Consider the following 57671-nt stretch of genomic DNA (forward strand, 5'->3'; position numbering starts at 1 on the left):
ATTTGTCATTTGTCATTTGTCATTTGTCATTTGTCATTTGTCATTTGTCATTTGTCATTTGTCATTTGTCATTTGTCATTTGTCATTTGTCATTTGTCATTTGTCATTTGTCATTTGTCATTTGTCATTTGTCATTAACGTTTGATTCGTCACATTTATTTTAAACGTCCGCTAACTCAAACAGACGTTTTAACCATTCAACGACTTTGTTGGCGATTTCAGCATTATAACTCAGTACCTGGGCGGTAATGGCTTGTTCCATGGGCATTGCTGGCGTTTCTTGCCAAGCTAACCCTGCGTCTCTCTTTTGTGATCATCAAGAGTAGCGCTCACTTAAATTTCCTAGTATATTAGTCAAAAAGCTCGCTGAATCAGCTATGGTTGCTCCTATCCCAGACGGTACTGAAATCGAGCGTCACAGGGCTGCAATAGTCCGCACTAACTTGTCCAAGCCTGTGCGACTAGCCCTAGAAAGTGCAATTCTGACTAAAGATACTTCCTTTTTTGACTACGGCTGTGGTCGTGGTAGTGACATTAACCGTCTGCGTCGGCAAGATTATACCTGTGCTGGTTGGGATCCCTACTACCATGGCGGCAATTCCCTCGTCCCCTCTGATATCGTTAACCTAGGCTACGTAATCAACGTGATTGAAAAGCCAGGAGAACGTCGCCAAGCCTTACTAAAAGCCTGGAAACTCACCCAAAAGGTGCTGATTGTCTCTGCCCAAGTTTTAATTGATGACCGTAGTTCTGGGCAAATTGCTTATGGTGATGGTATTGTCACCCGCCGGAATACGTTTCAGAAATACTACGAACAAGAAGAACTCAAAGCCTACATTGACCAAGTATTAGGGGTTGATGCCATTCCCGTTGACTTGGGCATCTATTTTATCTTCCGAGATTCCACTCAAGCCGAAAGCTTCCGGGCATCCCGCTTCCGTTCTCGTACCATTACCCCCAGAATCCGCGTTAGCGTGAAGCGGTTCGAGGACTATAAAGATATGCTTGCCCCTCTGATGGCATTTGTCACCGAACGGGGACGCCTTCCCAGTCCCCTAGAACTCGCCAATACCGAAGAAATCCTGGAAGAATTCGGCACCCTACGCCGTGCCTTTAAGGTTATTTTACAAGTGACTGAGCAAAACGAATGGGATGCGATCGCAGATAAACGTCGCCATGATTTCCTCGTCTATCTCGCCTTGGCTAAATTCAATGGTCGCCCCAAGTTTGGTCAATTAGATCCCTTAGTCCAAAATGATATTAGAGCCTTCTTTGGCAACTATCAACAAGCCTGTGCTGCGGCTGATTTAATCCTTTTGAGTGTGGGCAATCCCGGCTTAATTGCCAATTGCTGCAAGCGCTCTCCAGTGGGTAAACTTCTTCCCAGCGCCCTCTACGTCCACGTTTCGGCACTCGAAGCCCTCGAAGCGCCACTCCGACTCTACGAAGGGTGCGCCAGCCGGACTGTTGGTCGCCTAGAGGGGGCAACATTAGTCAAGTTTCATATTAATCAACCTAAAATATCCTACCTGTTCTATCCCAATTTCGACACTGAACCCCATCCAGAACTACACACAAGCATGAACATTGACTTGCAGGATTTACAGGTTGCCTATCGCCATTACGATGCCTCCAGAAATCCCCCTGTCTTACACCGTAAAGAAACCTTCGTCACTCCAGATTATCCCCTGTACGAAAAATTTGCCAAACTCACTCGTCAGGAAGAAGATTGGGGACTGCTGGATAATACCCAAACGATTGGTACGCGCAAAGGCTGGCAACAATGTTTAATTGACCATTGCGCTCAACTCCAAGGACATCGCGTCATCTGGCGCAAAGATGCTGATCCTTACCGCCTTAAACTACGCCAAGCGGCACACCGTCAACGGACGAAACGCCAGGTTTAAGAGAAGCAGGGAAAGCAGGGGGAGCTGGGGGAGCTGGGGAAGCTATAAAGAAAACCCCTGGCAGTCGGAGAATACCACCAGGGATTGCCATCTACAACTGAGAGCTTGCATTTTTTCGTTGCCTTTATACGATAACGATTTTGGGAAACCAACAGAATCCGGGAAATTAAGGAATTATCAAACTGGACTTGGACAAAGATCCCAGAATTTACGGATCTCATTTAGTCGGTGAAACCAGTAGGCTCTAGATTGAGACCGAAAAATACATTGGGAGTTTGATACCCCTGGCAGTTTAACCACTGACCCGGGGATTTTCTTTTGGGTTGATTGTCCATATCATGTCCGCCTAAACAGTAATTATTTCCTTCTGCCCTCTGCCTTGTTTCCACCAAAGTGTAAGTATTCAACCGGACTTAATATCAAGGGTGGTTAACAATTTTGCCTAAATGTCCGGAGTTTTTGCCAGAACCCTTGAATAAGGGGATTAAGCGGCATTTTATTGATGCCGATGACTGAGTATGCGGAGCCATCAACTACCCCGCCCATAGCCTAGCTATGGAGGTTAGCGACATAAGCATTTAATAGATAAGAATATTCATCCATTATGTTTATTGTCTGGTTAATTATTTGAGGTTTAATCGTCGCCTAAAAAATTAAAAAAATAGAATCAAACTTAATTTGGCAAAATCTTTTATCAATTAGTTTAAAATACACCTAAAAAATAATGCCATTCTCCAATGACACTATACAGAAACAAGGTAAATTTTTCTTTATTCAGAGAAAAACAAAGCGGCGCTTTATCAAAAAAATACAATATTTGGCGGATTCCTTTGGTAAATTTAGTGGGTATACTAGATCTTTGATACTTTCATTCAATTTAATATTTGAATAGAGAAGAATCTATCCCTATCAAAGGAGTAACCCAATGCTTTGCGGGTCAAGGAATTGAAGTCACGAAAAGCCATTAAAATGTGATCCTTTATATCTGTGGAAAAACTTATGAAAGTAGCGCCAATCCATATCTCAAACCTTGAGAATCAAGAGTTTTTACAAGAATCCTCTGAAAGGGTAGAACTGATAGAGCAGTTACTGGCAATTGGTACAGCCCTTTCAAGTAGTAATGATTTGGAGGAATTACTCCGACTAATTTTATCCAAAAGCAGGGAAATTACGTTTAGTGATGCAGGTAGTCTGTATCTGATCGATCACACTCAGGCAGAGCCGAAATTGTTATTTAAGGTGGCACAGAATGACTCGTTGCCCAACAAGCCATTCAACGAGTTCGTAATGCCTCTCAACCGTAAAAGTTTAGCGGGGTACGTCGCGCTAACGGGTGAAAGTTTAAAGTTGGCAGATGCGTATCAATTGCCCGCCAATGTGCCTTATGCCCTTGACCGCAGTTTTGACACGAACATGCCCTATCGGACTTGTTCGGTATTAGTTTTGCCGATGCAAAAACCTGACGGGGAAATTATTGGCGTATTACAACTGATTAATCGCAAGCGCCGCCCTGATGTCATGCTCACACCCCAAAACGCTGTGGACGTGACTCAGCCCTATTCAGAATGGGAAGAGCGGATTGTGCGATCGCTGGCGTCTCAGGCAGCGATTTCCATTGAACGCCATCATCTCCAAGAAAGCATCGAAAATCTGTTTGAGGGCTTTGTCAGAGCCTCTGTGCAAATTATTGAGACACGCGACCCGACAACCTCTGGTCACTCGGAACGGGTGGCAGAACTCACCGTGCGACTCTGTGAAGAAACATCGGCAATCACCAAGGGTTCTCTGAGTTCCGTGTATTTGAACGATCGCCAAATCCGAGAACTTCGCTATGCGGCATTATTACATGACTTTGGCAAAGTGGGTGTCCCAGAAGCCATTTTGGGCAAGCGCAAGAAACTCTATCCCTCACAGCTAGAGGTGATTCTCCATCGCTTTGCCCTAGCGCAACGCACTCTAGAAATGGAATGTGCTCAAAACAAGTTCAAGTATTTACTCGAACATCCTGACCATCGCCATGACAATAACACCTCCACTTCGAGCTGTCCTCACTGCCAAAAACTGGAACAGCTTGATACCCAACTGGCTCAAGCCATTGAAACAATCAAGCATTATCGGGAATTTGTGCAACAACTCAATCAGCCAGAAGTACTGCTCACTCGCGATTTTCAGGCATTTACAGAGGAAACATTAACTCAACTGACCGCCCTGTCCCAATACACCTATCGAGATGTGGATGGTCAAATCAAACCCCTGATTACCAAGGCTGAGATGGTTCAATTGCTTGTGCCAAAAGGGAACTTAACCCCCGAAGAGCGTCTGGGCATTGAGTCGCATGTTACTCACACTTACCATTTTCTCCAACGTATTCCCTGGACAAAGCACCTCAAAAATGTTCCGATAATTGCGTTTGGACATCACGAGAAACTAGATGGCAGTGGCTACCCCAGGGGCTTAAAGCAAGATGAAATTCCCATCCAAACCCAAATGCTCACCGTTGCCGACATCTATGACGCTCTCACCGCCAGCGATCGCCCCTACAAGCGGCGACTACCTCTGGAAACAGCACTGAAAATCCTTCGCCAAGAAGCCACCAAAAATAAAATTAACGGCGACTTAGTGGAGTTATTTGAGCAACGCCAGGTTTTTCGGGTTTTGGGTCATTCCCTCAACATTGACTCTGTGGCTTGATCCTTGGAAATTCCAGAGAGGTGGGGGGAAGCAGGAGAAGCACGGGGAACAAGATCCGCCAGTAGAGACGTGACCAGTCACGTCTCTACTTCTTTTGAGTGTTACCTGTAGGGACTGGATCGACGCCCTAAAGCTGATCCGAGTAGTATTGATCCGTGTATTGATCCGTCCTCGATCAAACAATTTGCAATTCTTATCTTTTCACCTAGTTTTCCCCACTAGATTCCCCAGTGTTTCCACATGAAATTTCCAAGTTTTCCACAAATTACATCAGGTTTTCCACAGGGATGAACGGCGGGATCGAGCCTATCCCCTCATGTTGGGGATTTTCCCCATCAAGGATATGGAGGCGATACTAGACTGAATTTGTGTAAACTTATGTAACGAAAATTGGGTTCAAAGGCTGATTCTATCGTTAGCATTTTGGCAATTTGAGTGACCTTGTAATATTTCGTATCATTGACAACCCCACCCCATCTCAGTTGAGAATAGTGCGACCTACCCATAAAAAAAACTTGAGACAAGCAAAAGCAATAAGAGCAGTGGGTGCTGTGTCTAAGTCTATTTGCCGCTAGGTTTTAGCTACATTAGCCGATTTCCACAGACATGTAGAGAGCGAGCAAGGTGGCTTTTGTCCCAACACGCTATTCGATAGAGAGGTAACTATGAACGCAACCGTCAGCATTTTGGCAGAAATCCCTGAAGACCTACACGAGTCCCTCAAACGCTACTTAGAAACCCATCCCACTTGGGATCAAGACCGGGTTTTTGCCGCAGCGCTATCGCTGTTTTTGCTCCAAAATGGGAGTGGTAAGACACCCGAAGCCTCCCAGACCTATCGGGCTTGCGCTCGTGTCTACCTAGAATCCCTATTTCAGTCTCCTCCTGCCTGAGTGAAGTAGTGAGATGGAGAGCAGGGGAGCAGGGGAGCTGGGGGAGATGGGGAAGCTGGGGAGGACAAGGGAGAATTTCTCTACTCACCAATGACATAAGATCATAAGCTGTTCCCTGTTCCCTGTTCCCTGTTCCCTGTTCCCTGTTCCCTAACAAATGACAAATGACGAATGACAAATGACGAATGACAAATGACAAATGACAAATGACAAATGACGAATGACAGTTTAGTGATTCCTCAACTAATTGTAGGTTTGGGTAATCCCGAACCCAAATATGACAAAACCCGTCATAACATTGGTTTTGAAGTCGTCGATGAGCTAGCCCGTCGGGTGCAAATCTCTTGGAGCGAAAATCGTCGCTTCCAAGCGTTGTTGGCAGAAGGACGTAGCTTAACGGGTGACAAACTACGTTTACTCAAACCCCTGACCTACATGAATCGTTCTGGGCAAGCGATTCGTGCCGCGATAGATTGGTATAAGATTCCCCCAGAATCCGTTTTGATCGTCTATGATGAGCTTGATTTACCCGTGGGGCGGCTACGTATACGCCTGTCAGGTTCTGCGGGAGGACACAACGGCATGAAATCCGCGATCGCGCATCTAGGAACCCAAAGTTTCCCCCGCCTACGCATTGGAATTGGCAAGTCTGACCCAGAAAAGAACACCGTCGGTCACGTTTTGGGCAAATTCTCTCCTGACGAATCTAAGATCATCACCGAAGTTCTCCAACTCGCCATTGGCGCCATAGAACTCTCGCTAAAGGAAGGAGTTGAAAAGGCAATGAGCCTCTACAACAGCCGGATAATTGAGTGTTGAGTGTGTAGGGGCGAGTTTCACTACTATCGTTTCCTTTGCACCCAGATGTGACTAAACTCGCCCGACTTGACTTTGCTCAAGGGAACCTGGTTTTGAATTAACGAATGACCAATGACCAATGACCAATGACCAATGACCAATGACCAATGACCAATGACCAATGACCAATGACCAATGACCAATGACCAATGACCAATGACTAATTTACATAATTTGACTCAGACAGGAAAGGTCAGCTCTACCAAAATGAATGCTAAACGCAACATTTAAATTTTCCAGAGACTTAATTAACCAAGGTACACCGTCTCTCGTGGAAGACTCGTAATGGTTAAACAAAATAGAGAATCGCTTTTCCAAATAGGGCTTAACTTTACGACACAGCAGCACAATCTTGAGTAGCAACACCGTAGTAACCGTTGCCCCCAAATTCGTGATTAGATCGACAAAAACAAAATGTTTAGGGCGCTGAGAACTCTCAACAACCAGAAAATTTAATAACTGGCTACAGGTTCGCAAAATCAGAAATTCGCTGGGCTTCTGATTATCACTTTGAGGTAAGGTATTTTTCAGATGCTCATGCAATCGGCTATTAAACTGCCGTTTTCCGTAGGCTGGATTAATGGAAGCTGTCAGATACTCATATAAATCGTCCTTAAAGTCTTTGTAGCAAGGAGTCTGGCTGCTATGGGTGAGGAAACTTTGAGCCAGATCCCGGCACGTATGAGAGCCTTGGACTTTGCCGACAAACTGTTTTAGGGCAGTTCCCAACTCATGATCCGTTAGAAGGGTGGGATTTTTGACAGGTTGGATAATTTTAGTCGAAGCGTCTTTCGAGTCCTGACGTTTCATTTGGGCGCATCGCACCTGATAAGTCACGTACTTTGACAAATCTAGCTCGAAGCGCTGCTGAAGCCGGGATTGAATTTGCCGCACGGTTTGTTGATGTTCATAACTGCTATCTTCACTCAGCAAACAGTGTTCGTACAGATAGGGGTATCGCTGAATGAGAGGTCCGACTTCTGTAGAACTGGTGGATGTTTCACCGACCACCTGAGATAAGCGATGTAGGGTAAGATATTGGTCGGTTTCTTTAAAAAGCTGTAGCAGATGTCGCAGACGCCTAGAACCGCGTGAGTAAACCCCGGTTGTGGGTGGAATATTATCCAGTAATGCGACCAATTCAGGGATGGCGCTTTGGTGTTGCGGTTGTATTTGCCAGCTGTTAATCAGAATGTGACAGCAGCGATTCAGGATGAACTTGAACTCTTGCTCCGCCTGCTTATCCATTGCCAGCTTTTCTAAGACCATCCAGATTTCCGGCTCTGGATATCGAGAGCCGTCCATGAATAGCTGTTTGAAGCGTTCAAGGGTCTGCGTCGGAGATTCTACCTGTACGCAATACAGGAGATGGTCGTACAGTTGCTGCTCTTGTGAGCTAGTTTGTCTGATGTCAGAGTCTGTCCAAGTATTAGTATTCACTTCAGTTTACCCCCCTACGCGCAAACGCCGTGGGCTGGTTGATTTGAATGGAATTTGGCAGATCTAAGCTCAAATTTGACTTGCCCTGTATCTCAACAACCGAAAACCCTGATGCATTTTATTAATTACCCCGCCTAAACGAGCTTGGTCAAGAGTTGCTTAAATCTAATAAACTATATTATCTCTATATACAAGCATACTAAACTAAGTATGGATCATACTGTAAAATTATGCCGCAAAAGTGTGAAGATTCGGTGAATATAGAATAAAACGCGATTTAGATCCCCGACTTGTTGCAACAGTCGGAAATGGTTTAGGGGATGAGTGTGGATCTCCTACTCCCACGACCACTACTGGCTAAAACGTATTCACCACCCTGAAACTATGCCTTGTCAGCTTTCGTTAACCCAATTCATCGAAGTCCTCGCTGCTACCCCGGTTAATCTGCCCGTGCCGATGACGGTTAATGGGGTCTATGGTATTACTACTGATACCCGTAACCTAGAACCTGGTCAAATATTTTTAGCGCTGCGGGGAGAAACCTTTGATGGACATGACTACGCTGATGTAGCGATTAAGAAAGGGGCGATCGCGGTGATCACCAACCGTGACCAAGGGTATCATCTTCAGGACATACCCCAGCTTCAAGTCGATGATACTCTACAGGCATATCAGCAACTTGCTCGATGGTGGCGCGATCAGTTTGATATTCCGGTGATTGCGGTTACGGGTTCTGCTGGAAAAACGACGACGAAGGAATTAATCGCGGCGGTTTTGTCTACTCAAGGCAATGTCCTGAAAACCCAGGCAAATTACAACAATGAGATTGGTGTGCCAAAAACATTGCTGGAATTAGACTCAGACCATGATTATGCCGTGATTGAAATGGCGATGCGGGGTTCTGGGCAAATTGCCCTATTGACCCAAATTGCCCGCCCGACGATTGGCGTGATTACGAATGTGGGGACGGCGCATATAGGACTTTTAGGATCGGAGGATGCGATCGCAAAGGCAAAATGTGAGTTATTGGCGCAGATGCCGGATACAAGCGTGGCGATTCTCAATCATGATAACCAACGGTTAAGGGATACGGCGGCTACGGTTTGGCAAGGAGAAACGTTGACGTTTGGCTTAAACGGTGGTGATGTCCAGGGGACACTCATTGACCTGTTTAGGCTAGCGGTAAACAGTATGACGTTTCCATTACCCTTACCGGGGGAACATAATGCCCTCAACTATTTAGCCGCCCTAGCCGTGGCGAAACATCTCCAGATTGATTGGACACCCTTGACTCAAGGATTATCGGTTCAGATGTCTGGGGGGCGATCGCAACGTTATGAGTTGCCTAATGATATCGTGATTCTCGATGAAACCTATAATGCTGGATTTGAAGCCATGATCGCGGCGTTACACCTCCTCGCCCAGACGCCGGGTAAGCGACACATTGCTATTTTGGGTTCAATGAAGGAATTAGGCAATCATTCGGAACAACTGCACCAGCAAGTTGGACAGAAAGCCCAGCAACTTCAATTAGATGCGGTATTCATTACCCTTAAAGATAGGGAAGCCGAAGCGATTACTAGGGGAATTTCGGCATTACCTAGCGAAGGTTTTGCCGAGGACGACGCTTTGGTACAGCATTTAACCGAATTTGTGCAACCTGGCGATCGCTTACTGTTCAAAGCCTCACGTTCTGTGGGTTTGGATCGAGTTTTGCATCAGTTTCGAGAGTCCATGTCTAAGTAGAGCTTGCTGAATAAGTTTGGTGGTGGGGAGAGGCAATAGGCAATAGGCAATAGTTTTAATGTTCTGTTAAGGTAATGTTTTGCGTTTAGGTCGCGGTTTAGCGGTAAATTTGAGTTCCAAGGTTAAGCGATCGCTACTGCTGGGAGAACTTTTTTTACGAAAGCAACGGGCATCTTCTACAAATCCAAAACCTGCTTTACCGCAAATAGAGGTTATATTAGGATAACCATAATACTGACTAATTTCTCGGAGTGAATGGTCTTTACGCAAAAACCGAGAAGCAAGTTTTTTCTTCCGGTGACTCTCCAGTACACAAACGTGAGGATTGCTGCACAAATCCACATCGGTTAGATAAAAGTAAAAGGTCAAACTACGCGGGTTATTCGTGGCTCGATAAAACCTCTGAGCCTCTTGGCGTCGTTCATACAGAGTTGACTCTACGGCAAAACTCCACCAAAGCTGAGTATCTTGGTGAATTGGTTCGGCGTTGAGGTATGTAGCAGCAATTGCTAATAATGTTGAATCAGTTTCTAATTTCTTGATTGCTGGACATGACACTATAGTCTTGTTGTAAATTCCCCTAACTAATGGTTTTCCAGTCTGCCTCATCACTTCTTCTTTTTCGGAGACATGAAAACTGCATTGGGGATTATTGGGGTCATGGCAAGTATTTGTCAGTGCCAAGTCTCGGATTTCTTGGATAATCGGTGCAGGGAGGTTAAGGTTTTGATAAATTCCGTTGTGTTTCAGTGAGTGAATAGTCTCGGTCAAATCAATATCCTGGAAAATTGAAGTTTGAGATTGAGCCTGAATCTCACTTGTCTTCATCTTGCCGATTTTCTTGGCAAGAATAAAACGACAAATACGGTTTAAGTAATTATTACCCTTTTGAAAGGAGTTAAACTCAATACCTGCGGTAGGATTATAAACAACATCAATGAACATCATTTTAGGTATATCTTTCAATCCATTGAAAGGAACAGTTTAGGTGTCTGAAAAATAAATTGTGGATTGATGCACGATACACCTCTAAGGGCAAGTCCTGGTCTGAATTGGATAAAGATAAGGCAGATAAGTAGGTGGACAAAATCCAAGGAATAATTAACTCTAGCGAGATTAAACTCAGATGATTTTTGTCCCTGAAATGTTTATGATTCCTGTGTTTATGTAATCGTATCCAATTTTTAACCAGGAAGATAGATGTTCACGTCTAGATTACTCAAATCTTTAAGAATTGGTAGATAGTTTAAAGGGGAAGTAAAGCAGCAAGTTGACCTAACTTATTATTTATGAGCAAATAGCAACAATCCTGCCAATAGTGCCACAATTGCCGCCGCATAGAACACCCACTCTAAACCGCAGGACGCTAACACGGGTCCTAACAGGATAGGAGATATAAACTGTCCCAAAAACCCCGCGCCTGTCCCAGCCGCTAGTACACTGGATTTCAGGTCTGGGGGGGCTAGATTCGCCAGAGTGCCGTAAAGGGTGGGGAGTACCAAACCAAATCCCATACCAAAGAATACAGCCGTCACCAAAATCCAACCCAGTTGGTGCAGGATGGGAATCGTACTTAAAGTTAACGCCATCAGACCTAACCCGATCGCAACAGTCGTAGGTCGTCCCAAGCGCTGGGCAAGCTTTTTCGCGCCAAATGCTGATATAATGGCTGCGCCTATTGCCCGTGATGCTAAAACAATTCCATTAACCACGCTTGTGGCGTCAATGGTTTGTTTTAGATATTGCGGAGCATAAATGACCACCGCATACATCGCAATGGATACCAAACTGAGTGTGCATAAGAGGCGTAGGGTGTAGGGGCGTCCTAAAACCTGGCGCAGTTTACTTCCAGCATCTTTAGCGTCTGCCTTGGTTTTTGGGGAGGATTTTTCCGGTAAGAACCGTGCGGCTAAGATTGCCATAGGTAGTCCTATCCCATACAGACCAAATGCCCATTGCCAGTGAAATGAACCCACCCAACCCCCAAGTAAAGGAAAAGCAATGCCCATAATAGTTAGGGTACTGGTGGCGTATCCCAACGCCTGCGATCGCGCTTCGCCTTCATACATATTCCCCAAGATGCCCAAACTCGCCGCCGCAATTCCACCACTCGCAGCACCCAAGAGTCCCCGCACGACTAACAACGGCATTAGTGAGTGCATGAACGCACCGGCTGTGCCAAATAAGGCGTAGAGAATTAATGACGGAATCAGCACCCGCAAGTGACCGATCCGATCTGCCACGATTCCTAATGGCGGACTAAATAGGGCAATGGTTAAACAATGCAGGCTGACCAAATTCCCTGCTAATGCCGGATCAAGGTTAAGTTGCTGGATCATCTCTGGCAAAATTGGCGCCACCACTCCCCCCGCCATGGTGGTGAGAGAGCCAGCGACTAGCAGCACTAACAGCCGAGGATCACGTAACATAACTTAAAATACCTAAAGATTTTGACAACTATAGCAGAGGGTTCCAAGGCAGGGTAGACGAAGGACGAATGACCAATGACCAATGACGATCAATTGACGCATAAGAAATTCCAGGCTACATATTGTCAAATAAATCGACAACAGAGGCTCCGAATGGAACTGGCGACAACGCTAACTAGCCAAAACGTTCAAAACGCGATTAGAGAAGTAGGGATTAACCCTAACTACTGGTATCCTGTGGCTTGGGCAAATCAAATCCAACCGGGTGAAATCTTACCTGTCAAGATTTGGCAACAATCCATCGCTGTTTACCGGACTCCCACCGGTCAACTCCATGGGTTAGAAAATGCTTGTCCTCACAAAGGTGTAGAACTGCATAAAGGCATTGTCCAAGATGAGTATTTAGCCTGTCCTTATCATGGCTGGCAGTTTGATGGTGCAGGAAAGTGTGTAGGCATTCCCTACTTTCCGCCGGAACAAAAACTACCCTGCGCTCAAGTCCGTACTTACCCGATTCAGGAAAAATACAAGCTGATTTGGATCTTTCCTGGAGATCCTACCTTAGCCAAAACCTGTCAACCGCCAGATATGCCAGAATTTGACAATCCAGACTGGTTTATGGTTCCCGTGAGTGCCAGGATGAAGTCTCATTTTTCTATCTGCAATGAAAATACCATGGATGTTTTTCATGGATTTTTGCACCAAAACCTGCAAGGATGGTTTGATCCAGTTCTCAAACGTTTGCAGGAAACGGAAAATACCGTCTGTGCGGAGTACGATGTCTCCTATAAAGGGCGTATGGCTCAATGGTTAGGATTAAGCGATCGCGCGGATCAAGTGACTCGGCGCACGATATCGGTACAGTATCGCTATCCCCATTACTACAGTTCCCTCGAAGGCGTCTCTAACCTCTACCTGATGCGCCTCCCCATCGGACTGACGGAAAGTCGCTCCTTTGCTCTATTCTTTTTCAAGGTTCCCCTACCCCAATGGTTCCGCCAGCTATTTGACCCCCTCTTGTCTACCATACTGGAACGGTTTGTATTTATGCGATTTCTCAATCAAGATATTGAAATGATGGAAAGTGAGCAGCAAACCTATCTGGCAAATCCCCAGCGTCGCTATGTGGAAGTCAATCCCGCAATCATTGCCGTGCAACGGTTGATCCGGCGGCAATTTCAACTACTCCAGGCGGCTAATGCTGAGCCTGGGGATGATCCAGACTACTGATGAGGATGGTGCATGAAGGCAAAAGTTTCTGAGCATCTCTATGGAAGCAGGGGAAACAGGGGAGATTTTAGCGGGTCAGTTATTTCTGCCATGCTGCATTAACATAGCGTTAGCTCAGACTGGCTATCTGTCGCACCGAATGGCTGTGTTCACAGTTGTCCAGCGCTAGAAGGAAGGATCGCTCTCAAGCTGAAGATAGATGATTATGCCATGGATTGGAGTCATCCTGATAAAGGAAAAGCGAACAGATGAATCAATTACCCATGACACAGGAACAGTCAATCCGCCAAAATCAGGATGCTACCCGCGTTACCCACGATCCCACGTTGAACAAAGATGCTGTTGATGAAGTGATGGAAAGCTATGAAGCAGGTACTGACTCAGAGGAGACAGAGGAACTTGATCCATCCACAGAAAAAGAGTTGGGTGAAGTTGAACAAGCGTTAGAAGATTTGACGATTGGGATTGAAGATCGATCGTGATCAGGTGTTGTCGTTCACTCAAGTGGCTTGTCGGCTATATGTTCTAGAAGTCCTTGAGTTGTTAATCTGGATCTGATAGGAAGTGCGATCGCATCCCGACAAATTCTACACGCCAATGGTCAGTTCCAATACCGTCGTTTTACCCCAATCTCAACCTCACACCATCCCGGTAACTTATCCGTTAAGTATTGCACCGATGATGGATCGCACGGATCGCCATTTTCGGTATTTTATGCGGCAGATTACTCGCCGCACTCTCCTCTATACCGAGATGGTAACCAGTGCAGCAATTATACATGGCGATCGCGATCGCCTGTTGGGTTTTTCTGCCGAAGAGAAACCCTTAGTTTTGCAAGTGGGGGGAGATAATCCCCTAGAACTCGCCGAATGCGCCCGAATCGCTGAAGGGATGGGGTATGACCAGATTAATCTTAACGTAGGATGTCCGAGCGATCGCGTGCAAAATGGGAACTTCGGTGCTTGTCTGATGGCGCAACCGGAACGGGTAGCGCGGGGAGTTGAAGCGATGATAAAGGCGGTTACAATACCGATTACCGTCAAGCATCGGATTGGGATAGATGAGTGCGATCGCTACGAGGATATGGCAAACTTTGTCCGTATTGTCTCCGAAGCCGGATGTCAACACTTTAGTGTACATGCGCGGAAGGCGTGGTTACAGGGATTAAGTCCCAAGGAAAATCGCATGGTTCCCCCTTTACGGTATAGTGACGTGCATCGCCTCAAACAAGAATTTCCCCAGTTATTCATTGAGATTAACGGCGGATTTACGAGTTTAGAACAGGTACAGGAACAGTTAAAATTTGTCGATGCGGTAATGATTGGACGTGCAGCTTACGATAATCCTTATCTGTTTGCTGAAGCTGATTGTCAGATATTTGGTGAGGAAGGTATACCCCCCACTCGCCAGCAGGTTGCGGAAGGAATGTTAGAGTATATTGATCATTGGGTAGCAAAGGGATTGAAGCTGAATAAAATAACCCGCCATATCCTGCAATTATTTTCTGGACAACCTGGAAGTCGTGCTTGGAAGCGACATTTAACCGAAAAGTCTTGTATTTTGGGTGCAGGTTCTGAGGTAGTGCGGGAAGCGTTAGCGAAAGTACCTGACTTGTCCCTGAGTGTGAGATGAAGCTGAGAGAGATTGTTAATCATCTGGCTATTGATCCGCGTAAGCTAACCGAGTACGCTTTGAATCCAGATAATCCCGTAGGCAAATACAAAGCGATCGTGTTTCAAAATCGTTTAGGATTTAGTAAAGACAACTACAATAGGGAAATGCGCTTTGGAAAAATATCATAACATTTAAGCTTAGCAAAATCAAGGATCTGAACTGTATTTACCATTTAACCATAATGATTTACAGTTAGTTCTCCAAAATTAAGTTTTTATAGTGAGAGTAAATACAATGAGTTCTTATGCTTTTTGGAACAATAAAGGAGGCGTTGGCAAAAGTTTTCTTGGCTTTGTCGCCGCTTCTGAATACGCTTATCTCCATCCTGAGACAGATGTCTATGTCATTGATCTTTGTCCACAAGCCAATGTATCTGAAACCTTACTCGGTGGATATCTCAAAGGTTCAACTGCATTAAATCTCTTAATTAATAAAACTCCCCGTGCGACGGTAGCTGGATACCTGGAAGCACGACTGAATTCACCCTTTAGAATGATTCCCGATGTATCTCCTTTTCTGTGTGAACCCAAAGAGTTCAACCCAGACATTCCAGAAAATTTGAGGTTGGTTTGCGGTGACAATCTTTTGGAAATAATCTCTGAAGCCATTCGACAAACTTCTCAGTTATCCATTCCCGTTGATGCTTGGAAACAGGTATTAACTTGGATACTCGATCTAACATTTGCTCTGCGTAGAGCTAGTGGTGATAGAGACACTCTCTTCGTCATTGATTGTAACCCCAGTTTTGCAATTTACACACAACTGGCTCTGATTGCTGCAGAAGGAGTAGTTGTACCATTTACGGCTGATGATAGTTCACGTCGCGCTATTGAGAATGTCATTGCACTTCTCTATGGTATAGCTGATAAAACTCTAGCACCCTATGCAAGAATCAGCTTTGCAAAACGTGCGAAGGAGGAAGATGTATCAATCCCAAAGTTACATACATTTGTAAGTAACCGAGTCACTTGGTATGAAGGAAAAGCCAGTAAAGCTTTTGAAGCCGTAAACAAAACGATTAAGCAAACAATGGATAGTATACACCGGGAACATCGTCATATTTTTACAAATCCAAAAGAATCGCCGAGTAACAGTTTCATTGAAATTCCAGATTATCACAGTGCTTGTGTAGTCGCGGCTCATAGTGGTACACCCCTGCACAAACTTAAACCAGGTCCCAAAAAGATTGTCGGTGAACGGGTGCAGTTAAATTCAGGTCCATTGGAAAGATACAAGGAGAAACTTAAGGAATTTGTAGACTGTCTTTAGGAATCTACAGTGTCATCACCAGCAGCCGTCAAGTATAAAATTGCATCGACAAAAGCTCGAATATTACGAAAAACTGCCACAGATATCCGCTTGCGACCAATATCTCGTGAGCAAACTCAAGTATATTATCACTCTGCTTTAGCCGCATTTGTTGCTGGGTGGGATGCGTATATAAACGACCTTGTCCGTAACTTTTTTGATGTCACCTCAGACCCTCTCAATTCTAAATTTTACGCTATACATACAATAGCTAGAGGGAGAGCTGAGCAAGCACTGGAAAGATTTAATACACCCAATTGGGATAATACAAGAAACCTATTAGTTGGATATACGGGTTATGATCCTATTAATGATTGGGTTTGGACAGCAAGACAGATGAACTCAGTTGCTGTTCGATTGAGATTGAATGAAATTTTACGGGTACGCCATAGTTTTGCCCATGGTTTTAGTATTCCTGCGTTTACTTGGACTCAATCACCCACGGGAAAAATTAGGCTAACGGCTAAAGCTATAGATGAAGTTGATGCTTTTTTTGAGCATTTGGTGGCAGTTACAGACTTAGGGATGAAGAGACATATTGAAGTAACCTATAACCTATCGATAACATGGTAATATTATATAGCTATAGCCTATGCTAGAGTAGCACAGGCATGGGTCTTTTCTGCACAGGAAAATGCGTTTTTGTAAAATCTCATTGCACTGAATCTTGGTCAAATCAAGGAGCAATGGCTGCGATCGCGAATTGTTTGGTATCAAGCTACACCAAATTTTATTCAAGTCCAAGGTATACCTGTCGCCATAAAGGTGAGGACATTCTTGACGGCTGAAACGAGAAGGTACCAGTAAGGACTCTTTTGCCTTCTGCCTTGGGCTATAGCATGACAACCATTCAAAATGCTCAAAGAACGCTAGGATTGACTTAGTTGTGCTGTCAAACTCGGTGAATTATGGCTCAAACACTATCTCCCCCCTTAGCATTAACCTCGGAAAACGTCGAAGCCGTCCTTGATGAATTGCGTCCTTACCTGATGGCGGATGGCGGTAACGTTGATTTAGTGGAAATCGACGGTCCGATTGTGAAACTGCGGCTACAAGGTGCTTGTGGCTCTTGTCCCAGTTCTGCCATGACCCTGAAAATGGGGATTGAGCGCCGCTTACGGGAATTTATCCCGGAAATCGTGGAAGTTGAACAAGTAATGTAATTATTCTTCGTTTTTAGTTTGGCGTTAAGGGTTAAGAGTTATAAAGTGAGAGAACCCCCTCTTCACACCTAAGCTCTAGACCCTTAACGTTTACTATTAACGATGAGTCATCCCTTATACGTCGCCTTTATCTGGCATCAGCATCAACCTCTCTATAAAAGTCGCAACAGCGTGTCCGGCTCAAATGGGCGGTATCGCCTCCCTTGGGCGCGGCTGCATGGGACGAAAGATTATTTGGATTTAGTGCTATTGTTAGAGCGCTATCCCAAGTTGCATCAAACCGTTAACTTGGTGCCATCGCTGATTTTGCAGTTGGAAGATTACATGGCGGGGACAGCCTTTGACCCCTATCTGGAGTTGACTCTGACGCCAACCGATCAACTTAAGCTGGATCAACGACAGTTTATCGTTGAGCATTTTTTCGATGCCAATCACCGCACCTTGATTGACCCCCATCCTCGATATGCTGAGTTATACGAGATGCGGCAAGAAAAGGGGAAAACTTGGTGTGCAGATCATTGGACGCATCAGGATTTCAGCGATTTACTGGCATGGCATAATTTGGCGTGGATTGACCCAATATTTTGGGATGATCCAGAAATTGCCGCTTGGTTGGAAAAAGGACGAAACTTTACATTAAGCGATCGCCAACGGATTTATTCTAAACAACGAGATATCCTCAAGCGGATTATCCCTCAACATCGCCAGATGCAGGAGGCGGGTCAGCTAGAAGTGACCACAACGCCCTATACTCACCCGATTTTACCCTTACTCGCTGATACTCATTCCGGACAAGTGGCGATTCCGGATATGACCTTACCCCTACAGCGTTTCCGCTGGGAAGAAGATATTCCCCGTCACCTGCAAAAAGCATGGCAGATGTATGAAGAACGATTTGGGCGGACGCCACGCGGCTTGTGGCCCTCAGAACAGTCAGTGAGTCCAGCCATTCTACCCTATATCGCTGAGGCGGGATTTAAGTGGATTTGTTCCGATGAGGCTGTATTAGGATGGACAGTGCAGCACTTTTTCCACCGGGATGAAACGGGAACCCTGATGGAACCCACGTTACTCTATCGCCCCTATCGCTTAGAGACACCCCAGGGGAACTTGGCAATTGTCTTTCGGGATCACCGCTTATCGGATTTAATTGGCTTTTCCTACGGGTCAATGGAACCCAAGCAGGCGTCAACGGATTTTGTCAGTCACTTAGAAGCGATTTCCCGTTCGATTAAACGCCGACAGCAAGAGGGAGGGACTGGATTAGATCAACCGTGGCTGGTAACCATTGCTTTGGATGGGGAGAATTGCTGGGAATTTTACCAAAAAGATGGGATTCCTTTCCTCACTTCGCTGTATGAAAAACTCTCTGCCCATCCGCAGATAAAATTGGTTACGGTGTCGGAATTTCTGGATCAATTTCCCCCCACCGCCACACTTCCAGCAGACCGACTCCATAGTGGATCATGGGTGGATGGTAGCTTTACCACTTGGATTGGTGATCCGGTTAAAAATCGGGCTTGGGATTTACTTACTCAAGCGCGGCAAACCTTAGCCAATCATCCCGAAGCCACACCAGACAACAATCCGGAAGTCTGGGAAGCCTTGTATGCAGCGGAAGGATCAGATTGGTTCTGGTGGTTTGGTGAGGGTCATTCATCCAACCAAGATGCTATTTTTGACCAGTTATTCCGAGAACATTTGACTGGGATTTATCAGGCATTAAATGAACCGATTCCAGCGAGTCTCAAGCAACCTCTGGATACCTACGAATCGAAAGGTGATCATCGACCCCTGAGTTTTATTCATCCAGTGATTGATGGCTTTGGCGATGAGCAAGATTGGGATAAAGCGGGTCGAATTGATGTCGGTGGCGCACGGGGAACAATGCACCGCAGTAGTCTGATCCAGCGGTTATGGTATGGGTTGGATCACCTGAATTTTTACCTGCGATTGGATTTTCAGGCAGGGATTCAAATTGGTCAGGATATCCCCCCGGAATTGCATTTATTATGGTTTTATCCGAATCGCACGGTTCACAATAGCCCAGCCCCTTTAGCAGAGGTTCCTGATACTGCCCCGGTGAACTATTTGTTTCACCACCACTTAGGGATTAATTTGTTAACGGGTTCGACTTGGTTAGAAGAAGCCGGAGAATACTATCACTGGCATCCCCGCAACAGTCGCGCTCAAGTTGCGCTGAAGCAATGTTTAGAGGTGGCTGTACCCTGGGCAGATTTGCAGGTGGAACCGGATTATCTGCTGCAGTTGGTGATGGTTTCTACGGATAATGGCATTTTCCGTAGTTATATCCCAGAAGATAAATTGGTGGGGTTACAGGTGCCGTAAATGGGTTGATTGTTCATTGTTCATGGTTTTTGTGGCTATGAATGATGAACAATTTAGCCAATTGATGAAGAAAGGAGAATTTGAAAGATGACGGATTTTCGCAAGTTGAAAGAATGGAATAAAGCCCACGAGTTAACGGTTGACGTTTATCAGGTGACTAAAGGGTTTCCAGAAGAGGAATTACTGGGGTTAACTCAACAGATTCGTCTGGCTTGTGCAGGGATTCCGATTAAAATTGCTCAGGGGTGCGATCGCGAGGAGGCGGAGGACAGACTCAGCTTCCTGCGGCTGGCGCGGGATTCGGCGATTGAGGTGGAATATTATCTGCTGCTATGTTATGAGTTGGAATTGCTGAGTGCCACGGATTATGATAGTTTAGTCAGTGGCGTGGTTGAGGTGAAAGAATTGTTGGAGTCTTTTATCCAAAACTTCTATGGAAATTTTTGAACGGCAATAGAAGAGTTTAGATTAGGAAAGACGCTATCCTTGAGCAGTTTTACACAAAATGCTCTTGTAGGTTGGGTAGAGCGTAAGCGTTACCCAACAGGCTAACGATGGCGTTGAGTTTCGTTCCAAGGGTTCGCTTCTATGCTGATTACTCAGCCTCACCGATGAGGGTAAACGCTGCCCATTGTTTAGGATTAGGATATTGTTTCATTGTTGTCAGCATTGCCTGACGTAGGGCAACGGCTTTGTCAGGATTTTGTTGTAAATTGCGGTAAAATTCTGTCATTAAAAAGGCTGTGGACTCATCATTAACTGCCCACAGAGATACCAGGATACTGGGAACTCCGGCAGAAATTAAAGAGCGAGATAAGCCAATGACACCATCGCCTTTTATGTCGCCGCGTCCGGTGTCGCAAGCGCTGAGGACGACTAAATCGGCAGAGAGTTTCATGTCGAAGATTTCCCCTGCGGTGAGTAAACCATCAACGACATCACCCTCCTCTTGTCCCCCCTTACTAAGGGAGGAAGGGGGGTTAGGGGCGAGGGCTATAGCACCCGGTACCCCAAAGCCTTTAAAATCGTGGAGTAAGCCGTGGGTGGCTAGATGAATGATGCGTGCCTGCTGCATTTTCTCCATCACTGTTGCTTTGGTGGCTTGGCTACCTGTGAGGGCTTCGGTGTTGAAGAAGTCGGCAATTTGATTCGCTTCTCTTTCTGCACCGGGGAGAGGAGTTAAGTTGGCAACTAATTCCCCAATTTCGATTTTGGGCATGGTAGGATTGCCGACAACTAGGACATCTCCAGTTGAGTTTTGAGTGTTGTGCTTCTGCTTGCGGGTTAAGTCGAGAACTTGGATTGCAGGTGCGGTGAGGATGGTATGTTTTTCTACTAAGTATTTGCTTTGTTCGTCTTGCAGAGCGGGGAAGGGAACGAGAAAGAGGGAGTCTTGCGGGATGAAGATGACTCGCTCGTTGGGGTCTTTGGGTAGCAAGTCGGTAATCGGTGCAATGAGGATTTGATGGAGTTGCCGTAATTTTTCGGTTGAGTTTTCGGATTGGGGATTGACGACGGTTACATCAAAGAGACTGCGACTTCTGACACCAATGTTGTCACGGCTGGTGGTAACGAGGTCTTGTAGGGATGTATCGAGGGATTTTAGGTCTACTTGCTTAAAGGCAGTTTCACCTGTGGGTTTGATAACCCAGATGTAGATAGCTTCATCCCCCATGGTGGAATACTGAACCAGTGTGGCTTTTTGTTTTTGGGCAATTTGCTTAATTTCTGGAAGGGTTGGGGGTTTTATATTAGCTTGATTACTGGAGTTTTGTGAGAGCTTGGAGTCTAATAACTCTACCAAAGCACGTCCACGACTGCGTTCGGAAATTTCTAAGGCTTTGTCAAATTTATTCTGTGCGACTAAGGCTTGTTGTAGAAAGCGATAGGTGTGATCTTGCTGTTCAAAAATGGAGATTTTCTGGTCATCTTTTAAGTCTCGTTGTCTCAGTGACTCCAGAGCCTCAATAGCTGCGAATAAGGTAGTTTCGGCTTGGGAATAGTTACCTTGAGCATTGTAAACTAACCCAATATTGTTGAGCGTTGTACCTTCTCCTCTCTTATCACCAATTTCAGTGCGAATGGCTAAAGCTTGTTGATAATTCTCCAACGCTTGTGGGTACTCTCCCAGGTCGTTGTAAACTGCCCCAATATTGTTGAGCTTACTACCTTCTCCTGCCTTGTTACCAATGTCTTGAGCAATGGCTAAAGCTTGTTGAAAAGACTCCAACGCTTGTGGGTACTCTCCCAGGCTGTGGTAAACTGTCCCAATATTGTTGAGCGTACTACCTTCTCCTGCCCTATCGCCAATGTCTTGGGCAATGGCTAAAGCTTGTTGATAATTCTCCAACGCTTGTGGGTACTCTCCCAGGTCGTTGTAAACTGCCCCAATATTGTTGAGCGTACTACCTTCTCCTGCCTTGTTACCAATTTCAGTGCGAATGGCTAAGGCTTGTTGAAAATACTCCAACGCTCGTGGGTACTCTCCCAGGTCGTTGTAAACTGCCCCAATATTGTTGAGCGTACTACCTTCTCCTGCCTTATCACTAATTTCAGTGCGAATGGCTAAGGCTTGTTGAAAATACTCCAACGCTTGTGGGTATTGTCCCAGGTTGAGGTAAACTGCCCCGATATAGTTGAGCGTTGCACCTTCACCTTGGCGCTCTCCAGTTTCTCTGAAAATAACAAAAGCAGTTTGAAACGTCTCCAAAGCTTCTCGAAACTGACCTTGCTGATACTGCTGAACTCCTACTTGGTACAGGCGAAACGCCTCGTCATTCCGTTCTTCTCTTGTCTGCGCCTGCGCCAAAACCGCACCACTTCCCCCACTATTCCCCACCCCTGGTAACGGACAACTCACCCCAATGAGTAAGGAGGCAGTAACAACACTAAGACGGTATAAATGACGATACATAGACAACTTTCTCTATTAAATTAATGGGTTAGCAAACTGCTCGTACATATCTCCCCTACGGAGAAGGTTATGCAAAAAAATCACTCAACTTATCGAGAGACGAATGCTCAATTGTATGCGAACTCTCCACACTCGCTCAGAGGGTGTTTGAAAAGTGTCATTTGTCATTCTGAGCGCAACGAAGTGGAGCGAAGAATCTCTGTGTAGCGTTGCGGTTCGAGATGCTTCACTACGCTATCGCTCCGTTCAGCATGACATTTTAGACTTCTCAAACATCCTCTCAGCTCACCTCAAATGTAATGGACAACGTCGCAATCTCCGCCGTACTGATATGCCTCGCTCTCACAACCGCAATACTGCGTTCCTCACTCAAATCCGCCAACAAATCCCCAACTACCTCAACAGGTTCCCTCAACGCCAACGCCCCCTCACTCCGATTCAACTCTTGCGCTAACGATACCAAGGTTTTAACCGCCCTTTCCATCGGCGTGCGGCTAGCAATTACCAACGCTTCAGCCCTTCCACTTTCCCTCGCCTGTAACCTCAATTGCTTCGGATCGCCAATCGTTAAAGTGCGCCCTGGATCTAATCGCATCCCTTCATTAGACGTGGGATAAAGATAGGGAAACACTACCACTAACCCACCAGTTGAGTCAATCAACAGCGTTGTCAGATACAGAGGTTCGCTTTCCTGGTTCGTGACGCGAAACTGAAACAGCTTTTTTTTGGGTAAGCGGTTGGGATAGACTGACTCTTGACTAGCTTGCTCCCGCCCCGTCGTCGTTCTGGCAAGTACCCGTTCCGGTTCTTCTACCAAATGCATCGACACTTCTACGTTCAGTTGAGAAGCCCGTGCGTTGAGCGTTTTTTTAATAATATAGGTAGCTAAAAACGATTTTAGTTTGGGTTCGAGACGTTCGATCGCACCAGTAACCGTTTCTCCCACCTCACCAAACGATCGCGCTACTGGGACAAAGGCTTCCGTAAATAAACCAATACTACCCACAGCCGGACGATTAGCAACCCCATCCCGTTGCAATTCCCGACGAGAATCGGCACTCACGCGACTGAGGATATATTGCACGCCCCCAGGGTAGGGAACGTTTCCCGGTTGTGCGGGAATAATTTCCGTCCGAGGCAGAGCCGCGATCGCATTTTGTAGTAGATTAATCTCACCCGAAAGTGACGGATCGACACCGAGGCGGAGGGTGAGATTCGCCGGAATAACGCGACTGTATTCTTGCAGCAGCATTCCCGGTTCCAACGCCCTTACTCCCCCCCGTTCCACCAACTTGACTTCCCCCCTCAAACCGTCACGGGATCGCAACTCTAGCTTGCCAGACGTCCGTCCCCCATCGTTTGCCATTGCAAATGTAGCACCCGGTTGGAAGGCTTCCAAACTTTCTTTCCCAACTCCCCCCAGCCATAACGTCGCCTCGTCACCCTTAACTTGGGTAATGACAGCATCCGCAGGAGGCACTTGTCGGTTAAAAAAGTAGATGGGACGATTGCGATCGCCATCCGCTAACGGCACTTGACGAGAAAGGGACTTTATGTTGTGAGCAATCTTGGCAATAGCATTCCCTACCGTATCCGTTTCCTGCCAGAGATACTGCGTCATCAGGTAGGTAAATGCCCCCGCATAAAAGTCACCTAAATAAGCATCCAAGGCTTCTTGATGGCGTTGCGCGGAAGCAACAATAACCCCTTTCGCCACTCCCTCACAGCGCTGACGCAGCAGTTCCGTTTCAGAAAGTTGCAAGCGTTCCATCCAGCGTTCTTGATAGGCAATTTCTTCCGGACTAGGTTGAAATCCATTCCCGGAAACGGAACGCACACGAAAGTTCCCGCGAGTACCGCCGCCAGAGTAACAACTATCCAGCACTGCCGTAACATTTTCAGTCTTTAACGCCGACATCAATAGAAATAAAGTGCGTCCCATGATGTCTAGGGCGATGCCATTTTGCCCGTCATCCGCCGGGACTAACGTGCTATTAAATTCATCGCTGACGAGTGGGTTGGGGCAATTTGAGAGGGAATTTGGGTCGTACAATCGGGAACCGTGTCCGGAAAAATGGAAAACAACGACATCTCCGGGTTTGGCTTGTTTAATTAAATGTTCTTCAAACGCAGTTAAGATTATCTGGCGAGTCGGTTGCTTGTCCGGAGTTTCATCACTTGTTAAGCGGATAATATCATGGGGATGGAAACCACAACGGTGAATCAGCAGGTATTCTTGCAAGTCTACATCTGTGACACAGCCTGCTAAATTGCCGAAGCGATCGCTATTGGGATACTGATTAATTCCGACTAACAGCGCCAACTTGCGTGGAGTATCTTGGGCGAGAACTTTAGCATAGCGATTACTTTTGTTGACAATATCCCACTGACTTAATACCAAACTGGCTAGAGTTGAGCCAGCAAATTGCAAGAAATGACGGCGAGAAATACGAGCCATAATTTTGGGATTACAAACGCTTAGTTGCTAATGCCAATTCCTGTATAGCTAAGATAAATCATTCATGTAAATTTCTTGCTCCCCTCTCCCACCGAGGGAGCGGGATTGGGGTGAGGAGGGTTCGCGAATCAAATCTGTTCGCTATAGATTCCCCTAAATTTTCAATTACATGGTCATTCTGCCTCCCCAATTAAAGTAAACGCTGCCCAAGCTCTGGGATTGTCGTGGTGTTTTTCCATCATCGCCAGCATCGCCATTCGCAAGGATTGGGCTTTATCGAGATTCTTTTCGTAGAAATTGGCATAAAATTCGGTCATCAATTCGGCTGTGGGAGCGTCGGGAACAGACCAAAGTGAGACAAGCACGCTGGGGACACCAGCAGAAATAAATGAGCGAGATAAGCCAATGACACCATCACCCGTGATGCGTCCGCGTCCGGTGTTACAGGCACTCAAGATTAATAATTCGGCATTTAGAGTTAGTTTGCCTGCTTCGTTGAGTGCAAAGATTTCTTCGGCGGTAAGCAGTCCGTCATTGTGGGGTTCGTTACCTGTTGAGGCAAGTGCTATACCACCGAGCAGGGGCTGCTGCTCGTTAAAAGTGCCGTGGGTTGCTAAATGAATGATTCGGGCATTGGGTAACTTTTGCATAATGGCAGGTTCGGTGGCTTGGGAGCCAATGAGCGGCTCGGTATTCAGCAGTTTAGCTACAGCAAAAGCTTCTTTTTCCGCACCTTTGAGAAGAGAAAATCCAGAAGGCATGGGGCTAGGATTGCCCACAATCAGAGCATTGTTTCCTGGCACCGCATCGCTGCGTGTCCCTATCCGTTGTCTTTGTTCCCGTGTAAGTTCCAAGGCTTGAATTGAGGGAGCGGTAAGAATAGTATGCTTTTCGACTAAATACTTACCGTCTGAGTCCATTAACGCCGGGAAGGGAACGCGGAATAGGTCTTGATGAGGAATAAAAATGACCCGCTCTTCTGAGTTACTGGGTAAAAGGTCAGCAATGGGTTGGATGAGAAGTTGATGAAGTTGCGTTAAGGATTTAGTTTGGCGTTGAGGATCGGGGGCAGAAGTTGTGAGAGTTACCTCAAAAATACCGTTGCGATCTTCGCCGACTCCCAAAGATTCAAGTGTTTCGGTAACGAGTATTTGTAGAGGCGAACTATCTGTAGTCGTTCCTGGCAATTTGAGATCGACCTGGCGAAACGTGACTTTGCCCTTGGGTGAAATAACCCAAATGTAAAGTGCGTCCGGTGAAACAAGTGAATATTCAACAAGTGTAGTGTTTTGCTGTTGAGCAACTTTTTTAATATCATTAAGCTGGAAATGCTTGATAGGCGGTGGTGTCTCTGAGAGCGGAGATAACCTCCTTCTTAATAATTCGACAAAGGCTTGCGTCCTCCCTCGCTCTGAAATTTCCAAAGCTTCATTAGTTTTATTCCGAGCAATGAGAACTCTTTGTAAACTCAAGTAAGTGTTGAGTTGCGTATCAAAAATCGAAACTTTCTGATTATCATCTAATCCACCCCGGAGAGATTCTAGAACTTTAATACCCTCAAATAGAGTACTCTCTGCTGAAGTGAGATTACCCTGACCGTAGAAAGCAAGTCCTAGATTATTCAGTGTCCTCCCCTCAGATTGAGAGTCTTTAATTTCGCGTGCGATTGCCAAAGTCTGCTGGAAGTAATCGATCGCTTTCGGATAGTCTCCTAGGTTCAGGTAGGCGAGTCCAATACCACCCAGTGTTATCCCCTCACCTTGATGGTCTTGAATCTGGCGTGCAATTGCCAAGCTCTGCTGAGAGTAATCAATTGCTTTTAAGTAGTCCCCCTGATTACGGTAAGAAATACTGAGATTTCCTAGTGCTGTACCCTCACCTTGACGGTCTTGAATTTGGCGTGTAATCGTCAATTGTTGCTGGAAGTAATCAATCGCTTTTGAGAAATCTCTCAAGCCTAGGTAAGCGGCACCGATATTTCCTATTGCTACACTCTCACTTTTACGCTCTTGAATTTGACGAGCAATTTCTAAGTGCTGCTGGAAGTACTCAATTGCTTTTGGATAGTCTCCTATGTGCAGGTAGGCTAGACCAATACCTCCCAGTGCCCTTCCTTCAATTTGAGAGTCTTGAATTTCCCGTGCAATTGCCAAGCTCTGCTGAGAGTACTCAATTACTTGCGAATAGCTTCCCAAGTTCAGGTAGGCAGCACCAAGATTTAACAGTGCCCTCCCCTCACCTTGACGATCTTGAATTTCGTGGGCAATTTTCAAATGTCGCTGAGAGTAATCAATCGCTTTCGGATAGTCTCCCTGGTAAAAATGAGCCATACCCAGATTTCCTAGTGCCTGACCCTCAATTGGAGGATCTTGAATTTCCCGTGCAACTGCCAAGCTCTGCTGGGAGTAATCAATCGCTTTCGGGTAGTCTCCTTGGTTAAGATAACCAGCACCAAGATTTAACAGTGCCCTCCCCTCAACTTGAGGGTCTTGAATTTGGCGTGCAATTGTCAAGCTCTGCTGGGAGTAATCAATTGCTTTTGGGTAGTCTCCCTGATTAAGGTATATAACACCGAGATTTCCTAATACCTGGCCCTCAATTTGAGAGTCTCCATTGGCGCGTGCAATTGTTAAGCTTTGTTGAGAGTAATCAATCGCTTTAGCGTAGTCTCCCAAATTAAGGTAAGCAAAACCGAGATTTCCTAATACCTGACCCTCGCTTACGCTTAGGGTGACAACAAGACCGAGATTTTCTGATGTCCATCCCTTGTCTTGACCATTTTTTATCTCCTGATCGATACTCAGTGCCTGTTGCCAAGACTGTATAGCTGCTTCAAATTGGCTGTTCTGAAATTGTTGAATGCCTTGATTAGCGTAAGCATTCTTGAGATACAACAGCGCAAATCCCTCGCTTAGACGGTCTTCTGTCTCCCTAGCAACTGCCAAATACTGCTGGTGATACTCAATTGATCGATCAATTGATCGAGCGTAGTCTCCTAGAGAATCGTAAGCATTACCGAGATCGCGCAGTATCAATCCTTCGCCTTGACGTTCTTTTGTCTGCTGGTAAATATTCAGTGCTTGTTGCCAAGATTGTAATGCAGCTTCAATTTGATTGGTCTGATACTGCTGCTGACCTTGGTTCTGAAGGCGAACGGCTTCTGCTATGCGAGGATTGCTTTCACTTTGCGCCTCTGCAAGATCGTATCGCACTATAGTTTCCAATTGGAAGTTTTCAATTTCCCGTGCAATTACCAAAGACTGCTGAAAGTACTCTATCGCTTTGGCGTAGTCTCGCAGATCTTGGTAAGCCTTACCGAGAAAACGCAGTATCCAGATCTCGCCTTGACGGTCTTGAATTTGGCGTGCGATTGCCAAAGATTGCTGAAAATGCTCTATCGCTTTCGGGTAGTCTCCCAGGTTACGGTAGACTAAACCAAGATTTCGCAGTGTCCGTACCTCGCCTTGACGGTCTTTAATTTCCCGGTAGATAATCAGTGCCTGTTGCCAAGACTGTAATGCTGCCTCAAATTGACTGGTCTCCGACTGCTCAATCCCTTGCTGAAACCGTTGGTCTGCTTCAGCTTTCCGGGCATCTGATGTTTGCGCCACCACTTCAGATTCCCTAAACGTCACCGGAAAATTTAACCAAAAAGATTGCAACATGATAAGTAGCACAGTGCTAGATGCAATCCAGAAAAATCGTTTCAATCCCATAGCCCGAACAATCCAACCTGAGTGTATAAGATAATTACCTACTCAAATATATCTTTGGGCTAGGGAACTTATGCGAACATCCAAGCAGTACCCTATCGAGAGGCAGACTCATTTTTTGTAGGAGGGTGAGCGCTCAAACCACTACGGAATACAATTTTAGCCTAATTATAGTACTTATGCACTAAAAACTTAAGTTTGAAGTGCTGCTTGAAGATGTCCCCGAGTTGTTTATCAAGGCTAAAGCCCTTACTACAAACGACGAACGAACGGAGAATATCAAACGGCGTTTTCCTCTCCTTCCTGAACATCGCCTAACACATCATCACTCCAATGCACTGGAAAACTATCACCCCTTTCGTTAATAAATTGATCCAGTTTCTCTAGGGCTAGGGGTTCAGGGAGTGGGTAACGCACCCGAATCGTCTTCTGTAAATCGGTATAGTAGTGCATAAACGTGGCAAAATCTCTGGGATATTTGTCCTCATCTACGCCAACAAACTCACCCCGCAAACGGGCGCGGTTGAGAACAGTACGCCAATCCTCAATTGAAGACAAACCGATGGAATCTGTTCCATGAGAAAAAAGCATCATGTAGATCTCATCATAAGCGTCTGTACTGTCTAAATATTGGTTTAGCCAATTGAAAGACACTTCTGTATTAAACTTCATCCAAAACGGGACTGAACCCGTTCGCAAAGTCCAAAACGGTTCTTGCAGGATAAATGATTCAACTAATAACCGATTGGAAACAATCTGACGCTGCTTGTACCACCACCGATAAAACTCAGCCACAAAGGGACTCATATCCTCCGGTTGCTCAAACGTGATCCGCCGCACCCGATACCCTCGCTGACGGGCAAAACGCTCTACATCCTCACGTAGGCTTGGCTCAAAGCCCCACTCCGCCTCCGGGCGATCGCGATCTGGGGTGGGTGGGTCCCATTGTCGGAGGGGTGACTGGTATTTCTCCAGAAACTGGGCAACTCGTTCGCCACCGTGGAGGAACTCTTCTGCTGTTGCACCGGATGGTGCGCCAAACTGGAAAATATGGCGATCGCTAACCTGAGTGGTGGGGAAGGTACGTTGGCATTCGACGAGAAAGATTGTCCCGCCTCTGGGTAACGAATTCTCCAAGAAGCGTTCGTAAGTTTTACCTAGGCGCAAGCGCTTGACGCGAAAATAGCTCATCCCCTGACTCGTCAACATGCGATTGTCAAAGGGTATTTTCACTTAGATCTCCTGTGTCACCATCTGCGATTTTGTTGCCTCTAGGAACGCTTTTGTTACACGGCTCAATTCTAGAGGAGCGCTGTAATTCAGAGTATGTCCGCCCCCAGGAATCACGGCTAATTGAGCTTGGGGCAATAGTTCCACGACTTCCTCTGCCCAATACGGTGGCACCAGCGGGTCTTTTCCACCGCGCACAACCAAGGTGGGGACTTGCATGTCGGGAAGCTTTGCCTCGATGCGATCGGCTAGGGCAATCTGGACAGTACAGATAGAGCGCAGTAAACCAGCTTACCAGTAATCATAAGCTTGAATCGGTGCTTGGGAGGAATCTTCATAGCGTGAGTCTAGAATCAATTGCCACAACTGTTGCCCGAATGTGCGGGCGTGCCGATTCATTGTCGGTCCCTGCAACACGGCTCGTTCGATGCGATTAGGGTGACGGATGGCAAACTCTACGATAATTTGGCAGCCGAAGGAATTCCCCAACATTGTCGCTCGCTCGATTCCTACGGCATCCATCCATTTACATAAGATATCGGCTAATTCAGGCAACTCCAGCATATAGTCTGGCTTATCACTTTCACCGTAACCAGGTAAGTCGGGTGCGTAAACATGAGCAACGGGTGCGAGTAACTCAGCCGTGGGCATCATATAGCGACTGGAAACCACCAGTCCATGGATCAGGATCATGATGGGAGCGTCTTCGGGTAGCGCCTCTGTGGATCTGCGATCGTGTATGGACAAACCATCAACCATTGTGTACTGACGTTGCAGTTTTTCTTCAGATAAACTCATTATTAAGTAGGTGGGCAAAATTAAATTTAACGGCGGGCATCGTCATTTGTCATTTGTCATTTGTCATTTGTCATACTCGCTTTTATCGAGAAGCAAGCTACGTTTATGTAAGGGTTGGAGGACAAGGGAACACGGTGTAACAGGGAACGGTAAGGATTTGACGCCTCTAATTAACGCCATTCTCCCGTTAAAAGTGGTTCAATGGGATGGCGTGACTTACGCATCCGCAGGTCATTCAGGATTTCAGCCGTACTTTCGGTTTCTGATTGTGGATCGAGTTCGATACCAAGTTCTTTAGAAACATCGGCGGCGGCTGAAATTAACACCATTTCTGCGCCACTGTAGTCGAGAAAATGCGGGGGGTTGGCGGCAATAAAACGATGATTTTTAAACCGTTTTTGCAGGTGTTGCGGGAAGTCAACTTTTTGCTCCTCTCCTAAGCCAGCGCCCTGCGGAGATGGTTTATCGGGATTTTTGATATTGAGAATATAACTTCCTTCCGGTTCGATCCGTAGTTCCTGCTGCGCTTGACCTTGTTCTTCCGGAAGTTCCAGGGCATAAACTAGATGAGTGTGATCATTGTGAAGCACCAGATCATAGACCCCTTCGCCAACGGAACGGGCAGCAGGTTGCTCTCGTTTGCCTCGGGTTTTTGTCTGATAGGTCTTTTCTCTTAAACCCTGCTCAATCTTTTTGGCGTCACTACTGACACTTTCGACAAAGCCCCAGGTTTGTTGCCCATGCTGGCTCACTTCTGGTAGTTGTTTTTGTCCGACTACAATCAGGCGATAGGATGCCTTTCCGTGAGGTTTCAGAACCATGTAGAACCGCTGCACATCATCAAGTCCTTCGACAGAATGTTCTTCGACTTTTGGTCGGTAGCAGAAGTAGATGTTGCCTTGTTCAAGAACTTCGACGTTGTTCTGTTGATCTCGATCGTTTGCCATGAAATTGCTCCTTATAGGGTTGGCATAATTGCCAGAACATCAGTCCAGTAATAGGGGTTGACAAATAAACTAAAATGTGAATATTTTGAGTAATCTTTTTTATGTATTACTCAACTGAGGCTCTCGGCATAGTTTTTCGGTGAATTCTTGTTGTTGATCACACTTCAGCATAAACATACGCCTGGTCAAAAATACCCTATCTTTAGGCTGAAATAACTGTAAGTCGGTTGATGGAAATAAACGGAACTATGTTAATTTCTGTAAAGACAAGCCTCAAACCCTTACGAATGACAAAGGACTGAACTACCAGAAAAAGGGACTTCAGAAGGTTTTGAGATGCATTTTGAGAGGCGATGTCGGTCGATTTGTGAACTGGTAACAGTCTTCTCAGCGCGGCTCTATGGCGCTCGGAGTCGCAAGAATAAGAAGCTAATTGACGGTGTTTCAAGTGCAATCGAAGAATCTCAAAAATAATCTACCCAATCCCTTGACGTTGGGGAGATATGTCCACATAGTAGAGGAGTAAATTGCCAGTTTGGGTAGATATGGCGACAATTATTATTGGACACAGGCTATTTGCCAATAGTGAAGATGAAGCGAAGGAAAAAGGATTACCTTTGCTCGAGAATCTTTGGGAACGCCTTTCTAAATCACTGGAAGCGGTTAAAAAAGACTGCTTAAATCGTTACCCAGACTTGATAATGGAGATCTCTAGTCTGGAAAAAGAATTTGTTGATTTTGACCAGTGGGACAAACAGGATGGTGAAAAAGTTTGGGATTTAAGTTACTGGGCTGAGGTGAAAGCGACCTCCCCCGATGGTGATCCAGAATGTGATTTTGAGATTGATCAGTATGACCAATGGCAAAAGCTTGGAGAGCCGATGTACAAGGATGTCTACGAGCCTCTTTATGATTGCGACTGGTCATCTATTAAGCCTTTTTGCGATGCGGATAGCGACACTATTGGTGATATTGTCTCTGTTCAGTTTGACGCTGTAAAAGCTGTTGATAGCTACCACGGCGGAATTCATTTTTACAATAATAACGAATGGCTATGAAAACTTACGCAACCGATAAATTGCCTGTCATTCTGCAAAATTTCATAGCTGATTACAGCACTTGCCATTCCAGCAAATTGCCCTTCAGGATAGCCCGAAATGTACGCAGCAAAAGCAATGGCTCCAAACTGTGAAATCCATTTTAACCTCCAGAGTTTCCTTTGCCTCAGTTACTGAGTGCTGAAACTTTTGTACACTTGATTGAAGAACTCAGAGAGCTTACCCTCATCTAATTTGCCATTTGTGCGAACCCCACTACAGACATCCACGCCAAAGGGTTGAACGGCTTGAATCGCATCCTTGACATTCTCTGGAGTGAGTCCACCCGCTAAGAAAACAGGCACGTTGACCAATTCCCGGATACGTCGGCTAATCGTCCAATCATGAACTCGCCCGGTTCTGCCCAGTTCTTTCTCTGGTAACAGGGGATTCCCCGAATCGAGTATCAAGGCGGAAACAGAACGGGCAACGGCTAACGCTTCCTCGATCGCGGCTTCGCTGGTGACATGAATGGCTTGGACAATGGCAATTCCAGGTAATGCCTGACGTAAATCATCATGGCTTCCCCACTGTAGGCGATCGCAAATCTGAATCGTGTTAACGCCTAGGCGTCGTTGCTGGGCAACAATTGCTAAGGTATCAAATTTACTGGTGAGTAGAAATGAAGAGACACCCGGAGGGACTTTAGTGGTGACTTGGGCAATCAAGCCTTCAGACACCATGCCCGGTCCACTGGGCATCTCGGATACTAAGCCTATGGCAGCAGCGCCATAACGAATGGCGAGATTGGCTTCGTTCATGCTACTAATGCAGCAAATTTTAACTCTGGGTCGGATTGTTGGTTCCATCAACTTCCTATGAAAAACGTTCTGATATAAAGGTTTGAGGAGAAGGCGAACCGACCCAATTGAGTAGAGGGCGACCCGACCGTCTGTAGGGGCGGGTTTTACCGATACCATGTAAGCAAAAACTGGTAACTTATGTAAACCCGCCCTATTTCTGGTGTTGTTAATTAGGCTAAGCGGGTCGCCCCTACCTTGTTGATGATAACTCTATTCCGAGACCAATTCGTTTTAGCCAGAGGAACGATCAACCCATTGGAAAAATAACTGGCTTTGTTGAACATCCTGATTCACACCATAACTGGTAATGGTTAGCGATCGCAGGTGGTCAAATAAGGGTTGACCAATGAGTTCTACCACCCGCAAAATGGGAAACTGACGCTCAATTAAGGGTTGGCTCTCTAACCAGTTTAGATAGAGATACCCATCATTTCGAGTCGGTAAAGCCGCGATCGCGTTCTGGAAGTCTAGGTTTTGAACCAGGGAATCCTTCACCCCATTCAGCGCCGCGTCCATCGCCTCAATGGATGTGGCAAACACTTCATAGTCTCCCACCGTGGTGTGAACCCCCCGAACTTGGGCTTGTAGACTTAACAACCCATCTTGGCGATTCTTCAGCGCTTTCGCTGTCACCAACTTCGTCCACGCCGTCGTCGTGCGATCGCCAAACGGGAGTTCTCCCACATTGAGTCCCTGCTGTTTGGCGACGATATCCAAATGCTCAATCGCGTCAATTGCCCGATCATTATTAGCCGTTTGCGCCACAAAAATCCAGTCGGGATTCGGTTGATCCGGTCGAGGAAACAGGGATAGGGCATAATCCCCTTCCACCCAACTGAAAATCTCTTCTGGTAATTGAATTCCCCAACGAGACTCTAACTGGGCAATTCCTTGGTCAAGTAAGCTACTTAGACTCTCATCGGTTTCCAGTCGGGTGGACAGTTGTTCCCAAAATTGGTTTAAATTCACCCCAGCAATTGCCAACCCACTTTGGGCGGGAACGTACTGGAGAGCATCAACAGGTTGGGACAGGACTGGGGTAATCGGTTCTGGACTCGATTTTGACCGAGGAATCGCCGTTTGTGCTAACAACCCCTGACGAGTGAGGGACAAGGTAATCGCCAAGCTTTTGGACACCTCAAATGACTCGCGATTGGGAATCGGTTGATTAGAAATCCAAGCGGCTAGGGCGGGTAAATTCACCACGCTGAATCCAATTCTTGGTTCTGTCAAACTTTGCAGCAGTTGTTGATAATCGAAATTTTCTGCCAAACTCAAATCAGGCACTTGTACTGTATTAATCGCATTCCGCAAGACCTTAGGGTGATTGGCATAGAGGACAAAGCGATCACCCACAATCGCGCTGGTTAAGGTATCCGGGATAGGACGAGAGTCTGTATCCTTTGCTACCTTTTTCCCTGGGGGATTCGAGGATTGATAAATTAGGTTGACCCCTTGATAGGATTCAACGACTAAATCGGCTGGGTCGGTAATCGCGAGTCGAGAATAAACCTGTTCCTGCGCGGCTTCAGGATCGTTGGTCGTAAAAACGAGTAAATATCCCGGTTGTGCCGCATTTTCGGGATTCCGGTCAACGTCTAACGACGTTACCGCCAGGGTCAGTTCATCATCAATCCAGGGTTGAATGTCCCGTTGATAATCCAGTCCTAAATTCGCCAGCAGACTATTTTCCAGTTGCTTAAATTCCGCGATCGCACCTCGTCGCTTCTGGGGTGGAACCACCACTTGCCGCAATGCTGCCAAACGGTCTGGATTCACGAGCAACGATATCATGGCAGGGGCTTGTTTCGGCACAAAAATCGCCGCCGTGGGAGTCTTGACCTCCTGTTCCTGCAATAGAGTTAGGGGGCTGTGGGCGCTAACCCAAAACCAGCCACCGCCAGCCAATAACAGCAACATTACCACACTGGCTGCTAAGGCATAAAAAAACGAGCGTAGTTTCATTGTCATTTGTCATTTGTCATTTGTCATTTGTCATTTGTCATTTGTCATTTGTCATTTGTCATTTGTCATTTGTCATTTGTCATTTGTCATTTGTCATTTGTCATTTGTCATTTGTCATTTGTCATTTGCGCTCGCTCCTTACCCTATCTCCTCTTATGCGCTTTTGTGTTTCTTACCTTTCTTACCAATTTTCCCCACACCCCACACCCCACACCCCACACCCCACACCCCACACCCCACACCCCACACCCCACACCCCACACCCTTTGCCAATCTTAAGGATATCGGTATTCTGGTATGTATTATTTTCCTTGCATCAGTTATGTCAGCTCAATCCTTTAATCAATCTATTCCCCAAATCAGTGTTGAAGAACTCGCGCAGCGGATCAGCCAAGCACCACAAGGACTTCAGCTTATCGACGTGCGAGAACCCCAAGAAGTCGCGATCGCGCATATTCAGGGGTTTGATGTTCTCCCCTTGAGCGAATTTGCCCAATGGTCCGACCAAATCCACAGCCGCTTTGAAGCTGATGCTGAAACCTTGGTGATGTGTCACCATGGTATTCGTTCCGCTCAAATGTGTCAGTGGTTAGCCGATCAGGGGTTTACCAATGTCAAAAATGTCGTTGGTGGAATTGATGCATACTCCGCAACGGTCGATCCTACCATCCCTCGCTACTAGCAGTCGATCATGGCAAGCTACAGAATCCTAGTTTCTTCTGTTATCTTTGGATCAATACTCATCCAACCAGGAAAGCCTGTCACTTAAAAAGTCAGTTTAGCGGCGTTGGCGATTTAACCTATCTTTAGGGATATCTAGGAGAGACATTTCTCCAGAAATTCGCCATAACCCTCATGATTTTAAAGGATTCTGGTGAAAATCTGATTAAGTTCGGCTTTTTTTCAAATGTCTGTACACGTCAGTCTTAATAGTCGGCAACAACATATTCTCTGGGCAACTATCCGTCATTACATTGCGACGGCGGAACCTGTGGGTTCCAAAGTTTTAGCCCACGAGTATGATCTGAGTGTTAGTCCTGCTACAATTCGCTCTTGTATGAGCGTTCTAGAAAAATCTGGCTTACTCTATCAACCTCATACCTCTGCAGGACGGGTTCCCTCGGATTCAGGATATCGGATTTATGTGGATCGGCTGATTAAACCCTCCAATACGTTGGGACGTCAAGCGGAAACATTACTATCGGATCATTTGAAGGGAGACGATTTCAATTTTGAGGCTTTGTTACGGGATGCGGGGCAAATTCTCTCAACCTTGAGTGGGTATATTACCCTGATTACTTTACCTCAAACTCAAACAACACGATTGCGCCATTTGCAATTGGTGTCTGTCGCACCAGGGCGGGTGATGTTGATTGTGGTGACTGATGCCTATCAAACCCAATCCATTGTCATGGAATTACCCTCGGTATCAGAAGATGATCCACCGGATGAAGCGGCTGTTGAGCAAGAGTTACAGATATTATCTAATTTTTTAAGTAGTAAGCTTCGGGGACGTTCTCTGGGTGAATTGGTGAACTTAGACTGGAGTGAACTTGACCGCGAATTTGCCCAGTATGCCGATTTCTTGAAGAAGGTATTGGCAGAATTAACTCGTCCGATGAAAACATCAGTAGCCACGCCGATTTTAGTTCGGGGGATTGCCGAGTTATTGCGTCAGCCAGAATTTGCTGAGTTGCAACAAGTTCAAATGTTGCTGCATCTGTTGGAAGAAGAACAGGAACAACTTTGGCCCCTAATCTTTGAACTTCCTGATAGTTTGAATTCTAAGCGTCGGGCAAAAGTGCGAATTGGCACAGAGAACCCTTTGGAACCGATGCAAACCTGTACGTTAGTTAGTGCGACCTACGAACAGGATAATCTACCCGTAGGCAGTGTGGGAATTCTGGGTCCAACTCGGATGCTATATGAAAACGCGATCGCACTTGTGGAAGCCACGGCTGATTATCTGACGGAGGCGTTGAGTCAGGTGGCGTAGTCATTTGTCTTATGTCATTCGTCATTCGTCTTATGTCATTCGTCTTATGTCATTCGTCAAATTTAGGTTGGGATCAGGGCGGGTTTCGTTGTTTATTTTGAGGCGGGTTAACTCATTTAATCCCTAAACCCGCCCCTACCTCTTGGGGAGGCGATCGCGATTGGGAATCAGGTTGGTTTTATTGTCAGGTTTGAGGTTAATATAGAAGTCTTATATCGGGGCGGTAGATTTAATGTATGGGCTTTATTTAGGGGCAAAATTAATGGATAAACCAATAACCTTTCAACAAAACCCGCCCTTCTCCAACCGTTCACCTCAATCCCCAATTTATCCCGACCGATTTGGGATGCGATCGCGCCTAACAATCGGCTGGGTTGTATTGTCCAGTTTAAGCTTAATCTATAAATCTGATATTGGCACAATAAATCCAATGTAGGGGCGGGTTTAGGGATAAAATTAACCCAGAAACCAATAACCTTTCAACAAAACCCGCCCTTCTCCAACCGTTCACCTCAATCCCCAATTTATCCCGACCGATTTGGGGTGCGATCGCGCCTAACAATCGGCTAGGTTGTATTGTCGAGTTTAAGGTTAATCTAGAAATCTGATATCGGCATAATAAATCCAATGTAGGGGCGGGTAATGTGACAAAATTAACCGATAAACCAATAACCTTTCGACAAAACCCGCCCTTCTCCACCATCATCGCCTATTCGGTAACAATACCAAAATTAGGATTATAGTCGCCGATCCAAACTCGTAAGCTGGGGAATATTTCTTGAGAGTAAGCATCGGCTAGCTTGGGAGTGACGCCGACGCCATAGTGCAGCAGGAATCGCCATTGTTTTTGACTCAATCTCTGTTGCTTTTGCGCTAATTCAATCAGTTGTTTTGCGGTGTCTTCTTGGGGGATAATCACATTAACGTTATTATTCTCAATCATTTGGAAGTGAGTATCGGTATCTTTGAACATAAAACCCTCTCTTCGCTTTTGGATATCCTGCTGATCTAAGTTAACCGCAGGATTGGCTAAAAAGCTTTTGAAATAGTCTTGACAACTGGCTTCATCGTGTAAAGATTGACCCGCTTTGAGTAAATTGCGGGTGATTTGAATTTTGTCCCTGTCTTGCTGCGGAAACCCTTGATTTTTGAGTTCAAATATGGTACATTTAGCGTCGTGTGATTTATGATTCCGGTTGACTCGTCCTGCGGTTTGAATGATGGAATCTAATCCCGCGATCGCACGATACCCAGCCGCGAAGTCTATATCTACTCCGGCTTCGATTAACTGGGTGCTGATTAGATAAACAGGCAAATCTTGGTTCAAGCGATCGCGCACTTGCTTAAGTACCCGGCGACGGTGGGCGGCGTACATATTCGTACTCAGGTGAAAGGTATTTCCCAGTTCCGATAATACCTCAAATCCCTGATGGGCATCTATTTTAGCACTAACAACGATAAGGGCATTCTGCAGGGAACGTTGGCGGATATCCTGGAGTAAATCATGCCAATCCCAGGTTTGTGGCTGATAGTGATACTCGACTCGCTGGAGTGTTTTGGCGTGGTTTTGACGCTGATTTAACGGTACAATATCACGAATTTCTGGCAGATCGAGAATCCCATACCAAGGTTGAGTTGCTGAACAGAATACCACAGAACAGTTCCACTTGTCTACCAATCCCCGTAACATGGACATGATTGGATTGAGGTAGTTTGTTGGTAATGCCTGAACTTCATCTAAAATAATCACACTATTGGTGATGCGATGCACTTTCCGGCATTGGCTGGGGCGGCGACTAAAGAGACTTTCAAACAGTTGAACGGTTGTGGATACAATAACCGGATAATCCCAACCTTGGGCGGCGAATTGGTAACGGTGTAATTCGTCAGTATGGGTATCGAATACCACACCGCTATGATGTTCTAATACGGCATTTTCCGAGAAACTCTCTCGGTAAACTTGGGCGGCTTGTTCAATAATACTGGTAAACGGTGGACAGTAAATAATTCGTTTTTGCTGGTAGTTTTGGGCATGATTGAGGGCAAATGCCATGACACTTAGGGTTTTCCCTCCACCCGTGGGAGTGGTGAGGCGAAAAAATCCCGGTTTCAGCGTAGCGGCGGCTTGACAATGGTGATAAATGTCTCGGCGGATGGCGTTGATAGGGGTATCTGCTGCGTTTTTTATTAGATGGTGATAGTGGGTTTCAAATTGGAGGATTAATTGGTCTATAGTTGCAGGTTTAACGGTATCCCCGTCACCCAAAAATCGGGCAGCACTTTCTCGATCTGCATCCACTAACGCCGAGAAAATAATCCGAATTAATAAGTCTTCGGTGAGGGGATGTTCTGGATGATGGGAAGGACAATTAAAGAAATTATCGCCTAATTCATCTTTGGCGATCGCCTGGATAGATTGCCAATGCTGATCACCTTTCAGCTTCTGCTGGATACCGTCTGCACCACCGAGATTATGTAATCCAGAATGATGTCCTAAAATGGCAAATGCTACGCCATGAAGTCCTTTTTTCCAGGCTAACGCTGCACCATGAATAGCATGTCCAGGAGATTTACATTTATTCCCGGCAATACTAGCTTGTAAATACTGCTGCCAAGCGGGGTCAAATTTACCTAAATCATGCCATTTTCCAGCTAGTTCAGCTAGAGGGTGAACAGAAGCTGCGATCGCGCCTGTTTCTTCTAGGTGTTCTTTAACCGTTTGAACAGTTCCATCTTGACGAGGAGGGCGAGAAATCCGGATGTTAGACTGAGGCGATTGTTCAGAATTTATAGAATGAGTTTGTAGAGATTCTGAATTCATAGTAGGGGATTCCTAATTCATTCTTGCTCCCCTCTCCCCGGCGTGGGAGAGGGGCTGGGGGTGAGGGAGTTTTCATTTATAAATGCTATAAAGGTAATCATACCGAATCCTCAACTGAACAGGAGATGAGTAGCCAAGCCAACGAAATAACCTTCAAAATTTGGGGTGATCGCGCCTTATTTACCCGCCCCGAATTTAAAACTGAACAAGTCACCTATGATGTAATTACCCCCTCCGCCGCCAAAGGAATCGCCGAGTCTATTTTCTGGAAACCTGAAATTCAGTATCAGGTGATTCAGATTAGCCTCCTCAAATCCATTCAGAAAGCTTCGATTCTACGGAATAGCCTAAAATCGCGCCAATCTTATCGTACTGCCAAAACTGGAGGAATCCTAGAAATTGAGCGCGATCGCACCCAGCGACATGCCCTAATTTTAAACGATGTCGCCTATTTTGTCACGATTCAGATGCAGCGTCAGTCTCATGCAACTGATCCCTTAACTAAATATCTGGAAATATTTAAACGCCGATTAGCCAAGGGGCAATGTTTTCAGCAACCCTATTTAGGCTGTCGAGAATTCGTGGCGTATTTTAGTCAGCCAACGGATAATGAACAGCCCATTGATTTAACTACCGATTTAGGATTAATGCTGCATCATATTGAGTTTACATCAGAAGGAGCAAAACCGATATTTTTTCGCGCCTCGATTCAAAAGGGTGTGATGGATTGTCGGGTAGGTTGATGAATCTGGCGACTGGCTGACTTTTCACAGTGGCGCAACGTGAGTGTGAATTGTGTAGGGGCGGGTTTCACCACTATCTTTTCGGTTGCAACCTGATGTAACTAAACCCGCCCCAACTCAGGTTTTTAGACTTCCCCTGAAAAGTCAGGGCGACTGGAAGTCGCAGCTACACAAACCAAGTCCGCCTGCGCGGACTCGACTAGAAAGTCCCCCTTATAGATCCCCCTTCCGTCCCCCTTCAAAAGGGGGAGACCAGATGTTGCTTCGCATTTTTTGCATGGGGATTTAGGGGGATCGAACAATGACATTGACAAACTCCAACTTATAATAAAACTATGACCATACTCGCTGAATTAGTTAAACTCTCCCACACGATTGACCTTCCCGCCAAAGCTTACGCCGAATCTACAATTTACTGGCAAATTATTCTCAATCTCGATGGCAGTTTCAATCGTATTGTCGAACTCACTACCCCCCAATATGACCGCAAAGGCAAAGCCAAAAAGCCGAAACCGGGTCAAAAACTATCCTGTCCCCATATTCGCCGCAATGCGATTCAGCCTAAATTAATTACCGATACCGTTGACTATGTTTTCGGTGATGGAGAAAAAGCCCAAGCCTATCGCGCCCTCTTACAACGTTGTTATCAAGCCACACAAGAACCAGCGGTTCATGCTATCTTAACCTTCCTCAATTCTCATCCTCAACTCGAAGAACTTCAACCCAAGCAAACCGTCACCTTTACCATTGATCAAGTCCCTGGCTATATTCATGATTTACCCGCCGTGCAACAATTTTGGGCGCGATATGTGGATGAAATAACCGCCAGCGATCGCCCGGTGATGCAGTGTTTAGTTACGGGGGAGGAATTACCCGTAACCACGAAGTTTTCCTTGCAGATTAAAGGCGTACCGGGGACAAATTCGGCGGGGGCTTCTTTAATCAGTGCCTATGATAAATCCTGTTGGTCTTACGGGTTATCGGGTGCATTAGTTTCACCAATTAGCGCCGAAGCCGATGAACAATTTTCCCAAGCCCTGAGTTATCTGTTACGGGACGACAATCATCATATTAATATCGGCGGTACAACCTTTGTTTTATGGGCGGATTCTGGGGGAATGACGCGGCATTTATTTGAAACGCCAAGTGTAGAAACCGTGCGAGATTATCTGAATTTATTCCACAAACCGCAACAAATCAACCCCGATTGGGAGTTTAATATTTTGGCGTTATCTGGTTATACCAGTCGATTAGTGGTTCGGGATTGGATTCATGGCAAAGAACCGGAGTTTGTTAACCACTATGAACAATGGTTGAAGCGTCAAGAAGTGATTGGCTGGAATCAGTTTGATAATCGCGGATATTTAGGCGTCTGGCGGTTGGCGGCGGCGGGGTATCGGGAAGCAAAAGAAATCCAAAGTCGTACTGTAACTGCATTGATGCGAAATGCTGTTTATGGTGAACCCTTACCCATGGATTTAATCCAACGAGTTTGTAGTCGAAATCGAATTGAGCAAACCGTGAGTTATCCCCGTGCGGTGCTATTAAATATGTATAGTGAAGGAGTGAAACAAGTGAGGAAACAGCAAGGGAAAAAGGTGATGACAGATGAAGAAGCGATCGCGTTTCAGTATGGGCGACTTTTAGCTACCTACGCCAAGTTACAACGGGCGGCTCAAAAAAGCGAGTTAGCTAATACCAATGCAGTGAAATGTTATGCCACAGCGGGATTTTCTCCCGTTCCCATGAGTCATCGCCTCGCATCGGGGGCAAAAAATCATTTAGCTGTATTAGAGGGTGGATTAGCCCAGTGGTTTGTCTCCCAGCTTGCCCAGATTAATAGCGCGATCGCAGAATTGGCTCAAACTACAGCCATTCCCACTACGTTTAGTATTGGCGCTCAAGCTTATTTTGATTTAGGCTTTTGGAGTGAGTTGAATACGAATAAAAGCAAAGCGGAAACAACCGATGAATGATGTCACAAATTACCAATAACCAATGAGGAAGGACAAAGAACCAATGACGACTCACCTTGACCCCAGCAAAAAACATGACTTTATCTGGCTATTTGACTGCACCAATGGCAATCCCAATGGTGATCCGGATGCCGATAATACACCCCGAACCGACTTACAAACCGGACATGGATTAGTCACCGATGCTTGTCTAAAACGCAAGATTCGCAACTTTGTCACCCTGGCATCAGATCAGCGAATTTCTGTCAGTGAAGGCGCTATTTTAAATGAGGCAATTGATGAGGCGGTTTCGGCTAAAGGGTTGACGGATAAAGTAGATGCCAAGAAAAAAAGGCTAACCAATCCCAAAGATGTTGACGAAGCACGGGATTGGATGTGTCAGCATTTCTATGACATTCGTATGTTTGGCGCGGTTTTATCTACGGGGAAAAATGCCGGACAAGTGCGTGGTGCGGTACAATTAACCTTTGGGGAATCTCTTGATCCGGTGTTACCGATGAATTTATCGATTACCCGGTGTGCAGCAACGGATAGCAATGAACAGGGGAAAGAGAATAAAACCATGGGGCGGAAAAATATTATTCCCTACGGATTGTATAAAGCGCATGGGTTTTATTGTCCGCAATTTGCCAAACAAACTGGGGTAACGGAGGCGGATTTAGCGTTATTTTGGCAAGCATTAGTCAAGTGTTTTGAGTTTGATCGTTCCTCCGCCAGGGGAATGATGGCAACTCGTGGGGTATGGGTGTTTAGTCACGAGTCGGCGTTGGGAAATTATCCGACTCATAAACTGTTTGAGTTATTGAAGATGGAAAACCGCACACCGGAAAAACCACCACGAGTATATAGTGATTATGATGTGCGGATTGTGGGTGATATTCCAGAAAATGTGGCTTGGCAAAAATTAGATTAATTCGGGTTTTGTTTGTCCCGTTTCGTTTCAATCCTCAATCCCCCCGAAGGGGAATTGTCACGTCCAAGCTAAAGCAAAGTCGATTCAGCCTGAAATGTTTCAATCCTCAATCCCCCCGAAGGGGAATTGTCACATAAGAATTACAACCGTCTAATTGAAAAAGCAGGTTTCAATCCTCAATCCCCCCGAAGGGGAATTGTCACTCAATTAGGGTGTATTTGCCTGATGTATCCTGTACGTTTCAATCCTCAATCCCCCCGAAGGGGAATTGTCACGCTAGCGAACCCAAAGCACCACCCAACCCTGCTTGTGTTTCAATCCTCAATCCCCCCGAAGGGGAATTGTCACTGCCGCATCCTGAAAACCTCTCCCAGAAAGAAGTTGCGCTCCCAAATGCGACAACCCCTTAATTTTAACTCTTGGACTAGCCAACCCAAAGTCCTAAAATCGCTGAAACCCTTACAGCGTAAGGTGCGACAACCTCCCGAACAGATAAAAAGCCCCAAAGCCTTACCCCCACTGCATTACAGCCAAAAATTTAGGTTCGCTCAAAAAAACACCTACCCCTTGTCGCAAAATACAGAGGGTTGAAACTATTGCCTATAGCCTTTCCCCACCACAAGACTTATTCAGCAGTCCCTAAGTATATCACCATTTTAGCTGTGTCACGTCCGTAGGGGCGCAAGCCTTGCGCCCAGAAGGTTTACGCTCGATTCTGTTGGCTTTCCTTACGTCAACCCAACCTAAACCCTGACAGCTTGCCAATTATAAGCGGCGAGTCATTGCCATGACAGAATCAACAGTCAATTGAGGCAAATTACCCAAAATAGGCAAAGCCTCTGAACCTGAACAGATGGTTGGTAAGTTATCTCCCTGCCATACCCAAACCTGTTCACTTCCGGGGTCAATTAACCAAGCTAATTGTGTACCATTGCTGAGACAATGGAGAATCTTTTTCTGTAAATCTAACGTACTTTGGTCAGGTGAGCGAATTTCAATCAACCAATCGGGTGCGCCATCAAAAGGTCTATCCTCTTCCGACAGACGATCAATCCTAATAATAGAGATATCTGGGACTGGAGAATAGGGCGGAACTAAACAACGTAGTTCTTGTACCGCTTCAAACCTATCTGTATGACGGTTAATATAATTAACCAGATTGCGTTGTAGCCGCGAGTGAAAAAGGGTTGGCATCGGCTTTTGTATCGCACACCCATTGATCAATTCCCACGCTGGAGACGACTCAATATTAGGTTGAGACAGAAATTCAGTGAGTGCGGTAGTGAGGATTGAACTCATTAGGGTTGGCTGAATCAGTATTGTGGTGAAGGGAGGGAACAGGGAATGGCAAACCAAACGCAGCTAATAACTTGGGTTACTCTTCGAGAATGATCTGCCTAGTTAGCCACCCCTGTTATAATTCAGTCCGCGTAGGCGGACTTTGCTTGTGTAGCAGCGATTTCAATCGCCGTGGCAAAAAGAGGGTAACAAAAGCGGATTTGATCTGACATACTAATCCGAACAAGATTGCTCAAATCTCTTAATCTTCTCTACATCCTGGGGTTCACCTGGCGGTACAGTTCTCTCATCCATAAAATACATCTCAAAACTCTCCAATTCCTTACCGCCTTCATTGGTAGCATTCCACGTTCGACAGAGATACTGTCCATAATAAGGATAAAGCTTTTTACCGATCGCTCGATTTAAATTGATGAAATAAACCCGCCATTGCTGATTCCCATACATCGCCTTTAGCTGCTTAGGAGTCGGCTTTTCCCAATTCACAGAATCCCCACCCAGGAGAACATCGATTTCACTGCCATTCTTCAGTTTACCTTCAATCACATGCCAACCATCATCTAGAGGCGGTGACGGAGCAAAAATACTCCACGACTGATCCAATCGCGTCAAACGACTCACCGGATCAATGCGCTGAAATGTCCTGCGATTCAAAAACTTATGCGTCGCACTAATCCAGTCATCTTTCTCAATCGGTCTTCGGGTAAAGGTTTGAGCCGCAAAACTCCTGAGATTCCAAATAAAGGTAAACATCAGTAAAAATAACGCGATCGCATTCAGCAGCCGTGAAGGACGCACCTCAATCGGGCGAAACTTGAGCGGCTTCGTCAACATTCCCGCTGTGCGTCGATTGGTGGCTATTGTCTCATAAAACCTCGTCCCTGCTGCCATGACTGGACGCCATCTCAACACCCTAGCCAAAAACCCAAATAACGGCGACAGACTAACCACATAGGCGATAGCTTCAAACTTAAAATGCCGATTGTCTTGCCAATCCACAACCACCCAGGAATTTTGGGCTTCCATATCCGCACATATAGACGCATCATCTTGAGCCATCAGTAACGGAGTTCTCGGCAAAATTAAAAACGTGCGAATCAGGTGGACAACCTTCTTACAAAAGCCACAATCGGCATCATAATAAATCCTTAATCCCCGACGTTTATCGGTATTCAACCGCTTAGCCAGTCCATCCCAAACCGGACTCGGAAGCAACGCCAACCACGTCGCCATACTCAGAAACGATAAAACCCCCAGTTCAAAACTTAACTCAAATCCCACATGTAACAGAATAAACGAAACAATCGCCACGCAGCGGAAAAAGCTATTCCGGAAGGGAATAAATATCATCAACGGTCCCATCCATTCAAACCAGAGGGCGCTGAATGTAATCGCTTTTAACAAAAGTGGCGGAAAGCTCAGTAAAAATAGACCAAATCCTGATACATACTGATCGAAACTTAAAGAATAATAAACCGCATCGCCTTGGGGCCACCAAATCTCACTCTGGGTTTTATATGCCGCCGACCACATATAAATAAAGCAGAGTTGTACCATCAAGGCAAACGTCGCACCAGAGACAACCTGCTTCGGTAACGGTTTGGTCGATGTATTCAGCGCACTATCCACCGAATAACAGGCACCCAAGGGTAAAAACATAGCCCAAAATAGGATGGCTCGCAGCACATCATCGGCGGCAAAAATTAACGCCGGATTGCGGTTTTGTAGGGAGATCACCAACGCCCACGTCGCAATTGTTGCTAGTCGGGTGCGATATCCCACCAACATCGCCAAAGCGATAAAAAATGCCAATAAAAAAAGTAGCCCTTGGACAAAAGGCTGACCGCTAATTAAATGGATCGAAAAGTACCAGGAATTGAGGAATTCGTCAATTAGGGCGCTACGCGGGAGAATCCCATAATCCGTATAATGAGCATTTAACCCTTTAACCCGGATGATTAAATCCCAAATCACCATCAACGCCAGACCGATGCGAAAAACCGCTAGCGATCGCAGGTCAAGCCCAAACACTTCCTCTATCTTAGCGGCTAAAGGACGTTTAGTTTTTGCTTTATCACCAACCATAATAAAATAAACCTTCTTTTGTATCGATGTTGTATCGATAAAATCCATTCAGCAATTGAACCCGTTTAAAGTTAGCCCGATGAACTCCGAAAATTTGACATTTCCTGACTTAACTTACTTCGCCCCGGTGCGGTCTTTCTTAACAAAGGGTTCTAATCCTTCAGCCAGTTCTCTCGCTCTAATTTTCCGACTGTCCGGTAAAAGGTGGTGGTGCGTATCCGCAAACAAACTCGAATCGCTTTTTAGGTTAAACGTCTCTGGATCATAGGCGATTACAGGGGCAATTTTTTCTAACTCCGTCGCAATCTTTCTCATATTCGCGATCGACTCTTGCTCCGTACTACCATAGACCCAAGGTAAGGACAACACTAAAGTACCGCCTTTGGCTTCCACCTGCTCCCGAAATTCAGTGATTCGTTCTATGGCATGATCAGAAATCGATTGCTTAATTCGCCATTTCCACCACTTACCGTGGCGGACTTTTGTCACTGTGGGGTCTCCTCGGTCAGTAAAGGGATCGGAGTAATATCCCGTCATTTCGCCTTTTTCGATCAAGTCTACTGTCGATTTCGTTAGCCCTCGTAGAGTTGGTGTCCCCACCAGCAATAAGTTTTCAGCGAGTTGCTTGGGCGGAACATCACCCAAACCCGGTCGTCCAATGGCAATACCAAACGGCACTGAACGGTCTAACAATCCATCATCATCTAAAAGAATTAAATCTTCAGGAATAAGCAGAACAATATCTCCAAGGCTTACTTGCTCTAAAGTACTAGGCAGGATTACATTCAGCCCCACCGGTCCATCCAATCCTAGGTTGAACACCGGAATACCCAGTTCCGCTTCTATCGCCGCCGCACTCGTGGCATAATTCGCTCCTGAACCCCCCACAATCAGCACTCGGGTTGGTGCTTGTACTTGTTCAGCAACTGCCATCTTGTGTTCGTACATTTTTCGCAGGAAGCTTAATTCACCGCCATGGTGGACGTTATAAATGTAACCGAGTGACCAGGCGATACCCGCTGTGATTAACCAAGATCCGAGCTTAAAGAGTTTCCACATAAAATTAAAACTATATAACTATACAACCGTTAATTGTAAAGGTTAGGTGAAGGATACGCCATCAACGTGCCATAATATTTTACGTTTTGTAAATAAATATGAGTATAATCCTCTAAAGACTACCAGGGTTGTCAAGCTGTATTGGTCAAAAACAATGATTTTCCTAGAATAAACGAAATTTTCGGTGGTTGCCACAGCTTTTTAAATAAATGTAAAATAAAGGGCAACCGTTGCAAATCACGACGCTGCCAAGGAACTCAGTTATATAATGATAATGATCAAGTTGTTGCTTGACGCCATGTCGCCTAAACCACTCTGCTAGAGACAACGTTCGGGTTGATGATTAATCGCCATCATACACACTCATGAAAATCAAGCTTGAGCCGATTCCTCTAGGGATCATTGTCATTGGAGTGTTATTTTCACTCTATTTACAATTTCAAATTCCCGAAGATACGTATTTTAGCGGCGATGCTGCGCTCAAATCCTTACTAGCACAGCAATTAAGTACTGGTGAATGGCGCTTTGATCTTTGGCAACCCACAGAAGCCTGGGTGCGAAATCTTTGGCAGGATGGATTATATCCTTATGCACCACCGTTTGTCTACAATATAGCTGGGCGCTATTACATTACCTTTCCCTTTACGTTTCCCCTAATCACCGCACCATTTTATGCGCTTTTTGGCTTCAGAGGTCTTTATCTGGTTCCGTTAGTTGCTACATGGGCAATCTGGGGTACTTTCTCTCTTACCTGTAAACGTTTAAAGGTTAGTGTATTTCATACCTCAATTGCCTTAATTAGTCTGATCTTTGCCTCGCACTTAACCCTGTATAGTGCCATGTATTGGGAGCATAGCCTTGCCGTTGCGCTTTGCTTTGCAGGTATGGCAATGCTGCTAATGCTCGGATATCCATCGGGTTTATCGAAACCCAGTGCTTTAGTCAGTGGAGGTTTAATCGGTTTATCGGCTTGGTTTAGACCTGAGTTTTTGTCTATGGTGGCGACGTTATCGGCTTTGGTGATTATTGCCGCCTTAGCGAAGAGTAATTTTTTGAATTTATTTAATAAGTTTAATTTCAAATCTATCCATTATTTAGCCAAAAACAAAGAAACGTTTATCGCGAGTATGTTCGTGGCAGTTAGCCTATTTTTTGTCGCTAACAAACTGGTTTACGGTCTTTTTCTGGGGATGCATGCTGTAGAAATCGTCGAGGAGTTCTCTTGGACTCGCCGCCTTGCCGAGGCTTGGGGCAATTTTCAGGAACTCAGTGTCGTCGGGTTTGAGTACTTCCCGATCGCCTTTTTTCCGCTACTTTACTTGCTCTTGTATGGCTTTAGGAAACTCGAAGCTAAACTGAACCTAAAACTTGTCACTCTGGGTATAATCGGTCTATTAATTGCCGCCGCTGGGTATCTGTTTCTGACCGGAGGTGCGGCTGAGTTAAAGACAGCGATTAAGCAATATAGTCTGCCAATCTTTCTCGCGATCGCGTGGCTGTATGTGTTCAGAAAAATTGAGGTAAAATTCAATGCTAGGATAGGGGTAATTTATCTAATCTGTGTGATGTTCACCGCCGGTGCTTGTTTATTGTTAGATTCTGGTGCGGACGAGATTGCGGTTGGGGGTAAGCAGTGGGGACCGCGATACTTATTATCTCTGATCCCCCTAGTCACCTGGGTAACAATAGAGGAGCTAAATTTCATCAAGGACAGATCACGTCCCCTTTTCCAATACATCAGCATTTTTACCATCGTTGTCCTTTTAGCCATTGGCATCCACAAAAACACCTACTTAGGAACATTGGCGTTGCAGAAGGCTCATCAAGGTGTTCCTCCCGCCATCCAACTCTTGCGAGAAACTCCAGAACGGGTGATTGCAGTTTCTCATCAATACGCGGCTCAATTACTAGAACCCCCTCTTAGAGGCGAAAAGTTCTTTTTCCAGGCGGAAACTAGCAATGATTTGGTTAAATTAAGTAAAGTGTTAGTGGAGCAGAATCAGGATCAATTTATTTATGTATGTTATCCTTATCGAAAATGCCAGCCACCTGAAGATAGTCAGGATAATCTCCAATTCACTAAAGGTGAGCAGCGCTTTCAGATTGAATTGTCTAATTTAGGTCAGTTTGGCAAATATCCCATCTACGAAGCCTCGATTAAGCAACCCTTGTAGACGAGTAATCGTTGAGCTATACTTTAAGTCTTAGCTACAGCCCCAATGTCGTCTTGATTAAGCACTACTTTGAGAACCCCAATGTTAATAAAACCTCGCAAAAAACAACTACAAGAAATAGTTCATAACCAAGAAGTATTTGCCATTATTATTAGCACTGAATTTAACCAACCAGGTATTCACTTTTTTACCCCCGACAGCTTTTCGCAACAGCTAGCCTATATGAGGCATCCGACGGGAAAAACAATTACTCCTCACATCCACAATCAAGTCCGTCGAGAAGTCTTTTATACCCAGGAAGTTCTGTTTATTAAACAAGGAAAACTCCGAGTCGATTTTTATGACGACCAGCAACAGTATTTAGAGAGTCATATCCTAGAAGCTGGGGATGTCATTCTCCTAATTAAAGGAGGACATGGCTTTGAAGTCTTAGAAGAAATAGAAATGATTGAAGTCAAGCAAGGTCCTTATGTGGGGAATGAGGACAAGACTCGTTTCCCCGGCGTTGAGAGCAAACAGGTCAAGATAACGGATTAACCAACTATGGGAGAACCAATTCCGGTCAATGAACCTCTGTTAGACGGCAAAGAAAAGCAATATCTCAATGAATGTATAGACACCGGATGGATTTCGTCTGAAGGACCATTCGTCAAGCAATTTGAAGCCGAATTTGCCACTCGTGTAGAACGAAAACATGGCATAGCCGTGAGTAATGGCTCCATGGCTCTAGACGCGGCTATCGTTGCTCTAGGAATTGGTGCAGGGGATGAAGTCATTTTGCCCACATTCACGATTATCTCCTGTGCTGCTGCGATTGTGAGGGCGGGGGCGATTCCAGTTGTCGTGGATAGTAACCCTGACACCTGGAATATGGATGTTGAGCAGATAGAAGCAAAGATTACCCCCAAAACCAAAGCGATTATGGTTGTCCACATCTACGGCTTACCTGTAGAGATGGACGCCATCCAAGCGTTAGCCCAAAAATATAAATTATTGGTGATTGAAGATGCGGCGGAAATGCATGGTCAAACCTATAAGGGGAAACCTTGTGGCAGTTTAGGTGATATTAGTACCTTCAGCTTTTATCCCAACAAACACATTACCACCGGTGAAGGGGGAATGATCGTCACCGATGACGACAACCTAGCGCAACGCTGTCGTTCTCTGCGAAATCTGTGTTTTCAACCCCAGCAGCGTTTTGTCCATGAAGACTTAGGCTGGAACCTACGCATGACAAACTTACAAGCCGCCGTCGGACTGGCTCAATTAGAGCGGTTGGATGAATTTGTAAGTCGTAAACGCCAGATGGGACAACGTTACACAGAACTTCTTGGGAATGTAGCCGGTTTAGAGTTACCCCTTCCCCGCACCGATTATGCAGAAAACATTTACTGGGTGTATGGTGTCGTCTTAACCGATGACGTGCCTTTTGATGCGAAAGAGGCAATGAAACGATTAAGAGAGGAGAAAATTGGCAGTCGCCCATTCTTTTGGTCCATGCATGAACAGCCTGTGTTTCATAAGATGGGACTATTCAAAGGGGAGTCTTACGCTGTCGCTGAACGTTTAGCCCGTCGAGGCTTCTATATTCCCAGTGGTATGGCGTTAACCCCTGAACAGATAGAACGAGTCGCTGCCACAGTTAAAGAGGTTTTACTGGAAGCGGGGCAATAACACAGAACCAGACTCCTAACATTTCTAGGGGATTAGACACTGTAACCTAATCCCTGCTCACACAGCTAAAATTGTGGAATAGGTTAGGTTCGTAGTAGGGGCTTTAGCCCCTGATTTTAAATAAATTAAGGCTGGTGGGCAGTGCCCAGCCTACTACGGTAGCTACGGTAGCATTTTGGAGGAGGCGCTCATACAATCTTCCCTCAACTATTGCCTGTTGCCTGTTCCCTCCCCTCACCACAAGACTCCCGACAGCAGCCCCTAAGTTCAGGATTTTTTCCGAGAAAGCTGCCAGATAGTTGACACATATTTGCGTCCTTTGACCAAGTAATCCCACAAGTTCAGACCCGTTTTGCTCTCGCCTGCTGTACGAGGTACGCAGATGTAAGGGATTTCGACGAGTCGGTAGTCCAGTCGTTTGGCACGGTATAACAAATCAATGCAGTATTCACCATAACCCCCACGCAGCTTGATGCGCTCCAATACTTCGGCACGGGCGGCGATGAAGCCGCTGGTATAATCATGTATCCGGCTGTATAGCATCACTCTGGCGAAGGAATTGATAATCCAACTCAGGGTGCGAGCCATTAAACCGTGAGCTCTATCAGTTCCCCCCGGAACCCACCGGGAACCAAAGGCAACATCGGCTTCGTTTTTCTGGATAGCTTGCACCAGTCGGGGTACGTTTTCAGGGGGCATAGAAAGGTCACAATCCATCCAAGTGACAATTCCAGCCTTATAGGTGTGAATTGCTTCATCAATGCCGCGCTGGATAGCCGAGGTTAGCCCTTTTTCACCAATACGCCGGACTAAGGCAACCCCTACCGTGTTGCCATCCTCTGGTGAAGTAGAGGAAATAGGATAGCGATCGGCAAACTGTTCTACAATCTCCCATGTGCCATCAGGAGAGTTGTCATCAATCACAAGCACCAGGTAGGGTGCGGTGTTACTTGCCAGCAGGCGCTCAATCAGCGCACTGATATTGTCACGCTCGTTGTAGGTCGGCAAGACCGTACAAACCAGTTGATTAGGTGATGCATCTTGAAGGTCGGACATTTATCCTCTCTAGGTGACCCATTGAAGGTGAAAGGGTAGCCTAGAATAAAATACTCTGAGAGTAAAGCCGTCGTCAATTCCAAATCCTGCGCCACCACAGATTCGGTTTCATCTCAGGAATATCCATTTTCCGACGAATATCGCCAATTTGCCATCCCGTCAGCTTGGCTAACGTCTGCGCCTCTTGTTCAAATCGCTGATTCAACGTCCGTTTATACTCATCAGCGGCGGGACAATTCATTTCCCCGGTGTAAGGATGTCGCAAGACATATCGACCTTGAAAGTTTTGCCGACTCCCTGTTTCTTGGAACATTAAATCTTCGGGAAATGTATCACGAGTGTAGCGAACGTGTAAACGGCTAATAAAGACATTATTTGCTGCATTAGTATTTAACCAAAACACACCCGCTTGCTCTAATTCATCCCGGCTTAAGGGGTCAGCCGCACAGGGATCGCACCATCCCATATCCCAGGCATATTCTAAAAATGCCACTTTTTTCTGTTCTTGCTCATACGCCGTCTGAAACATGGCTTTATAGAATTGATCAAACTCATCCTTAACAAATAGAGGAAGTCCCACATTAGACGGGATTTGAACCGTGCGATAATTCGTAACTTCGGCTTGACCGTTGCGGGATAAAATATAAACAATTAAATCTTGCTCAGTAGTGGCATTAATCATCCCCAAACGAATCGGCAACATAAAACGCGGCGATTCATACGCTATCTGTAAAGGGCGGAGTAATTGAGAACCCCCTGATTCAAATTCTTTCAAATTAACTTTCGCCACGAAAAACTTCATATTTTGGCGAATATACGGTTGCAGTAGCCGACTAGCACCACGCGGGATGCGATAATTATTACGCCTCAGCCAAGTTTCTAACCCATCCGATTCTTTAGCACTGAGAATTAAAATATCGTATTCGCCAACCGAAAACCGCGATTCTACCGTGACACCTAAAGCACTATCTCCCCGATTTCCTGCACTATTATCTGCTGATGATGTTACTCCTCCCGATAAAGAGCGAAGTTCTCTTGGTGCAGGAGGAATACAGGGATTTGGATCAAAATATTCCACCAATCGCGGCGCACTAAACCCATCCAGTCGTTCGATAATCTTTGGATTTCCTACCTGTACCTGTTCTTGTTCTAGAACTACGGGAACAGGCACAACCAAGGCAAAATCCTTAACATCTCCTTGATAGTCATTCGCCATCGTCAAAATAGTGCGATCGCTATCCCGTGCGATAATCACTTGAGAGGCTTGGTTATAAAGCTTTGTATCTGCTTTTGCCACATAAAATCCACAAAAGGCTAAGGCTTTTGGCGCAAATATCATGATTGCAAAAACCGCCAAAAACAACGAAATCAATACCTGTAATAGCTTTTTCATCATCGGCTCACATTTTCGTCATTGGTCATTGGTCATTGGTCATTGGTCATTGGTCATTTCCAAGAGATTAGGGTATAGTTAAACAACTTAATGGGAATAAATTTAACCACATTAACTTACTTACTGAATTTTTCCATTTACCAATCAACCGTCACCTGAAAACCTCCAAACAAATCTTGGTGATGACCAAATCCAATCCAACAGTAGTGTTAGAGGAGAAAGGGCAAATAATGCCCAGAAAACTGCTGTAGACATAAAGAAATGATTTCGCAGAATAAAGGTTAAAATCGCAATACTGACAGCCCAGACTAAACGACTCACCCTAGCATTGGGAATCGAGCGAGGATCAGTTAACATAAACAGGGCAAACAACAAAAACGAGCCACTCATCAACCGATGCGCCCAGACATCCCACGTCCAGCCCAACCAAAGATTGCGAACAGCTTCGAGTAACCCATAAGCACCGAAAAAAGCCGCCGTTGTATCCCAACGCCCCACCCGTTTTAAAATCATGCCCCCAGTTCCAGCAAATAATAGAACATACCAACCCCCCTCTCCCCACTGTCCTGGAGAAACCCAGGCATCATTTGTCAGGATTAAAACTGAAATTATGCCAAAATTAGCCGGATTTAAAAAATGTTTGCCTTGGAATCGAAACAGAAATTTACTTAAAATCGCCAGTACCCCCGCCAAGATCATCGTGCTGTACTGATCGACTCGCAGGAGTAAACTTAACCCCAATGCCGTAATCATGGCACTTTTGAGGGATATTAGGGACGTTTTGAGTGTAGAGACGTGCCATGGCGCATCTGTAGGGGCGGGTTTAGGAGTAACGTTTGTGCAGAACCCGCCCTGACGGAGTTTTGACTTAGAGATAGACCAAAGCTTAAGGCTAATATACTGGGTCAGCAAACAAGTCGCGATCGCAACACCAATAAACTGAGGCTGTAATGTCCAATCTCTCGTACCAATACCCAATACCAGGAAGAGTGAGAGAAACAGAATCTGATAGTCTCTGGGATCGTGTTGCTGCATTTGAGTAGAAAAATAGGGAAAGGGAAAGGAATTCAGACGCCAGCCCGGTTCTGAACCTCCAATCCCTAAGAAAGCGATCGTGTACTGATTTGTGCCTGTAATCCTGTTGCCAGTATGTCCCACCCCTATCTTTACCCCTGAGTTGTTACAGTTTTTGTAACTGTACTTAAGCTCAACTCACAGACTCCGCCAAAATCCTGCGAATTTGAGTATCCACAATATCGGGTTGTTCCACCATTGCCAGATGACCACAATTAGGAATTTCAATCACATTAGCACCCCCATTTTGAAAAAGCTTATGGAAGCTAGCCAGATGGCGTACATATTTGGGAGCCATTACTCTATCATTCGCACCTGCCAAAAAATACACAGGCTGCTGAAGCTGTGAAACCATCTGAGGCAAACGGTGAACCTCAGCCTCGGTTGTCGAATCCAAGAGACTCCTCAGTGCTGCTTCTGGGTGAGCCACAACAAAATCAATCACCCGTTGTCGTCCCCAACGCCGTGCCAGGGGACGCGCCACCTGCGCTCGTGTAAACAGTACATCAATCAAGGGCAGATAACATAACCACTGAGGACGGCGTTTGACTAACTGTTTCCCTACATTCCGAAATCGTTCAAACTCTTCTTTTAAATAAATGCCACCCCCCGCATTCAGACAAATCACCCCCTTGACCCGTTCTGAATCCACTGATGCGCCCCACAAGGCAATACTGCCACCTAGAGAGTGACCAATCAGCCAAGCGTTATCGATATCCAGCTTTTCGAGTAGAATACCTAAGTCCCTAGCATAAGCCGCAAGGCTGTAGTTACTGGTTGATAAACGAGTGGCATCAACGTCTGCCGATGTTAATGCCGCATTATCCGTCGCACCCGCCCCGCCTGAGGTGGTAGCCCGCGAAGCCGATTCAGTTTTTGGTGGTTTATCTGTTGGGGATTGAGAATCACCAAATCCCCGCAAATCATAAACTAAACATTGATAATCATCATCTAATCGATCAATCAGTGGTTGCCAATAGTTACGACTTAAAAGCCAGCCATGGATAAAGACCAAAACTGGGGAAGAGGATGCCTTGGGAGGCGTTAATTCGTAGGCGTGGGTAGCCCCTAGAATCTCAATCGTTGCCATATATCCATCCTATCCGAGAATAGGGACAGGTGGTCAAGAGGGTGGGGAAGTGGGGGGAGCTGGGGGAGCTGGGGGAGCTGGGGAAGCTGGGGGAGATGGGAAGTTAACTCAAAACTCTACCTAGCTGTTCCCTGTTCCCTGTTCCCTGTTCCCTGTTCCCTGATAAATGACGAATGACGAATGACGATCTCTACCGTTAGCTTTTATTGTGTCCACCTACTTACGAACCAGGTTCCCTGAACGAAGTGAAGAGTCAAAACCGACGCCCTAATAATCTTTGTCGAACGCTTTCGGCAATTTTCTGACCTAAATATTCGGGAATCAAGTTTTCATTGGGACCGAGCAAGTAGAGAATAAGGCGGGTACGTCCACGCCAGACGAGTAAGTTAGCGTTGACGACGAGTAAGTCTTCTTGCCAGACGGCGTACATTACCTTATAAAATAATCCCGGCTGGTTATCAGCTTCAATTAACAGGGCGGGTAGATGAAATACTGGATCGACATAGAACTCAGTTTCGACTTGTTCTAAGCCAGCATCCAGATTAAATTCCACCGCCAGCATTTCTTCGACTTCAAAACGTCCCGCCAACGCCTCCCGAATGGCACGGCAGACATTATCGGCTGTTTTGGGGGTTAGGGCTTTGCTACCACGGGATACGACTAGCTTGATAAACACCAACATGGGGGGATTGATTTGACCATGAA

Annotated in this window: 45 protein-coding genes, 3 pseudogenes and 1 CRISPR repeat array (1 of these 49 running past the window's edge); of the genes and pseudogenes, 25 read left to right on the forward strand and 23 right to left on the reverse strand. The window is 45.8% G+C overall.

Annotated features, from left to right (window positions below; translation table 11 throughout):
* Nucleotides 1–160: 160 nt before the first annotated feature.
* Nucleotides 161–280: pseudogene (locus RIG66_RS08610) on the reverse strand (DUF3226 domain-containing protein); the annotation flags it as partial.
* A 97-nt stretch (nt 281–377) separates the two neighbouring features.
* On the opposite strand from RIG66_RS08610, the gene RIG66_RS08615 reads away from it, so the two are divergent.
* The 4 genes from RIG66_RS08615 (at nt 378) to pth (ending at nt 6310) form a co-directional block, all read left to right on the forward strand.
* Nucleotides 378–1907, forward strand: a complete 1530-nt coding sequence (locus RIG66_RS08615; RefSeq protein ID WP_446377090.1) for a DNA phosphorothioation-associated putative methyltransferase — start codon at nt 378–380, stop codon at nt 1905–1907.
* Between the two features lie 999 nt (nt 1908–2906).
* Complete coding sequence (locus RIG66_RS08620) at nt 2907–4598, forward strand: HD domain-containing phosphohydrolase (RefSeq protein WP_446377092.1); 1692 nt, start codon at nt 2907–2909, stop codon at nt 4596–4598.
* A 665-nt stretch (nt 4599–5263) separates the two neighbouring features.
* The gene (locus RIG66_RS08625; RefSeq protein WP_446376142.1) at nt 5264–5491 is read left to right on the forward strand and encodes a DUF2811 domain-containing protein; all 228 of its coding nucleotides are present in this window, start codon (nt 5264–5266) and stop codon (nt 5489–5491) included.
* A 213-nt stretch (nt 5492–5704) separates the two neighbouring features.
* Nucleotides 5705–6310 carry an aminoacyl-tRNA hydrolase gene (gene pth, locus RIG66_RS08630; protein WP_446377094.1) on the forward strand — a complete coding sequence of 202 codons (606 nt, stop codon included), beginning with the start codon at nt 5705–5707 and terminating at the stop codon, nt 6308–6310.
* A 204-nt stretch (nt 6311–6514) separates the two neighbouring features.
* Here the strand turns inward: pth and RIG66_RS08635 are convergent, their stop codons facing one another.
* The gene (locus RIG66_RS08635) at nt 6515–7789 is read right to left on the reverse strand and encodes a hypothetical protein (protein WP_446377096.1); all 1275 of its coding nucleotides are present in this window, start codon (nt 7787–7789) and stop codon (nt 6515–6517) included.
* A gap of 384 nt (nt 7790–8173) precedes the next feature.
* On the opposite strand from RIG66_RS08635, the gene RIG66_RS08640 reads away from it, so the two are divergent.
* Nucleotides 8174–9535 carry a UDP-N-acetylmuramoyl-tripeptide--D-alanyl-D-alanine ligase gene (locus RIG66_RS08640; RefSeq protein WP_446377181.1) on the forward strand — a complete coding sequence of 454 codons (1362 nt, stop codon included), beginning with the start codon at nt 8174–8176 and terminating at the stop codon, nt 9533–9535.
* Nucleotides 9536–9601: 66 nt separating this feature from the next.
* Here RIG66_RS08640 and RIG66_RS08645 read toward each other — a convergent pair whose 3' ends face one another.
* Nucleotides 9602–10483, reverse strand: coding sequence for a hypothetical protein (locus RIG66_RS08645; RefSeq protein ID WP_446377098.1), 882 nt, complete (start codon nt 10481–10483; stop codon nt 9602–9604).
* A 335-nt stretch (nt 10484–10818) separates the two neighbouring features.
* On the reverse strand, nt 10819–11964 hold the full coding sequence (locus RIG66_RS08650) for an MFS transporter (RefSeq protein WP_446377100.1): 1146 nt from the start codon (nt 11962–11964) through the stop codon (nt 10819–10821).
* A 153-nt stretch (nt 11965–12117) separates the two neighbouring features.
* Between RIG66_RS08650 and RIG66_RS08655 the strand changes: the two genes are divergently transcribed.
* From RIG66_RS08655 to RIG66_RS08695, 9 genes and pseudogenes are all read left to right on the forward strand, one after another.
* Entirely contained in the window at nt 12118–13194 is a 1077-nt protein-coding gene (locus tag RIG66_RS08655; RefSeq protein ID WP_446377102.1) for an aromatic ring-hydroxylating dioxygenase subunit alpha, read from the forward strand.
* Between the two features lie 248 nt (nt 13195–13442).
* Entirely contained in the window at nt 13443–13676 is a 234-nt protein-coding gene (locus tag RIG66_RS08660) for a hypothetical protein (protein WP_446377104.1), read from the forward strand.
* Nucleotides 13677–13791: 115 nt separating this feature from the next.
* Nucleotides 13792–14826 carry a tRNA dihydrouridine(20/20a) synthase DusA gene (gene dusA, locus RIG66_RS08665; RefSeq protein WP_446377106.1) on the forward strand — a complete coding sequence of 345 codons (1035 nt, stop codon included), beginning with the start codon at nt 13792–13794 and terminating at the stop codon, nt 14824–14826.
* Nucleotides 14823–14963: pseudogene (locus tag RIG66_RS08670) on the forward strand (DUF6883 domain-containing protein); the annotation flags it as partial. The gene dusA and the pseudogene RIG66_RS08670, both read left to right, overlap by 4 nt.
* 139 nt (nt 14964–15102) lie before the next feature.
* Entirely contained in the window at nt 15103–16137 is a 1035-nt protein-coding gene (locus RIG66_RS08675) for a ParA family protein (protein ID WP_446377108.1), read from the forward strand.
* A gap of 9 nt (nt 16138–16146) precedes the next feature.
* Complete coding sequence (locus RIG66_RS08680; RefSeq protein ID WP_446377110.1) at nt 16147–16749, forward strand: HEPN domain-containing protein; 603 nt, start codon at nt 16147–16149, stop codon at nt 16747–16749.
* A gap of 335 nt (nt 16750–17084) precedes the next feature.
* Nucleotides 17085–17339, forward strand: coding sequence for a NifU family protein (locus tag RIG66_RS08685; RefSeq protein WP_446343276.1), 255 nt, complete (start codon nt 17085–17087; stop codon nt 17337–17339).
* 102 nt (nt 17340–17441) lie between these two features.
* Nucleotides 17442–19688, forward strand: a complete 2247-nt coding sequence (locus RIG66_RS08690) for a glycoside hydrolase (protein WP_446377112.1) — start codon at nt 17442–17444, stop codon at nt 19686–19688.
* 87 nt (nt 19689–19775) lie between these two features.
* A complete protein-coding gene (locus RIG66_RS08695) occupies nt 19776–20135 on the forward strand; it encodes a four helix bundle protein (protein ID WP_446377114.1) in 360 nt (119 codons plus the stop codon).
* 148 nt (nt 20136–20283) lie between these two features.
* Here the strand turns inward: RIG66_RS08695 and RIG66_RS08700 are convergent, their stop codons facing one another.
* The 7 genes from RIG66_RS08700 to RIG66_RS08730 form a co-directional block, all read right to left on the reverse strand.
* A complete protein-coding gene (locus RIG66_RS08700) occupies nt 20284–22602 on the reverse strand; it encodes a CHAT domain-containing protein (RefSeq protein WP_446377116.1) in 2319 nt (772 codons plus the stop codon).
* A gap of 280 nt (nt 22603–22882) precedes the next feature.
* On the reverse strand, nt 22883–25060 hold the full coding sequence (locus RIG66_RS08705) for a caspase family protein (RefSeq protein WP_446377118.1): 2178 nt from the start codon (nt 25058–25060) through the stop codon (nt 22883–22885).
* Nucleotides 25061–25233: 173 nt separating this feature from the next.
* Nucleotides 25234–28725, reverse strand: a complete 3492-nt coding sequence (locus RIG66_RS08710; RefSeq protein WP_446377120.1) for a tetratricopeptide repeat protein — start codon at nt 28723–28725, stop codon at nt 25234–25236.
* A 327-nt stretch (nt 28726–29052) separates the two neighbouring features.
* Complete coding sequence (locus tag RIG66_RS08715) at nt 29053–30006, reverse strand: hypothetical protein (protein WP_446377122.1); 954 nt, start codon at nt 30004–30006, stop codon at nt 29053–29055.
* A complete protein-coding gene (locus RIG66_RS08720) occupies nt 30007–30222 on the reverse strand; it encodes an alpha/beta fold hydrolase (RefSeq protein WP_446377124.1) in 216 nt (71 codons plus the stop codon).
* 72 nt (nt 30223–30294) lie between these two features.
* Complete coding sequence (locus RIG66_RS08725) at nt 30295–30801, reverse strand: alpha/beta fold hydrolase (RefSeq protein ID WP_446377126.1); 507 nt, start codon at nt 30799–30801, stop codon at nt 30295–30297.
* A gap of 170 nt (nt 30802–30971) precedes the next feature.
* Nucleotides 30972–31748 (reverse strand): hypothetical protein, encoded by a 777-nt coding sequence (locus RIG66_RS08730; RefSeq protein ID WP_446377128.1) that lies wholly within the window; start codon nt 31746–31748, stop codon nt 30972–30974.
* A gap of 369 nt (nt 31749–32117) precedes the next feature.
* Here RIG66_RS08730 and RIG66_RS08735 point away from each other — a divergent pair.
* Nucleotides 32118–32222, forward strand: a pseudogene (locus RIG66_RS08735) (IS607 family transposase); the annotation flags it as partial.
* 53 nt (nt 32223–32275) lie between these two features.
* A complete protein-coding gene (locus tag RIG66_RS08740; RefSeq protein WP_446377130.1) occupies nt 32276–32806 on the forward strand; it encodes a hypothetical protein in 531 nt (176 codons plus the stop codon).
* Between the two features lie 170 nt (nt 32807–32976).
* Here RIG66_RS08740 and RIG66_RS08745 read toward each other — a convergent pair whose 3' ends face one another.
* Both RIG66_RS08745 and RIG66_RS08750 read right to left on the reverse strand, forming a co-directional pair.
* Nucleotides 32977–33654: a phosphoribosylanthranilate isomerase gene (locus RIG66_RS08745; RefSeq protein ID WP_446377132.1), complete on the reverse strand. Its 678-nt coding sequence runs from the start codon at nt 33652–33654 to the stop codon at nt 32977–32979.
* Between the two features lie 225 nt (nt 33655–33879).
* Nucleotides 33880–35619, reverse strand: coding sequence for a DUF3352 domain-containing protein (locus tag RIG66_RS08750; protein WP_446377134.1), 1740 nt, complete (start codon nt 35617–35619; stop codon nt 33880–33882).
* A gap of 316 nt (nt 35620–35935) precedes the next feature.
* On the opposite strand from RIG66_RS08750, the gene RIG66_RS08755 reads away from it, so the two are divergent.
* Both RIG66_RS08755 and hrcA read left to right on the forward strand, forming a co-directional pair.
* On the forward strand, nt 35936–36295 hold the full coding sequence (locus RIG66_RS08755; protein WP_446377136.1) for a rhodanese-like domain-containing protein: 360 nt from the start codon (nt 35936–35938) through the stop codon (nt 36293–36295).
* 225 nt (nt 36296–36520) lie between these two features.
* Nucleotides 36521–37609, forward strand: a complete 1089-nt coding sequence (gene hrcA / locus RIG66_RS08760; protein WP_446377138.1) for a heat-inducible transcriptional repressor HrcA — start codon at nt 36521–36523, stop codon at nt 37607–37609.
* A 394-nt stretch (nt 37610–38003) separates the two neighbouring features.
* On the opposite strand, the gene RIG66_RS08765 is transcribed toward hrcA, so the two are convergent.
* Both RIG66_RS08765 and RIG66_RS08770 read right to left on the reverse strand, forming a co-directional pair.
* The gene (locus RIG66_RS08765; RefSeq protein WP_446377140.1) at nt 38004–38315 is read right to left on the reverse strand and encodes a hypothetical protein; all 312 of its coding nucleotides are present in this window, start codon (nt 38313–38315) and stop codon (nt 38004–38006) included.
* Between the two features lie 3 nt (nt 38316–38318).
* Complete coding sequence (locus tag RIG66_RS08770; RefSeq protein WP_446377142.1) at nt 38319–40430, reverse strand: CRISPR-associated endonuclease Cas3''; 2112 nt, start codon at nt 40428–40430, stop codon at nt 38319–38321.
* A 125-nt stretch (nt 40431–40555) separates the two neighbouring features.
* On the opposite strand from RIG66_RS08770, the gene cas5c reads away from it, so the two are divergent.
* From cas5c to cas7c, 3 genes are all read left to right on the forward strand, one after another.
* Nucleotides 40556–41173: a type I-C CRISPR-associated protein Cas5c gene (gene cas5c, locus RIG66_RS08775; RefSeq protein ID WP_446377144.1), complete on the forward strand. Its 618-nt coding sequence runs from the start codon at nt 40556–40558 to the stop codon at nt 41171–41173.
* Between the two features lie 335 nt (nt 41174–41508).
* Complete coding sequence (gene cas8c, locus RIG66_RS08780) at nt 41509–43149, forward strand: type I-C CRISPR-associated protein Cas8c/Csd1 (protein WP_446377146.1); 1641 nt, start codon at nt 41509–41511, stop codon at nt 43147–43149.
* A gap of 22 nt (nt 43150–43171) precedes the next feature.
* Nucleotides 43172–44062: a type I-C CRISPR-associated protein Cas7/Csd2 gene (gene cas7c, locus RIG66_RS08785; protein ID WP_446377148.1), complete on the forward strand. Its 891-nt coding sequence runs from the start codon at nt 43172–43174 to the stop codon at nt 44060–44062.
* A 24-nt stretch (nt 44063–44086) separates the two neighbouring features.
* Nucleotides 44087–44410: a CRISPR direct-repeat array (repeat unit 37 nt; unit sequence GTTTCAATCCTCAATCCCCCCGAAGGGGAATTGTCAC).
* Between the two features lie 417 nt (nt 44411–44827).
* On the opposite strand, the gene RIG66_RS08790 is transcribed toward cas7c, so the two are convergent.
* The 3 genes from RIG66_RS08790 to RIG66_RS08800 form a co-directional block, all read right to left on the reverse strand.
* Nucleotides 44828–45361, reverse strand: coding sequence for a Uma2 family endonuclease (locus tag RIG66_RS08790; protein ID WP_446377150.1), 534 nt, complete (start codon nt 45359–45361; stop codon nt 44828–44830).
* 213 nt (nt 45362–45574) lie between these two features.
* On the reverse strand, nt 45575–47446 hold the full coding sequence (locus RIG66_RS08795; protein ID WP_446377152.1) for a DCC1-like thiol-disulfide oxidoreductase family protein: 1872 nt from the start codon (nt 47444–47446) through the stop codon (nt 45575–45577).
* A gap of 114 nt (nt 47447–47560) precedes the next feature.
* Complete coding sequence (locus tag RIG66_RS08800) at nt 47561–48505, reverse strand: hypothetical protein (RefSeq protein WP_446377154.1); 945 nt, start codon at nt 48503–48505, stop codon at nt 47561–47563.
* Nucleotides 48506–48870: 365 nt separating this feature from the next.
* On the opposite strand from RIG66_RS08800, the gene RIG66_RS08805 reads away from it, so the two are divergent.
* From RIG66_RS08805 to RIG66_RS08815, 3 genes are all read left to right on the forward strand, one after another.
* Nucleotides 48871–50679 (forward strand): LA_3751/LA_3752 family putative glycosyltransferase, encoded by a 1809-nt coding sequence (locus RIG66_RS08805; protein ID WP_446377156.1) that lies wholly within the window; start codon nt 48871–48873, stop codon nt 50677–50679.
* Between the two features lie 81 nt (nt 50680–50760).
* A complete protein-coding gene (locus RIG66_RS08810) occupies nt 50761–51216 on the forward strand; it encodes a hypothetical protein (RefSeq protein ID WP_446377158.1) in 456 nt (151 codons plus the stop codon).
* A gap of 6 nt (nt 51217–51222) precedes the next feature.
* Nucleotides 51223–52353: a DegT/DnrJ/EryC1/StrS family aminotransferase gene (locus tag RIG66_RS08815; protein ID WP_446377160.1), complete on the forward strand. Its 1131-nt coding sequence runs from the start codon at nt 51223–51225 to the stop codon at nt 52351–52353.
* Between the two features lie 267 nt (nt 52354–52620).
* On the opposite strand, the gene RIG66_RS08820 is transcribed toward RIG66_RS08815, so the two are convergent.
* Nucleotides 52621–53409, reverse strand: a complete 789-nt coding sequence (locus RIG66_RS08820) for a polyprenol monophosphomannose synthase (RefSeq protein ID WP_446377162.1) — start codon at nt 53407–53409, stop codon at nt 52621–52623.
* Between the two features lie 73 nt (nt 53410–53482).
* On the reverse strand, nt 53483–54802 hold the full coding sequence (locus RIG66_RS08825; RefSeq protein ID WP_446377183.1) for a DUF2330 domain-containing protein: 1320 nt from the start codon (nt 54800–54802) through the stop codon (nt 53483–53485).
* On the opposite strand from RIG66_RS08825, the gene RIG66_RS08830 reads away from it, so the two are divergent.
* Nucleotides 54747–54884 carry a hypothetical protein gene (locus RIG66_RS08830; protein WP_446377189.1) on the forward strand — a complete coding sequence of 46 codons (138 nt, stop codon included), beginning with the start codon at nt 54747–54749 and terminating at the stop codon, nt 54882–54884. The genes RIG66_RS08825 and RIG66_RS08830 overlap by 56 nt on opposite strands.
* A 62-nt stretch (nt 54885–54946) precedes the next feature.
* On the opposite strand, the gene RIG66_RS08835 is transcribed toward RIG66_RS08830, so the two are convergent.
* The 3 genes from RIG66_RS08835 to RIG66_RS08845 form a co-directional block, all read right to left on the reverse strand.
* Nucleotides 54947–55837, reverse strand: coding sequence for an RnfABCDGE type electron transport complex subunit D (locus tag RIG66_RS08835; protein WP_446377185.1), 891 nt, complete (start codon nt 55835–55837; stop codon nt 54947–54949).
* Between the two features lie 172 nt (nt 55838–56009).
* On the reverse strand, nt 56010–56966 hold the full coding sequence (locus RIG66_RS08840) for an alpha/beta fold hydrolase (protein WP_446377164.1): 957 nt from the start codon (nt 56964–56966) through the stop codon (nt 56010–56012).
* Between the two features lie 253 nt (nt 56967–57219).
* Nucleotides 57220–57671, reverse strand: partial view of a hypothetical protein gene (locus tag RIG66_RS08845; protein ID WP_006103833.1) — the 3' portion only. It continues 274 nt past the right edge of the window; only the last 452 of its 726 coding nucleotides appear in the window; its start codon lies beyond the right edge, outside the window; it ends in the stop codon at nt 57220–57222.

This window comes from Coleofasciculus sp. E2-BRE-01 (assembly GCF_040221695.1).
GTDB lineage: Bacteria > Cyanobacteriota > Cyanobacteriia > Cyanobacteriales > Coleofasciculaceae > Coleofasciculus.

Coding starts and splice junctions, on each gene's coding strand:
- RIG66_RS08615 (WP_446377090.1), top strand. CDS start 378: ATGGTTGCTCCTATCCCAGACGGTACTGAAATCGAGCGTCACAGGGCT.
- RIG66_RS08620 (WP_446377092.1), top strand. CDS start 2,907: ATGAAAGTAGCGCCAATCCATATCTCAAACCTTGAGAATCAAGAGTTT.
- RIG66_RS08625 (WP_446376142.1), top strand. CDS start 5,264: ATGAACGCAACCGTCAGCATTTTGGCAGAAATCCCTGAAGACCTACAC.
- pth (WP_446377094.1), top strand. CDS start 5,705: ATGACGAATGACAGTTTAGTGATTCCTCAACTAATTGTAGGTTTGGGT.
- RIG66_RS08640 (WP_446377181.1), top strand. CDS start 8,174: ATGCCTTGTCAGCTTTCGTTAACCCAATTCATCGAAGTCCTCGCTGCT.
- RIG66_RS08645 (WP_446377098.1), bottom strand. CDS start 10,483: ATGATGTTCATTGATGTTGTTTATAATCCTACCGCAGGTATTGAGTTT.
- RIG66_RS08650 (WP_446377100.1), bottom strand. CDS start 11,964: ATGTTACGTGATCCTCGGCTGTTAGTGCTGCTAGTCGCTGGCTCTCTC.
- RIG66_RS08655 (WP_446377102.1), top strand. CDS start 12,118: ATGGAACTGGCGACAACGCTAACTAGCCAAAACGTTCAAAACGCGATT.
- RIG66_RS08660 (WP_446377104.1), top strand. CDS start 13,443: ATGAATCAATTACCCATGACACAGGAACAGTCAATCCGCCAAAATCAG.
- dusA (WP_446377106.1), top strand. CDS start 13,792: ATGGTCAGTTCCAATACCGTCGTTTTACCCCAATCTCAACCTCACACC.
- RIG66_RS08675 (WP_446377108.1), top strand. CDS start 15,103: ATGAGTTCTTATGCTTTTTGGAACAATAAAGGAGGCGTTGGCAAAAGT.
- RIG66_RS08685 (WP_446343276.1), top strand. CDS start 17,085: ATGGCTCAAACACTATCTCCCCCCTTAGCATTAACCTCGGAAAACGTC.
- RIG66_RS08690 (WP_446377112.1), top strand. CDS start 17,442: ATGAGTCATCCCTTATACGTCGCCTTTATCTGGCATCAGCATCAACCT.
- RIG66_RS08695 (WP_446377114.1), top strand. CDS start 19,776: ATGACGGATTTTCGCAAGTTGAAAGAATGGAATAAAGCCCACGAGTTA.
- RIG66_RS08700 (WP_446377116.1), bottom strand. CDS start 22,602: ATGTATCGTCATTTATACCGTCTTAGTGTTGTTACTGCCTCCTTACTC.
- RIG66_RS08705 (WP_446377118.1), bottom strand. CDS start 25,060: ATGGCTCGTATTTCTCGCCGTCATTTCTTGCAATTTGCTGGCTCAACT.
- RIG66_RS08710 (WP_446377120.1), bottom strand. CDS start 28,725: ATGTTGCAATCTTTTTGGTTAAATTTTCCGGTGACGTTTAGGGAATCT.
- RIG66_RS08720 (WP_446377124.1), bottom strand. CDS start 30,222: ATGCAAGTCCCCACCTTGGTTGTGCGCGGTGGAAAAGACCCGCTGGTG.
- RIG66_RS08725 (WP_446377126.1), bottom strand. CDS start 30,801: ATGAGTTTATCTGAAGAAAAACTGCAACGTCAGTACACAATGGTTGAT.
- RIG66_RS08730 (WP_446377128.1), bottom strand. CDS start 31,748: ATGGCAAACGATCGAGATCAACAGAACAACGTCGAAGTTCTTGAACAA.
- RIG66_RS08745 (WP_446377132.1), bottom strand. CDS start 33,654: ATGGAACCAACAATCCGACCCAGAGTTAAAATTTGCTGCATTAGTAGC.
- RIG66_RS08750 (WP_446377134.1), bottom strand. CDS start 35,619: ATGACAATGAAACTACGCTCGTTTTTTTATGCCTTAGCAGCCAGTGTG.
- RIG66_RS08755 (WP_446377136.1), top strand. CDS start 35,936: ATGTCAGCTCAATCCTTTAATCAATCTATTCCCCAAATCAGTGTTGAA.
- hrcA (WP_446377138.1), top strand. CDS start 36,521: ATGTCTGTACACGTCAGTCTTAATAGTCGGCAACAACATATTCTCTGG.
- RIG66_RS08765 (WP_446377140.1), bottom strand. CDS start 38,315: ATGATGGTGGAGAAGGGCGGGTTTTGTCGAAAGGTTATTGGTTTATCG.
- RIG66_RS08770 (WP_446377142.1), bottom strand. CDS start 40,430: ATGAATTCAGAATCTCTACAAACTCATTCTATAAATTCTGAACAATCG.
- cas5c (WP_446377144.1), top strand. CDS start 40,556: ATGAGTAGCCAAGCCAACGAAATAACCTTCAAAATTTGGGGTGATCGC.
- cas8c (WP_446377146.1), top strand. CDS start 41,509: ATGACCATACTCGCTGAATTAGTTAAACTCTCCCACACGATTGACCTT.
- cas7c (WP_446377148.1), top strand. CDS start 43,172: ATGAGGAAGGACAAAGAACCAATGACGACTCACCTTGACCCCAGCAAA.
- RIG66_RS08790 (WP_446377150.1), bottom strand. CDS start 45,361: ATGAGTTCAATCCTCACTACCGCACTCACTGAATTTCTGTCTCAACCT.
- RIG66_RS08795 (WP_446377152.1), bottom strand. CDS start 47,446: ATGGTTGGTGATAAAGCAAAAACTAAACGTCCTTTAGCCGCTAAGATA.
- RIG66_RS08800 (WP_446377154.1), bottom strand. CDS start 48,505: ATGTGGAAACTCTTTAAGCTCGGATCTTGGTTAATCACAGCGGGTATC.
- RIG66_RS08805 (WP_446377156.1), top strand. CDS start 48,871: ATGAAAATCAAGCTTGAGCCGATTCCTCTAGGGATCATTGTCATTGGA.
- RIG66_RS08810 (WP_446377158.1), top strand. CDS start 50,761: ATGTTAATAAAACCTCGCAAAAAACAACTACAAGAAATAGTTCATAAC.
- RIG66_RS08815 (WP_446377160.1), top strand. CDS start 51,223: ATGGGAGAACCAATTCCGGTCAATGAACCTCTGTTAGACGGCAAAGAA.
- RIG66_RS08820 (WP_446377162.1), bottom strand. CDS start 53,409: ATGTCCGACCTTCAAGATGCATCACCTAATCAACTGGTTTGTACGGTC.
- RIG66_RS08830 (WP_446377189.1), top strand. CDS start 54,747: ATGATTGCAAAAACCGCCAAAAACAACGAAATCAATACCTGTAATAGC.
- RIG66_RS08825 (WP_446377183.1), bottom strand. CDS start 54,802: ATGAAAAAGCTATTACAGGTATTGATTTCGTTGTTTTTGGCGGTTTTT.
- RIG66_RS08835 (WP_446377185.1), bottom strand. CDS start 55,837: ATGCAGCAACACGATCCCAGAGACTATCAGATTCTGTTTCTCTCACTC.
- RIG66_RS08840 (WP_446377164.1), bottom strand. CDS start 56,966: ATGGCAACGATTGAGATTCTAGGGGCTACCCACGCCTACGAATTAACG.